Raw genomic sequence first — 56,212 nt, forward strand, 5'->3', positions numbered from 1 at the left:
CACCCGGGCCGGGTCAAAAGCGAAGCCGCTTTCGCCGCGATCGCCGGCGTGAATCCAATTCCCGCATCATCAGGCAACACCACACGGCATCGACTAAACCGTGGCGGAGACCGCCAACTCAACCGTGCCTTGAATATCATCGCGATGGTCCGAATGGTCCACGACCCGGGAACACACAACTACGTCGAACGCCGACGCGCTGAGGGAAAGACCGACCGAGAGATCCGCCGCATCCTCAAACGCTACCTGGCCAGAAGCATCTACCGGCACCTCAACACCGCGTCAGCCACAAAATTGGGGGTTGACGAGATATAGAAGCTTCATTGAGATTCCCAATGCCCAGGAACGACCCGGTCGTCGACCTCGGCGGGCCGCTCGTCTAGGAGCGGGCCGGAAAATCTCGAGCGCCTTGCGGTGCTGCTGCGTCGCGGTAGTCGTCCGCGCCGGCCCGTGCGCAGGTGACGGGTCATCTCCCGGGTCAGACCGTGGTTCTGCGGCGAATACAGGGCCTGGTAGATACTCTCATGCACGACGTTCATCGCGGGCTGGCCGGGGTAGTCGACGCTCTGTTAACGCCGGGCCAAAATAGGGCCAATAGTGCCGTTTGAAAACAGGACCACTATCTGTGTTTTCTACTGTAAGGCCCGGGGACTTCCCTGACACTTCGTGGTCAGGACATGCCTGACAGTTTATACTTCGGGTGTTTCAACTGGGGGCTGCGGGACCTTCCGGGGTCGGCCGCGTTTGTTGCCGTTGCCGTGGTAGGTGCCGACGGGGCCGAGGTCGACGATCTCACGGAGTAGTCGTCCGTCTTGGACGAGGTGCACGGTGACGAAGTTTTTCGCTTCGGTGACGCGGACTTTCTGACCCGACAGCGGCATCCCGACGTTGATCCGCCGCCTGCGGTATTTGATCGAACCGCTGGCGGAGACAATCAGGACGCGTGGTCCGGTGTTTCCTCCGCGGCGCACGTCGCTGGGGGTCATCTTCCGCGATGCGTCGTAGACGACTGCGGGCGTCTGTTGGTTGAGGGCGCGGTGTGGTCGTTCGTGGTTGTAGTACCAGCGGAATCGGTCGCACAGTGCTTGCAATTCCTCGATCGTGGCGGCGGGGCCGTTGTCGGCATAGAACTCTTTGAAGGTGCGGTGGTAGCGCTCGAGCTTCCCGCAGGTCTGCGGGTGTCGGGGTCGGGAGGTGGATGTTCAGCGCGGCCAGGCGCTCCTGGAAGAATACGGGCTTCTGGCCTTTGCGGGATTTGAATTGCAGCCCGTTGTCACTAATCAGCTGCCGTGGCACGCCGTGCTCGGTGATCGCGGTGTCCATCGCCTTCCACGCTGCATGCACCGTGAAGCGCCGGACGGCGGTTGCGCCGATCGCATAGCGGGCATGGTCGTCGAGCAGGTCGACGATCCACGCTTTCGAGCCGTCGGCCAAAGCAACCATAGTGCCATCGATCTGCCACAGATCGTTCGGGGCATGACGTTCGAACCGCTTCCATTCCTTCGGCGCACGGTGTTCCTGAGCCACGACGAGACCGTGCCGTTGCAACACCCGGTGGATCGTGGACACGACCGGCGGGCGGGCCAGACCGGCCTGCACCAGTTTCGTGTGCAGGGTCCGCGCGCCCCACCGCGGATTATCGACACGCAGTTTGACGATCAACGATTCGATCTCGGACGCCGTTCTCGACGGCGAGGTTGTCGGCCGCGTCGACCGCGGTTGCAGTGCAGGGACTCCCTCGGACCAGAGTCGCCGTCGGTATTCGTAAAACGACTGCCGGGATATGCCATACCGGCGACAAGCCGCAGCGACGCTGATGCCGTCGCGTTGCGGGGTCAACAGGATTTCAAGCCAACGCTCGTTCACACTCATCACTCTCATTCAAAAAGAGTGTCAGGGATGTCCCGCGTACAACCTGTCAGCGATGTGTCCGGGCCCTACACCCTCCATAGTGGCGGGTGGCCCTGTTTTCAATCGGCGATACTGGCCCTATTTTCGGTCGGCGTTAACACGCTCAGCTGGTAGCTGATCTGGCGCGGGCTCCACTGTTCTTTCAGCAGCTTCTGGACCGCATCGCGCAAGGTAGTGCTTGCAGCGATCTTGCTCTGTCGAGGACGTTTCCGGGAAGCGTCGGCGACCACCTGGGCAGCTCGGGGAGCGTAACGCTTGGAGCGCAGGGTCAGATTGCGCCGCACCTCTCGGCTGATGGTGGAGGGGCTTCGCCCGAGTGCTGCGGCGATCATTCGCAGCGACGACCCGGCGTGAAGGGCGTCGGCGATCCGGACACGCTCGTCAGCGGAGAGATACCGCGGCGAGATGACGGTGGCAGCGATTCGGGAGATTGGGGCGTAAGTGGTCTCGCGGCCGTGCGCCTTTTTCACGGTCCGGCCGTGCCTCCATCGCATCCCCGTTCGGCGGTTGATCTTCAACATTCGGCACGCCTCAGCGTTGCTGATTCCTTGCTGCATCAACCGAGCATATTCAGCGCGGGTCTCGGTCATCGGCAGCGCGCCGGTGCCCTTTTTGCGGGTTCTTGAATTGTCTGACATCGCTACTCCTGAAACTCCGGTGATGCGACGATGGCTGGAATACGCCCCGTTCCTCATGGCCCTTGACAGGGTGGCAAAGCATTATTCAAGATCGTATTGGGGGACAGAACATGTCTAAGAGCGTTTTCAGGGCCAGACGTTTGCCGGTCACTGCCGCTGCAATTGCTGCATTCGGCATGCTGCTGCCAGGGTGTGCAGGTCAGAGTGTTAACGCCGGACCGTCAGATCCCGCCCTTTCCGTCGGTCCGATTCCGAGCTCGATCGCACCGACATCGACGCCTGGTGCTCGCCATCGACCAGCGACTCCGGGGTCGCAACGACATGCATTAATGTGCTCAACACCCAACCATGTCCGACTTCGATGCCGGTGGTTACGGCCTTCAGACTCGCGACGGCCGAGAACTAGGCCGCAGGGCCAGTGGGAATGGCCGCAGCGAACAGAGGCAACACGTTCAACCAATTGTCGCCTGACCTTAGTTCTTGCAGCCGGGCGGCCGATGTGATCGGCCTCTTCTCACCAGCGACCAGGTGATAGATCGATCCGTCCGGAGTGCGGATCAAATCGGAGGCTTCAGCACCACTCGTCATCAACGCGCAGGTAAATTGATCCATTGCGACGAAGTCGAAGGGGTACAAACCCAGCAAGTCTGGTGCTACCGCGTGCACGGAACCGCCTGCAGCGACGAACGCGTCCGTTCCGCACGACAAGCCGAATGTCATGTTCGTTGCCCCCAGCGGGTAGGCCTGAATGCGTTCTTTCGTTGAATAGCTGAAGTCTCCGAATCCGGCTTCACGAGGAAAATCGAAGCTTGAAAGAGCGATCCTGCTGGTCACTCCGTTCACGAAAAAGACGGTGGCTTCTTCGGGCGAGCGCACGAGGGTACCAGCACGTAGAGCCACAGGGCCCACGGTGAATGTGGAAATGAGTTCTGACGAGACCGTCGTAATGACCGGGTCGCCCGTTGGCGTTAGGGCCAAAAGCGCATCCCAACCGCTTATCGGACGGATGTCAGTCGGCATGACCACGTAGACGCTTGCGTCGGTTGGCGACTTTATGAAGGAACCGGGGGCAATCCCGACCCTTGATGGGTAACTGTCGATGAGCGCTTGGGACACCGGGACTGGGTGGGCAGTGTTACCACCGCCAGAAATTTCGCGGCGACCGTCGACATTCAGCACTGTGGATGGGCCCGTCCCGGCTGCGCTGACCAAACCGGTGAAACCGTTCGCTGAAGCGGGAATCATGAGCAGGCTGGCCGAAATCAACGTACCACCCGTGCGGGGCGTCACACCCAACACGGTTTCGGAACCCTGGTTGATCGCGTAGCGTTTACCGCCCGCGAGGAGAAAGGAACTCCCCGTTGATCGCGATCTTGCGAATGAACCCTCGCGGACGATGGGTGCCGCCAATGTGAGCGCGGCGACGGCATTTTCGCTCAAGACATTCATTTGGCTGGTGATGCCGGCTAACGCCTGAGATTGCGCGTCCAGAATCTCAGCCTTCTGACCGCCCTGAATGTAGTATCGACTTCCCTCGACGGTTCCCAATACCGAGGTCAGCATCGGGCCAGTCTGGAAAGAATTGCTCTGTTGGTCGGTGAGCTGCACGTAACCATCTGCATCACAAGAAGCGGCGTAGTCCTCGGCCTGCCCGCAAGACGAGAACGGGAGTTTCATTCCGGAGTCGTAGAAGTAAATAGTGCCGTCTTTACTGCGAATGGAGCGGCCAACTGGGTGGGCGGTCGTGAATTTGTTCAAGTAGGCCTGGGAGACGTAACCAACGGCGCCGAGCGGGCTGAGTGAGCTAAGAATACCCAAACTCGTCACCGGATACTTTTTGGTGCCTGACACCAGAAATACAGTGGCGTTTTCGTTGCTGCGGAGCAAGCTGGTCCCCGTCGTTGGGGATCCGAACCAATCCGTATACATTCGCCAAAAGTTTCGGTTGCCATACGAACCGCAGGCGTCGCCAGATCCGTAAAGATTAGCGATCGCACTGGCATTTGGTTGATATGGAGTGTAGTTGTACAGTCCCGCCGTCGCTTGGTTCTGGATGAATACTGAGCTCGATCCGCAGTTCGCGTTGGGATTGAATCGCACCGCATTGACACGGCCTGGTACGTGATTCCACCGAGTCGGGTTCGCAGCGTAGTACTGGAATTGGAGGGCCGCCGCGTACACCTGATTGAAGAATCCGTAGTATGTAGTATCGCAATCAGCGGTATCGGGGCAGCCGTATCCCGTAGCACTTCGGTACTGGCGCGCCGTCGGCCAGCTGTCCGATACGAGACCCTGCTCCTTCTCCAAGAGAACGATAATCGCCTTCTGGCTGATGCCGCAGGCCGCGCCTACCCTGGTGATTATGTCGGCCGCACTCTCATTGGAGCGACCGTCGTAAGCGGCGCAGCGCCCGGAAACAGCGGCCTTGGTCGGCGTATCCTGGCGGTAGTCCTTCAGACAGGTGTAACCGGATCGACAGGTGGCTACCTGATTGGTTAGAAAGGTCTGCACCGAGCTCGCACTCATTGCCTGACCGTCAAAGAAGGCCGCGTCGCTGATGATGTTGCCCGGATCAAACAGTGCCCCATTGGCAGCCTGTGCCGAGGACATCGGGGTAACTGCAACGAGAACCGTTGTTGAGAGCAGAATCGTCACCATCAACCCTATGATTTTTCTGATTCTCATGGGATCTCCAGGCTTAGGGGCGGCGATGATACGGTCAAAGACTCAGATGTATAGGTGAGGACAATCTGCCAGCTGCCTTTGAAGAGGTCAGCCATTGGTACCTGCACAAAACCACACGAGGTGGTTGAAACGTTGGCGATCGCCGTACTGGTCGCTGTGTGTTCACTTTCAAAACCAGTAAGGGTAAAGGTGCACTGCCCGCCGTCTTCGACGATGCCCGACACATAGCCGGACGCTGACACATGTTGCCCGTCGACGTCCACTCCTGCGACGGAAATGACGGCCTCACTGGGAACGATCGGCGCGGAGGAATCCGAGGGTTTCTCCGGTTCCGCGCTAGCAAGGGGTGTTGAAGATGTCCCCACCGCACCCAGCTCGCCGTTTCCGCCGTACGCGCAAGCACTTATGCATCCGATGATGCAAATTGCGAGGATCGCTGAGCCCGCGTGACGCGCTCTGATTCTGGGTTGGTTCACTTGCTGTGGCACCGTTCATTATCCATACGGATTCTTAGACTATCCTTTCTCCCCGCGCCGTGGTCAAGAAAAGGTGCTCTCAGTCTTTGCACCTAGACTCCACATGTCCCTCGCTCACGAACGAAAGTAAGTTATGTCCAGCGCAAGTGCCGAAGAGCGTTCTCTGCGGATCGCCCAGGAACCCCTCCTTCCAGTCGGTCAGTCGACGGGCTTCATTACCGGTACTTGGTCGTCCATCAAGGAAGTGTTGGCACACCGAGAGCTTCTCGGGCTGCTCGTGCGCCGGGAGATCAAGGCCCGATATAAGGACAGTTCACTGGGACTCGTGTGGAGCCTGGCAAAGCCTCTTGCCCAACTCCTGGTGTATTACTTCGCGATCGGACAGATCTTGGGGGTGGCCCGAAGTATCCCCAGCTTCGCCATTTTTGTCTTCGTGGGCCTCATCGTTTGGGGACTGTTCACCGAAATCGTCTCAAGCGGAACGATGTCCATCGTGAACAACGCCGGGCTAGTGAAGAAGGTCTATCTTCCCCGCGAAATCTTCCCGCTTGCCGCCGTGGGCGGCGGCCTCTTTAACTTTGGTGTGCAACTCATCATCCTGATTGCGGCCACGATCATCGGAGGACAGGTCCCGCTGACTCCCGATCTGGCTTTAGCGCCTCTGGCCCTCATCAACGTGATCATTTTCGCATCTGCCATGGGCATGCTATTGGCCGCGGTGACCGTGTACTTGCGCGATTTGCAGCACCTGATTGAAGTCGTTCTGACGGTGCTGTTCTGGGCCTCTCCAGTCGTGTATTCCTTCAGTTTCGTGCACGCCGCAATTGCAGGAACATGGCTAGAGCAGCTGTACTTGGCGAACCCCGTGACACTCAGCGTCCTCGGAATGCAAAAGGCCCTTTGGCTGGCTGGCTCAACCGAGTCCAATCAAGTGAATTTTCCGCCTGACCTCGCCCTGCGACTGTGGATTTCGCTCTTCATAAGCATCGCTCTTTTGTGGATCGCGCAACGCATATTTTCGCGCCTTCAGGGCAACTTCGCACAGGAGCTATGAGTCATATGAACAACATGCCCTCGATCGTCCAAGTTCAGAACGTGTCCAAACGCTTTCTGCTCCACAAGGACAAGTCTCTCAAAGAACGCATCATGTTCATGGGACGCGCCCGCAAGCAAGTGGAGGATTTTTGGGCCCTACGCGATATTTCACTTGATATTGTCGCCGGCTCGACCGTGGGGCTGGTGGGCCATAACGGTTCCGGCAAGTCCACACTGCTGAAGGTCGTCGGCGGCATTATCCAGCCGACGAGCGGTTCGGTTGTGCGTCGCGGGCGCATGGCCGCGCTCCTTGAACTTGGAGCCGGATTCCATCCGGACCTGTCCGGGCGAGAAAATGTCTATCTGAACGCCGCGATACTGGGGCTCAGCCACAACGAGACGGATCGACACTTCGACGCCATTGTTGAGTTCTCTGGCATCGAAGACTTCATTGATACTCAGGTGAAGTTCTACAGTTCGGGCATGTACGTACGACTCGCATTCGCCGTCGCTGTGCATGTCGATCCCGATCTGCTTCTCGTTGATGAAGTTCTCGCTGTTGGCGACGAACCGTTCCAGCGAAAGTGTATGGACAAAATTGCCGAGTTTCAGGCCGATGGCCGCACGATTGTCTTAGTCAGTCATTCCTCGGATCAGGTAGGGCGGCTCTGCGACCGTGTCGTCGTGCTGGAGTCGGGCAACATGATTCACGACGGAGACCCAGCGCAAGGAATTCGGGTTCTGCGTGACGGCTACGAGGCCGTGCGCATCAGTGATCTTCAGGCGGCGCACGAGTCCGAACCGGTTCCTTCCCGCCTTGCAATCGAAACAGTATCCGCGCACACCGTAGTCGGCCCAGACGGCACTGACGTCGTCGTGCAAGTCATTGTGGACGTTGAAGAGTCCATGCCCGGCTGGGGGATGGGTATCGCAATAGAAACGACGTTAGGCATGCGCATCTACTCCAGCGACACGTTCTCGCTGAAACGGCAACTCCCTACGACCATTGGGCGCCACGTGGTGCAAATAACACTTCCTGACATTCGTCTCGGGTCAGGAAAGTACCTGGTCAGTGTGGGCCTAGCACTCGCGACTAAAGAGACGGTCGACCGTCGCCCCAACGCGGCCTCTTTCGACATGCCGGACGATCAACATTCCACGGGTCTACTTCGCATTCGCCCGACTTGGAAGATCGACCCCTCGGTAGCCAGCCCGGTGTGATGGCCTTGGTGCAATCGACGTCTAAGGCCTCGCCTCTAGGCTGCTTTGTTGCGGCTGTGCTCTAGGGATCCAGCGCGCACAGCGTCATCGTCGGACGGATCGACGAGAGTCGAAGCGCGGTAGCTCGTCCATTTGGCGACCTGATATGAAGGATTCACGAGCAACCAAAACAGCTTGCGCTTCCACCCGAAGTCGCCATCTCGCAGGATTCGGAGGCTGTCCCCGACGATTCCGCGGAAAGTCAAACGTAGCTGTCCCTTCGGAGTCAGGACAGGTATAGGAAATCCGATCTGACGCAGCCCCACAGTCTCGTCAAATATTCGTCTACGGTACTCATCGCGGGTGAGATCATTGGAATGTTCGACGGCAGCACGTCCGGCATAGGCCTTGCGATAGCCAGCCTCGATTAAATCTTTGCCAAAGAGCTGGTCTTCCGCGTAGCGCACGTCTCGGTACGGAATCACGTCAGTCAAAAATTCTCGGCGGGCCGCCGAGTTTACGTCCGAGTAGAAGCTGATCGCGTTGAGCACACCCTCACTCTGCACGAAGGTGTCGTTGTAAAAAATGGTTGTCCCGAAATCTGGGCCAAAGCCTGCGAACACACCTTGGATTTCGTACTTGAGCAGTGGAAAGCATCCCCGACGTGGGATCTGCTTGCCCATTACTGCAACGATCTTCTCGTCCAGAGAAAACGGTGCCAGCAGTTCTCGCAGCCACTGCCGGGAGACGGGAATAGCATCATGCGTCAGGAAAGCGATGAAGGTACCCCGGGAAAGACGAGCTGCCAAATTTCGGGTCCTGCCATGACCAAAGTCCGAGTTTGGAATCTCATGCAATTGCACAGCAGGGTAGCGCTTAACAATCTCAAGGGTGGCATCCGTCGAACCAGAGTCAATGACAAGCACTTCGACTTCACCTGCCACGTCCTGGCCCAGCACTTCGACCAGGATGCGTTCCAGGTAGGCCTCACCGTTGTAGGTAAGAATCGCAACCGTTACGAGGGGTGTGTCAGGCATTCGTGTCCTCTCGGATTTCTTCATAGGTTAAGCGCACTCCATCGTCCAGGGCTGTGAGAGGCGTAGTACCGAATTCGGCGCGATACCGGGCGGTGTTCAGCACAACTCGATCGACAAATGTCGGCGGTGTGGGCAACTCTCGCACCTCAAAGTCTGTATCCGTAACTCGACGGAGTGACTCAATTATCTCGGAAACAGAATGTCCCGCGCCGCTTCCTAAGTTATATAGGTTGTGTTCCGTCGCCTGACCAACGAGCGGCGTGATCATCCTGACGAGGTCCTCGACGTAGACATAATCGCGTACCATGGATCCGCTTCCCAAACGAACTACGGGGCGCCCCAAGGCGATCTGCCGCAAGGCGATGGGTATGAGACCCTGTTTCTTGTTGGGTTTCTGACGAGTGCCGTACGGATTCGAAATGCGCAACGCGGTCGAACTCAGGCCATGAGTCTTTTGGAAATAGTGCAGATAGTGCTCGATCGTCAACTTGCCAATGCCATATGGCGAAATTGGCAGGGCACGATCCGTTTCGGCATACTCCGCCTTGTCCTGCGGTCCATAGATCGCCCCACCCGTCGATGCAAAAAATACGTGCTGCGTTCCGGCGCTCACGCAGGCCTCAAGAAGTTCGACGGTTTGGGCCACGTTCGTGCGAATATCCAGAGTCGGATCGGCTTCCGCTGTTGCGGGCGTCGTCGTTGACAGAAAGTGAAAGACATGGTCCTGTCCCCGCACTGCTTCCTCCAGATCAGCGCGGCTAAGAAATTCTCCCTGAAGCAGGTTGACTCCTTGGGGAGTAAATGTTGGGGACCGCGAGCTAAACCGATCGAAAGCTGTGACCGTGTGTCCTGCAGAGGCGAGCGAGTCGACCAGATGCGATCCTATGAAACCGTTCGCGCCGATGACAACTACTTTAGCCACGCATGGCCCCCTGCAGCGCCTTGAGAAACTGCTCGCCCGATTCCGACCAGTTCACATTAGCGACGGACTCGGACATCGCTATCGAGCGCGCAACTGCGTCAGGATGATCAAAGACCTCGGCCATTTTGCGAGCAATCGCCTGCGGGGAAGCGGGGACATACTCAATGTACGGGTTGTCGGAGACGAGGCGATTGTTGGGGCCATCATTGACCACGGGCGTTACGCCACTCGATAGCAGCTCAAGCGGCAGCAACGACATATTTGACAACGACATTACGAGCCCGGCCGCGCACCGGTTGTAGACGCCATTCAGTTCAGAGATATCGAGGCTGGACAAGTTCGTGTGTTCAAACGGAATAACCCAGTTTGAGACGTCCCAGCCAGCCAGGTTGATCTTGACGTCTGGCTTGATCTTGGCGAATTCTTCGAGGGCCAAGAGACCGAATTCGAATGCGCGGCGCGGCGTGACCGGTCGGGCGTAGAAGAAGACCTCGTTACGGCGTTCGAGGTTTGTGACACTGTAATGGGCTTTGTCTACTGCGAAATCAAAATGGTCGGTTCGCATCCCGTATTCGGTAGAAAGTTTGTGCGAAAGCCACCCTCCCGCCGTGATCCCGTGGAAGCCGAAACGGTAAGTATTCCCAGCCAGAAGCGATTCGCTACCCAACGGGTAGAAGCTCGCCTCATAGTCCTGCACGAAATAGAAGCGACGTGCCTTCGATTTGTCGAGATATGCGGGGTACGCCGTCTCCCAGCCCGTCGCGAAGAGTGCCTGGGTTGAGGGGCTTACCCCGGCGGCACTGTCATACATGGCAATGCTGGCGGTGACTTCGGGGTACGCCGAGGAAGACTTCAGCATGGAACGAATGTCGGCGATGCTGACGTTCTGCGACCCGGTCGTATAGAGGTAAATCGAGCACCGATGTCCGGCTTTTTCCGCGATGTCAATAAAACGAAAAAGATTTTGATGCCCGCCGCTCTCAAGCCCTGGGGGAGACATTATCCAGGCGATGTCGAGGGGTCCGTCACTCACGGTCACCATCGCGTCCCGCCACGGTGCGGGCTGAGTCCAGTCCAATCGCGCGGCGTCATCGTTCGCAACCAACATGATCGGCTGGTGACGAACGAGAATTGCGCTGGCTTTTCTGAGACTTCGAGTGAAGAATATGCGCGGCCCGACAGCGTGAAAAACTCGCGCTGCACGCAGCAGCACACGAAGGGCCTTGCCGACCAATCCGCGCACTCCGCTCTCACGGACGATGCGAATACTTCTCTGAAGGATGCTCAAAAGTATTCCTCGGCTTCTTTACGCTGAATTGAATCTCTGAAAAAGTACATGACTTCGCGAGTCTAGCAAGCGAAGATTGGGGACACTCCGGTACCGCGAGGAGGCTCATTCGCGTCCCGGAAAAGCTACGCAAGGGGCCAGTGTCAAGGGCCATGAAGAACTGCCCACTGGCGGACACGGAAAATGCCCGCTGGTGGCGATGAAAACGCCCAGCTTGTCATGGCCGCCGACAGACCAGGTTAAAATTCATCTAACCTAGACAGACAATGAAGGATCGAATGGACGCAGCGCCCAGCTCCCCGGCAGGCACCAAAGGAATCGCAATCGTAACGGTGAGCTACGGCTCGGACGATGTCCTCGAGGCTTTTCTAGCGTCAGTTCCGGCCGCGTCGACACATGCGTTGCGCGTCGTCGTTGCGGACAATAAGCCAGGCGATCCGTTCGGCCTGATCCCCCGCATGACCATGGCTGCGGGCGCAGACTACCTGCCATTGCCCAGCAACCGCGGCTACGGTCACGCCATCAATGCGGCAGTGCGGTCCCTGCCCGCTGACATTGAATGGATCGTTGTCAGTAATCCAGACGTGATATTGGCGCCCGAGTCAATTGACGTATTGCTCAAATCTGCCGGCCAGGCGGCATCGATCGCTGCCATTGGACCACGAATTCTGTCGGCCAACGGCGAGATTTACCCATCTGCCCGGAAGATCCCGTCCTTGCGCTCTGGTGTTGGGCATGCGCTACTCGCCAACTTATGGCCACAAAATCCGTGGAGCCGCTTGTATCGCCGAGATGATGACATCGTCCCCGCACGTCGCGACGCAGGCTGGCTTTCAGGAGCATGCCTCATGGTGCGCCGTTCCGTCTTCGACGAACTCAATGGATTCGATGAGTCGTACTTCATGTATTTTGAGGATGTTGACCTGGGCTACCGCATTGGGCAACTCGGACTAAGAAACGTCTATGAGCCTGCCGCGACCGTGGTCCATACAGGCGCGCACTCCACGCAGGGTAACGCGGTTCGCATGATCCAAGCCCATCATGAGAGTGCCATGAGGTTCCTTTCAAAAAAGTACTCTGGCCCACTCCTGTGGCCGCTTCGTGCTGCGCTGGGAACTGGCCTCGCCGTTCGCGCTCGAATCGCGGCACGCCAGCAGAAGCCCTAACTGCGTGCTGCTCCGCGCAATTTATCGGCGACTATTCGCAACGGCTTCGTCACTCGCCAAGAGGTGCTGGCGAGAAGCGCGGATTGGCGAGCGCGTAGTTCCGAAATGACGATGTGATTCGATTGAATCTCGTCTTCTTTTTCAATTATCAAGACCCGCTGAGCCTCAGCTGCGGCGGTGAGGTGTGCAATTTCTGCGCGGGCTTCCTCGAGGAGGATTTCATACATCGCGACGGTGTCAAAGAAGACCGACCGCTGCCGGTTGCTTCGAGCGAGAGGATCGTCATTTACCGGGCTCACAAGTACTCCTTTACAAGTTGCGTCGTTTTCGCGTCCGCTGATTGTGCGAGTTCAAGTGATGCATCTCGTGACGACGTCGTTGCAGCAATCAGAATTGCCGCACTCACAGCATCGAGAAGACCGTCAAAGTCGATGTTCACCGGGAATTCTGAATCCCAGGTAGCCGCGTAGGTCGAGACCTTTGCGTTCTCTAGACTCACGCGGGGACGCCCAAACGAACCTGAGATAATCCGCCCGTGCAAGGACGAACCTATCCAAAGGCGCGATTTAGCGATCCAGTCAGCGAGTTCCAGTGGCATTCGGGTCTGTAAGACGGTGGGCTGAAGGGTCGGGGCGATGGCGCGCAGCGAGCCGAGAACCTTGTCGTATTGGTCAAGCCGATCGTGATGCCGTGCTGTGCCGGCCAGAAAAAGCACGGGTCGCCACCCTGTCGAGTGCGCAACTTGCGCCAGGGCAAAGGCAATTTTCTCCGAGCCGTATTTTTCGATGATGTATCCGTTGGCCTGAAATAAGAAAAAGGGTTCCGAATCAGATTCGGAAGTTCTTCCCATTTCGGGATATCGAAGAGAGATGGCGTGCACCATGTCGGGCGACACTGCAGCGTTGATTCCATTGCTTTCGGCAAATTCGCGAGAGGGACTGTCTCGAACGACCAGCGAATTGGCACGACGAAGTGCAGTAATCGCCGCTTCAGCACCAGTCGAACTCCCCGAGATTCGAAGCGCGTCCAAGCCCACAGAGTTGACAATCAGGGGTGTCGCACTGTTCAACGGGAAGCGGCCGAGTTCTGGAATGTACGCGGGCGCAGTCGTCGACGAGTCTGAAAGATACTGCGCAATAGCAGCACGACCTTGAGGAGTCGCTCTATCGAAAACTCGACCGTCATGGTCGTTCAGGGACATCGTCAGCGCGTTGCCGGTGTCCACACCACCAATCTCGCCTCCCACGACCCAGACTGCGTCCCACGATCGCGCAGCCAGCAGGTCGTTGTAGGGAAGAACCGGGTCACCAATCAAGGCGGCCATGTCTGCTCCGATGATTGAACCCGCCACAACACGATGCTCCGTGAGGTAACTCTTGGTGAGTTGATGAAAGAGAAGGTCACCGAAGTTGTCCCGTTCGTAGGCGCCGATGAGGAGCACCTCACGGCGCCGTTTCGCTTGTGACAATTGGCTACATTTTCCTCTCGCTGATGCGCCGTGGCTGGTCGTAGCCTCGCACCAGATCGGGCCAATCAGGTGGAAAAGTCTCTGGCCTACCTGGAAAGGAGGAGACTGCTGAGATAGCGACCATACCCGCTCTTGTGCAGCGGCTTGGCGAGTGCCGCGAGCGCATCATCCGTAATCCAGCCCGCACGCCAGGCGATCTCCTCGATGCAACCGACCTTGAAACCCTGGCGGTCCTCGATGACGCGCACGTATTCCGAGGCCTGCATCATGGATTCGAAGGTGCCTGTGTCGAGCCAAGCAGTGCCCCGGTCGAGCACCTGCACGTGCAGGGTGCCTTGTTCCAGGTAGCGTTCGTTGACCGTGCTGATCTCCAGCTCGCCGCGCGCGCTGGGTTCAATGGTCTTGGCGATCTCGACGACGGAATTGTCGTAGAAGTACAGACCAGGAACCGCGTAGTTGCTCTTCGGCTTTGTGGGCTTCTCTTCAATGGAGATCGCGGTGCCGGTCTCGTCAAATTCGACGACACCGTAGGACGTGGGATTACTCACGTGATACGCGAAGATGCGCGCGCCTTCGATCGCGGCGTTACCCCGCAACGCCGATCCGAGGCCAGCTCCGTGGAAGATGTTGTCGCCGAGAACGAGGGCCACGCTTTGGTCGCCGATAAAGTCCTCCCCGATGATGAAGGCCTGGGCGAGGCCGTCCGGTGATGGCTGAATAGCATATTCAATGCGGATGCCTAGATCGGAGCCGTCCCCGAGCAGTGCTCGGAATTGTTCGTTGTACTCCGGAGTCGTAATAATGAGGATCTCTTTGATGTCCGCCATCATCAGCGTCGACAAGGGGTAGTAGATCATCGGCTTGTCCCAGATGGGCATGAGCTGCTTCGAGATGCCCTTGGTGATCGGCCACAGGCGTGTGCCTGAGCCGCCGGCGAGAATGATTCCGCGCATGAGCGTTAGTTCCTGTCGTTCAAAGTGGCGTAGTAGGCGCGAGCTGCGGCCCACGTGGGGAGCAGACCGGAGGCAGCTGCAACCGCGAGAGTGGGGGCATCCGTGTCCTTGGGCGAAAGGAGCAGTTCCCCGGCTTCCGGCGGGAACACGAGGCCAACCTCTTGATCGAGCGGGCTAATGCCGTGTTCGCGGCCCGGGCTGAAGGTGCTGTTCACTAGATAGCTCACGGTGGCGTTGTCGGTGAGCGCGACGAAGCAGTGGCCGAGGCCCTCGGCAATGTAGACCGCGCGCCGGTCGGTGTCATCGAGGAGCACGCTGTCCCACTGACCGTAGGTCGGCGAGCCGACGCGAATGTCGATGATGTAGTCGAGAACGGCGCCGTGAACGGCAGTGACGTACTTGGCCTGACTTGGCGGCACGTCGGCGAAATGAATGCCGCGCACCGAACCGCGTTTCGAGACTGACGTGTTGGCCTGGGCAAGGTCGAGCTTGTGCCCAACTTTCTCTTCGAGCTTGTCGAAGCGGTACCACTCGAGGAAGACTCCCCGGTCGTCACCAAACTGCTTGGGGGTGATTTCGTAGGAATCGGGGATAGAAAGCTCTCGAATCTGCACGGTTGGCAGTCTACCAATGGGCGTCCGGTAGAATCGCGGAGGCCATGCAAGCGAACGGAACGGTTACTCCTATATGAAGATCCTCGTCACCGGCGGCGCCGGTTTTATCGGCTCCAACTTTGTTCGACGCACGATTGAAGACAAGTACCCGGGCCTTGAAGGCGCCGAGGTTGTCGTGCTCGACGCCCTGACCTACTCGGGCAACCTCGAAAACCTCGCCCCGATCGCCGACTCCCCGCGCTACTCCTTTGTGCACGGCGACATTCGCGACGGCAAGCTGCTCGACACCCTCTTTCCGGGCCTCGACGCGGTAGTGCACTTCGCCGCAGAGTCGCACGTGGACCGCTCAGTGATGGACTCGACGATTTTCGTGGAGACCAACGTGCTCGGCACCCAGCAGCTGCTCGACGCGGCCCTGCGCCACAAGCTCGCCCGGTTCGTGCACGTCTCCACCGACGAGGTCTACGGCTCCATCGCCGAAGGCTCCTGGAACGAAGAGCGGGCCCTTGAGCCCAACTCCCCCTACAGCGCCTCGAAGGCTGGCAGCGACCTGCTGGCCCGCAGCTACCACCGCACCCACGGCCTCAACGTGTCGATCACGCGCTGCAGCAACAACTACGGCCCCTACCACTTTCCCGAAAAGGTCATTCCGCTGTTCGTCAGCAACCTGATCGACGACCTGCACGTTCCCCTCTACGGCGAGGGCAACAACATTCGCGACTGGCTGCACGTTGACGACCACACCCGCGCCATTGCCATGGTGCTGGTCGGCGGCCGCGCCGGCGAGATCTACAACATTGGCGGCGGCACCGAGCTCACCAACAAGGAGCTCACCCAGCTGCTGCTCGATTCGACCGGCAAGGACTGGTCCTACGTCGACCGCGTCGCCGACCGCCTCGGCCACGACCTGCGGTACTCGGTGGACATCAGCAAAATTCAGGCCGAACTCGGCTATGCCCCCGAGGTTCCGTTCGAACAGGGCCTCGCCGACGTGGTGCAGTGGTATCGCGACAACCGTCAGTGGTGGGAACCGCTCAAGGCCCGTGCGGCGTTGAACTAGCATGACTCGTTATCTGATCACCGGCGCCACCGGCATGCTCGGCCGTGACCTGCAGACGGCTTTGGCCGGACGCGACGTGACCGCTCTCGGCCGCAGCGACCTCGACGTGACCGACCAGGGCGCGGTGAAAACCGCCGTCGCCGGGCACGACGTGATCATCAACTGCGCCGCGTACACCAAGGTCGACGACGCGGAGACGAATGAGGACGAGGCCTTCGCGGTGAACGCGGTGGGGCCGTACAATTTGGCGGTGGCGGCATCCGCTTTGCGGGCGAAGCTTGTGCAAATTTCGACGGACTACGTCTTTGACGGTAGCGCCACCACGCCGTATGCCGAGAACACCGTGCACAGCCCGATTTCGGCCTATGGCCGTACCAAGGCTGCCGGTGAAGAGTTCGTGCAGGTCGAGAACGGTTCGCGCAGCTATATCGTGCGCACCGCCTGGCTGTACGGCAAGAACGGCCCGAACTTTGCCAAGACCATGCTGAAGGCCGCCGCCACCCGCGACACCCTCAGCGTGGTCACCGACCAGGTGGGCCAGCCCACGTGGACGGTCGACCTGGCCGCCCAAATTGTGCTGCTGCTCGACAACGACGCGCCCGCCGGCATCTACCACGGCACGAACTCGGGTATTGCGTCGAAGTTCGACCAGGCTCGTGACGTGTTCGCCCTCGCCGGGCTCGACCCGGAACGCATTAAGCCCACCGACAGCTCGGCTTTTGTACTTCCTGCGCCACGGCCGGCCTATTCGGTGCTCGGCCACGCTAACTGGGCTGCGGCCGGTCTGGAACCGATGCGCAGCTGGCAGTCGGCCCAGGCCGAAGCATTCGCTGCCGGGGTTTTCGAGACAGCATGATCACCCTGCGGGTAGTCGTTGACCAGATGGTCGCCCCGGTGCCGGGCGGCGTCGGGCGTTACACCGAGGAACTCACTCGCGCCCTAATCGCGACCGCACCGGCGGAGTGCAACGTTGAGGGCATCGTCTCGTCGTCGACCCCCGCAGAGTACGAACGCATCGAGGCAGCACTGCCCGGCCTGGGCAGCCTGCACAAGACCGCTCTGGCAAGGCGCGAGCTCGCGGCGGCCTGGGCGCTCGGCGTGACCGCGTCGTTGGGAACCGGCCTGATTCATGCGCCGGGACTGCTCGCCCCCCTGCGCCGCCACAACCGTGCCGAAGACCACACCCAGATTGCGGTGACGCTGCACGACGTGCTCGCCTGGACGCATCCGTCGTCGCTGACCCCGGCAACCGTGGCCTGGACCAAGAGCATGCTCAAGCGCGCCCGCAAGCACGCCGACGCGATCGTCGTGCCGAGCCACGCCGTGGCACGGCAGCTGACCGAGATCATGGACCTCGGCGACCGGGTGCGCGTGATTGGCGGCGCGGTGGGGCGGGGCCTCGTGCTGCCGGCCATTCCGCTGGTAGAAGAGCGTCTGCAGGCGCTGGGGCTGCCGTCGCAGTATCTGCTGACCTCGGGCTCGCTCGACCCGCGCAAGGCCGTGATCGCGCTGATCACAGCGCTCGGGCTGCCGGGAGCCCCCGACCTGCCGCTGATCGTGCTGGGACCAGACACCTGGGGCGAACTCGACCTCGCCTCGGTCGCCGATGAAGCCGGGCTGGCACCGGGGCGCGTGCGTGCCCTGTCGGGGCTGAGCGACTCCGATCTGGCCGTCGTGATCGCCCGGGCCAGCGTGTTCGTCTACCCGAGCCTGGAGGAAGGCTTCGCGCTGCCGATCATCGAAGCGTTCCACCTGGGCACGCCGGTCGTGCACTCCGACGCCCCAGCCCTGCTCGAAGCCGCCGGTGACGCCGGCGTTGCGGTCGAGCGCTCAGACCCGAAGGAATACCCCGCAAAGCTCGCTGACGCGGTGAACCGGGTGCTCGGCGACAGCGTACTGCGCAACCGCATGAGCATCTTCGGCGGCGACCGGTCGCGGGCCTTCAGCTGGCGGGACTCCGCCGAGCGGGTCTGGCAGCTGCACGCGGACCTGTAGTTCTCGTGCGCCTACTGCGAGACCAGCGGGTGCGGTTTCTCGCGGTCGGTGCCACGAACACGCTCGTGGGGTATCTGGTCTTCTCGGCCTTCACCCTGTGGGTATTCACGGATGTCTACCTCGGCTACCTGCTCAGCCTCGCGCTCTCCTACGTGGTCGGCATCACCCTGGCGTTCGTGCTGTACCGGCGATTCGTGTTCGTGGTGCACGGCCACGTGGTGCGCGACTTCATTCGGTTCGTGAGCGTGTACCTCGTGGCTATCGGCATCAATGTGGCCGCGTTGCCGCTGCTGGTTGAGGTTCTCTTGGTGCCGCCACTACTCGCCCAGCTGATAATTCTCTTGATAACGACCCTGCTGAGCTTCTTTGGGCACAAGAAGTTCTCGTTCCGGCGGAGCGAGAGAACCAGCTGACCGAGGCATATGCATCCGCTGGCGTGCTGTAATGATGCTTGCTACAGCGTGCTACTCACGGCTACACTCAGCGCATGAGCTTGGTTCCTGTTCGAGAATTGCGCAATCACACCGCTGATGTCATTGAACGCGCGCGTCAGGGTGAAGAAGTCACGATCACGTCCAACGGAGTGGCGATTGCAACCCTCGTGCCGATCAGTGCGACCAAACGGCCATTTCTCACGAAAGACGAATTTATCCGTTTGACTCGGCAGCCGAAGGACCCCGTTGCCGACTACTACGACGACGAGGAAGACGACGAAACTACGGACGACCTCGGTCCGATTCAGTGACGACCACCCGGGGCCTCCTCGATACGAGTGTTTTCGTTGCACGGGAGTCCAATCGCCCACTCCGCGTCGACCTGCTTCCCTTGGAACAGGTTGTCAGTGCGATCACTCTGGGCGAACTGTCTGCGGGCGTGCATGCTGCGGTTAACGCTGACAGCAGAGCGATGCGGATGAAGACTCTCGACATGCTGTCTGCAATTGCCGTTCTTCCAGTTGACGCTGAAGTCGCTGCCATTTGGGCGCGACTGCGCCAGAACCTGCGTGACAACGGGCGCCGGCTCAACGTCAACGACCTGTGGATCGCATCCACGGCACTCGCGCATTCCTTGCCCGTCTACACTCAGGACACCGATTTTCAGGTGTTGTCAGACCTGGGCGGCCCCGAAGTGATTGTGGTCTAGCGCTTACGTTGGCGTCATACTTCTCGCAGTGCGCCTGAATTAGGCGGGTCGCGGTGCCGGGATTGCTGTCTCGACGGGCTCGACCTGCGGAGGTAGTAGGGTTCCGCCGACACCGACGCGTTGGTGCCGGGGCCGGCACGCGTCGGCCTACGGCGTGGGGGTGCCGGTGGGCGCGGGGGCCAGGGCCGCCGCGACCATGGCCTGAATGGCGGCGTAGTCGGGGTCTTCGGGGTCGACGCCGTTCTCCGGAATCAGCGGCACCGACACGACCGGAAGTTGCTTGGTCTTGGAGGCGAGGTTCACGAAGTAGCCGAGCATTCCCTGCGGCACGTCGGTCTTCACGACGCGGGTGCCGGCGGCGGCCACTCCCTGGAACTTGGAGAGCACGTTCGCCGGGCTGGCCTGCGCGAGCAGAGCCTCCTGCATCTGGGTCTGGCGCTGCATGCGGTCGTAGTCACTCGTGCCGTGCCGCGAGCGGGCAAACCACAGGGCGTGGTAGCCGTCCATGTGTTGCATGCCCGGTTCAAACCAGAACAGCACCTTGGTGAAGCTCTCGTCGGTGTGCACCGGCACTCGGTTCTGCACGTCAATGTCGACGCCGCCGAGCGCGTCGATGAGGTCGGAGAAGCCCTGCATGTCGATGAGCACAAAATACTGAATGCTCAGTCCGGTGATGCCCTGCGCCGCCTCGAGCGTGGCCTGAATACCCGGGGAGCTGCCCTCGGCCACCGCGTCGGGATAGTACTCCGGGCGTTTCAACTCGGCCTCGGTGAAGACGGAGTTGAGCATGCAGGCCGACACGTCGCATCCGTCGATGGAACCGTAACCCTCAGGGTAGAGCGCTCCGAGCGAGGAACCGGCTGAGAACGGCACGTTCTCGAGGTTGCGCGGCAGGCTGATGGTCGTGGCCTGGCCGGTCGTGGCGTCGATGCTGACTACCGAGAGGCTGTCGGGGCGCAGGCCGTCTCGGTCGGCGCCGGCGTCACCACCAAGCAGCAGAATGTTGTACCGGCCGTCGACCGGGGGTTCGCTCGGTCCGGCGACGAAGACGGAGGAGAGAAACCCGCTCGCCGAGGTGGCGACGAAGGCGCCATAACCGGCACTGCCGGAGACCACGATCATGAGCGCCGCCGAGAACGCAGCAATGATCGGGCGGGCGCCGGGCGCGGCCTTGACCAGGTTGATCAGGCCGAGGGTGTTGAGGGTGAGTATGAGCCAGGTGAGAGCGTAGAACGCGAGTACCGCGGCCGCCGCCCACAGGCCAATGGTGCTCGTGAACACGGTGAGCATAACCTCGGGCCAGAGCAGGTAGACCGCGCCGGCGATGATCGCGATGATGACCAGCGTGAGCGTTGCGCGAAGGCCGAACCGGCCAAGCCTGCGGTTGCCGGCGAGCACCTGCGCCGAACCGGGCAGTACGAAATTGAGTACGACCAGCCACCACGCACGCGTTGTCATGATGCGCGTGGAGCCGGAATTCGGGTGCCGGATCGGGTCGGAAACACTACTCATAATCGCTCTTGGAGGTCCCGGTTCTTCTGCTCGACCAAGTCTGCGAGCTGCACGGAATAGTCTTCGAGCTTCAGGCGCAGCGCGTCGTCACTCGTGGCGAGAATCTTGATGGCGATGAGCGCGGCGTTCTTCGCCCCGCCGATCGACACTGTCGCGACGGGCACGCCGGCCGGCATCTGCACGATCGATAACAGCGAGTCGAGGCCGTCGAGCAGCCCGAGCGGAACGGGTACTCCCACCACCGGCAGGGTGGTCATCGCGGCGAGCATGCCGGGCAGGTGCGCGGCTCCCCCGGCTCCGGCGATGATCACCTTGAGGCCGCGGGCCTGAGCGCTGCGACCGTAATCGAGCATCTTTTCGGGGGTGCGGTGCGCCGAGACCACCTGCACTTCGTGCGCCACCCCGAAGTCCTTCAGGGTTTGCGCTGCGGCGCTCATAACGGTGAAGTCGGAGTCGCTGCCCATGACCAAGCCGACCAGCGGCGCGCTGGAACTCTCGGGCACGCTGGATCGCTCGATGTTGTCTGGCACGCCCATGATCTTATTGCTCAGTCCTGAAAGATTTGTGCAGTGGCACGCGCCTGGTAGGCAACTTCGTCGAGATCGTCGCCGCCCGCGGTGACGTGGCCCACCTTGCGGCCGGGCCGTGAGGCCTTGCCATAGTTGTGCACTTTCACGAGCGGATGCTGCGCCAGCGCCACCTCGTAGCGGTCGCCCAGCGAGCCTGACGCCGGTCCGCCGAAGATGTTCACCATGACCGTCCACGGGTCCCTGGCCCCGGTGGCACCGAGCGGCAGGTCAAGCACCGCCCTCAGATGTTGCTCGAACTGGCTCGTCGTGGACCCGTCGATGGACCAGTGACCGCTGTTATGCGGGCGCATCGCCAACTCGTTAACGAGGAGGCGCTCATCCGTTGTCTGAAACAGTTCGACGGCGAGCACCCCGGTGACGCCGATGCCCTCGGCCACGGTCACGGCGATGTCGGTGGCGACATCGGCCAGGCGCCCCATGGACTGGGGGGCCGGCGCGATGACCTCCGCGCAGACGCCGCCCTTCTGCACGGTCTCGACGACCGGCCAGACCGCGATCTCTCCGCTGGGGCGGCGGGCCACCACCTGGGCCAGCTCGCGGCTGAAGTGCACCAGCTCCTCGACCAGTAGGGCGCCGTCGTTGCCGTCTTCGGCGAGCGCCTGAAACCAGTCGTCGACGTCGTGTTCGTGGCTGACCACGCGCACGCCCTTGCCGTCGTAACCGCCGCGGGCGGTCTTCACAACGGCGTGGCCGCCGTGGTTGTTCAGAAAGTCGGCGAGGCCGGCGACATCGACGATGCGCGCCCAATCCGGCACGGGCAGCCCGAGTTCGGCGAGCTTTTCGCGCATGAGCAGCTTGTCTTGGGCGTAGAGCAGGGCGTCGGGGCCGGGATGCACGGTGACGCCCTCACGCACGAGCTCGCGCAGAATCTCCTGCGGCACGTGTTCGTGGTCGAAGGTGATCACGTCGACGGTCTTCGCGAAGGCGAGCACCGTGGACAGGTCGCGGTAGTCACCGACGCTGACAGCGGCGAGCGCCGCAGACATACCGTCGGCTTCGGCGAGAACCTTCAGCTCGATGCCGAGGTTCACCGCCGCGGGAATCATCATGCGGGCCAGCTGGCCTGCGCCAATCACACCGACGGTCAAGGCCATCTGTTCACCATTTTCTATGCCAGCGTTCAGCTAAACGCGCGTGGATACCCAGCCCGGGGGTTTTAAACCGCCGTAGACTGCGAGACTTCAGTGCTTTTCTACTTTACAGAACCTCCGGACGGACGCATGTCGATCACCCTGAAGCAGCGCCTGCTCAGTTTTCTGAGTCAGGGCCTCAAGTTCGGCGCCGTCGGTGCGCTCGGCTTCGTGGTGGATTTCACGGTGTTCAACCTGCTGCGCACCACCGTGCTGGATTCCGCCGAGGTACACGCCGGTCCCATCTACGCCAAGGTCATCTCAACCGTGTTGGCCATTCTGGTGAACTGGCTCGGCAACCGCTACTGGACATTCAGCAAGAACCGGCAGAACCACACCATGCGCGAGGGACTGGAATTTCTGGCGGTCAGCCTGGTGGGTATGGGCATCGGCATCGCCTGCCTCTGGTTCAGCCACTACGTGCTCGGCTACACCAGTGTTCTCGCCGACAACATCGCCGGCAACGTGGTCGGGCTGCTGCTCGGCGCGGTGTTCCGCTTTACGCTGTACCGTTACTGGGTGTTCGCGCCGAGCCGGAGCGGCGCTCCCGCTCTGGGCGCGGCATCCGCTGGTATCGCCTCTGTCAGCACGCGCACCGGGGCGATTCGGCTAGCTACGACCCCAGAAAGCTGACTCGGCGGCGAGGGCCGACTGCTCCTGCCGGCGGGATCCCATGACGGTGCTCGCCTTCTCCATGAGGTCGTGCAGGGTGCTCTGCACGAGGTCGACGTTGGGAACATCTTTTAACACGAGCGGATGCTCCAGCCCCGAATTGATCAGCACCGTACCCGAGTGGAACCCGGCCTGCACCCAGTTCTGCCGCACGCTCACGTCGTAGCCGCGGCTGTGCAGCAGTTCTTGCCGGGTGCGCACAAAGAATCCGTGCCGAAAGATGATGCGGCGCGTCGTGATCGTATAGCGCTTGGTGAGCCAGGCGGCGAGCGGCAGCAGCCAGCCGAGAACGGCGAGCACGATAGAGCCGGCCAGAAGGGCCGCGTTCTGCCAGGGCTCGGGCAGGTTGCCGAAAAAGTACCCGGTGGCGCCGGCCAGCACGAACAGCAGCACGGTGGGCCAGGCAAGCACCCTGGCGTGCGGGCGCAGGCGGGCGACAACCTTCTCTGGCCGACTCTCGCGGGCGTAGCCGGAGGGTTCGGTCTCGTTCGTCTCTGTCTTCTTCGGTTTCATTACTTCTATTAATACCTCAGGTGGGTGACATCGCCAGCGGCGACAGACCGTTCTTCGCCATCGGCCTGGCTGACGACTTGCAACCGGCCCTCGGTGTCGATGCCCGTGGCGGTGCCGACCAGGTCGGTTCCGCCCGGCAGCTCAACCCGCACGACGCTGCCGAGGGTGCCACAGAGGGCGGTGACGTCGGCGTGCAGGCTCTGTTCTGCGTCGCCGTCGGCGTGCACGAAGGCTTCATAGAGCGTGACGAGTTCGTGCAGGTAGGCGGCGAGTACCGCATCGGGGTCGGGCGAAGTGCGGGTGACCAGCAGCAGCGAGGTGGAGGTAAGGGTGGGTAGGTCGTGTTCATCGAGCGAGACATTGAGGCCGGCACCGATGATGATGCCCTCGCCGTCGGGCAGGAGTTCGCACAGGATTCCACACACCTTGTACCCGTCGATGAGCACATCGTTGGGCCATTTGAGGGTCACGTCGTGACGGGGCTCCTCGGCCTCTTTGACGTCTTCGACCGGCTGCATGCTGGCCTCAACGGTTTTTCTGACGGCCCTGGTCATGGCGGCGCCGGCCAGCAACGGCAACCAGCCGAGGGCGTGCGACGGTAACTGGTCCCCGGCTTTTGTGCGCGGGCGCACGAGCACCGAGATGGCCAGGGCTTTGCCGGTCGGGGCCAGCCAGACGCGGCCGAGCCGGCCACGCCCCTGAGTCTGGTTGTCGGTGACGACCACCGAGAGGTCGGGCCAGGCTGCGGCATCCGCTGTGGCGAGTTCTTTGAGCACATCGTTGGTCGAGGGGGCCTCCGACCGGTATTCGAACCGGCTCACCTCGGCGCGGCTGAGCGAAAATTGCATGGCTACTCTCTCTCCCAAACGTAACTGCGGTAATTCTCCCGAATCTGACCCCGAATGTGTTATTCCGTGCCATTTCGGCCACGATCTCCGCAGTTATGAACGGGGAAGGAGGTAATGCAGGGGGAAACGACCAGTGTTGCGCTGCAAAGTTGTGGAGCATCGTCAACGGGGAGCGGTCGGGGCGTGCCGGTAGAGTGAAACGGTGACTGACAAGACGCCCGCCGCGGCACCCGACCTGTATACGACGGCGGGAAAACTCGCCGACCTCAAGTTGCGCTATCACGAAGCCGTGACTGCCAGCGGGGCCACCGCCATCGAGAAGCAGCACGCTAAGGGCAAGATGACCGCCCGCGAACGCGTTGACCTGCTGCTCGACCAGGGTTCCTTCGTGGAACTCGACGAATTCGTGCGGCACCGCACCGTGGCATTTGGCATGGAAAAGAAACGGCCGTACGGCGACGCCGTCGTCACCGGAACCGGCACCATCCACGGCCGCCAGGTGGCCGTGTATTCGCAGGACTTCACCATCTTCGGCGGTTCGCTCGGCGAGGTCGCCGGCGAGAAGATCATCAAGGTGATGGACCTCGCCCTCAAGACCGGGGTGCCAATCATCGGCATTCTCGACTCCGGCGGAGCGCGTATTCAGGAAGGCGTCGTGGCTCTCGGCAAGTACGGCGAAATCTTTCGCCGCAACACGGCAGCATCCGGTGTCATTCCGCAGATCTCGATCATTTGTGGTCCGGCCGCTGGCGGCGCGGTCTACTCCCCCGCGCTGACCGACTTCGTGATCATGGTCGACAAGACCAGCCAGATGTTCGTCACCGGTCCCGACGTGATCAAGACCGTCACCGGCGAAGACGTGGGCATGGAAGAGCTCGGCGGCGCCCTCACCCACAATAAGATCTCGGGTGTCTCGCACTACCTCGCGAGCGACGAGCCCGACGCGCTCGACTTCGCCCGCGCCCTGCTGAGCTACCTGCCAGACAACAACCTGGCCGAGCTGCCCGTCTTCGACAGCGAAGTAGAGCTCGAAACAACGGATGCCGACCGTCGCCTCAACACGATCATCCCCGATTCGCCCAACCAGCCCTACGACGTCAAAACGGTCATCGAGCACATCGTCGACAACGGAGAGTTTCTAGAGACGCAGCCGCTCTACGCGCCCAACATCGTCGTCGGGTTCGCCCGGGTCGAGGGCCGCTCGATCGGGATCGTCGCCAACCAGCCCAACGCTATGGCCGGCACGCTCAACATCGAGGCCGGCGAGAAGGCCTCCCGCTTCGTGCGGTTCTGCGATGCGTTCTCGATTCCCATCCTCACCCTCGTCGACGTGCCCGGCTTTCTGCCCGGCACCGACCAGGAGTGGACCGGGATCATCCGTCGTGGGGCCAAGCTGCTCTACGCCTATGCGGAGGCCACCGTGCCGCTCGTCACGGTCATTCTGCGGAAGGCCTACGGCGGCGCGTACATTGTGATGGGCTCCAAGCAGCTCGGCGCCGACACCAACCTGGCCTGGCCGACCGCAGAGATCGCCGTGATGGGTGGTCAGGGCGCCGTGAACATTCTTTACCGTGCCGAGATCAAGGCGGCCGAGCAGGCCGGCGAAGATGTCGCCGCTGTGCGCACCCGTCTGGCCAACGAATACACCTACAACGTGGCGAGCCCCTTTCTGGCTGCGGAACGCGGCGAGCTCGACGGCATCATCGAACCGGCCGCCACGCGCGTATCGGTCGTCAAGGCGCTGCGGGCCCTGCGCACCAAGCGGGCTTCGCTGCCCGCCAAGAAGCACGGGAACATCCCGCTCTAATGCCGAAGCCCTCAGAGTTTGATCCGTCGGAACTGGTTTTCGTGACCACTCACATCAGTGACACCGAGGTGTCGGCGGTGAGTGCCGTCATCCGTGGTCTGTTGCGGGAGGAATCCGACGAGCGCCGGGCTGCGCCGGAACCCGGGCAGAGCGCCTGGCAGCAGAACCAGCGCCCGCTTCGGGGGCCGGTGCACCCCGGCGCCGGCCGCTGGCGCGGCTTCACGGGCTAGCTGCCCGGTTTCACTCGGCCTCCGTTGCCCTCTTTCGGACGGGGCCCGGGCCCCGTCCGTGGGCCCAGTTTATAAACTGGGCCGGGGGACGGGGCCCGGGCCCCGTCCGCGGTGGGGGCGGGCGCAACCACCGGTATGTCTGTCCTCCTAAATGCCGACTGTGCAAGCCGGAACACTGATAGAGACTAGAAGTGCTCGGTGACGCTCCTAGAGTTTCACCACCAATCATTCGCTGACTAGGGTAAGCGAGCGAATGTGTTGGGGGCGAGAACGGATGGCATTCGGGTTGTCGTCCTTTCTCGAATAGTCGTTAGGGGATCAGCTTCGGCTGGTCCCCTTTCGCGTTGGTGCACACGCACTTTTACGCAGAGACGGCGGGCACGACCTGCCGGGGAATTTCCATCCACAGGTCGACTTCTTCGTTGGAGGAATCCGGCCCCAGGGCGCTGACCGCCGGATCGGGACTGCTCAGGCCCACGACGGTCACCGCGATGGTGGCACTGTCAGCCGACGTGCGAGCGATAATCTTGTCGGCATTCGTGCGACCGATGGCCGTCGCGAGGCTGTTGAGCACGATCTCCAGGTCGGCACCGCTGAGGTCATCAATGCCGCCCTCGTCGAGCAGGGTCACACTGGCACCGCGTCGTCTGGCCGCCATGACCTGCTCACGCACCGCGTGGTTGAGCAGACGTCGCCCGCGAATCTCATCGCGAATGGCCGCTTCGAGCAAACGGCACTCCTGGCGGTCCGCCTCACTGAGATCGCCGTTGCTCTCGTTGATCCGACGCAGCATAGGCATGGCAAGGCGCATGGTCTGAGTCAGCCGCACCTGACGTTCGTAGAGATGGGCCTCCTGGGCCGCGTGCCATCCGCTCGCCTCCCGCTCGGCTCGCCCATACTGGCGGGCATCGCGGCTCGCCTTCACGAGCGCCCGTGACAGCAGCCCGGCGGCCACCACCCAGACCACGCTGCCGATGACGCCCATATGTCCCAGCTCGCCGACGCCGGCCCAGAGCACGGTGTGCACCACGAGCGCGCCAACACCCAGCAAGGCCAGCTGCGGCCTCTTGCGGGTGGCCGTGATCGTCATCAGGGTACCGACGGCAGCAACGTACCAGGTGGCGTATCCCAATGTGCCCGACGAACCGTCGAGCTGGCTGCCCACGATCAGCGGGATCGCAATCGAGATGGCCACATTGAAGAGGGCCAGCGGCAACGACATGCGCAGGGGGCTGTCGGGCCAGAGGCTCGCGACCGTCGCCACCAGATACAGGCCCATGGCTACCAGGATCGGCACCGAGGAGGCCGGTTCGTTGATCGAATACAGGCCAAGCACCACGTGATAGCCCGAGAAGCCGGCCGCCACGATCAGGGTGAGAGCACGAGGGACAACCACGACGCCGGTCATCGGGCGCCCCCGTCGGGCGAGCCCGTTGCGATCCCGTCGGCGTCCTGGTCGTCGGGGCGCGGCCAGATAAGGGTTATCGTCGTGCCGTGGCCGGGGCTGGTGCGCAGCTCGGCCACGCCCCCGGCGGTTGCGACCCGATCCTGGATTGAAACCCGCAAGCCCAGACGAGCGCTGTCGACCCTGGCAACGTCGAAACCGCGGCCGGTGTCGCTGACGCAGATGGTGCATCCGTTCTGGTCGTTGCCGTCGATCGTGACGCGGCGTGAACGGGTGGGTCCGGCGTGCTGCACGCTGTTCACCATGGCCTGCACGCTGGCCGAGTAGAGCGCCTCGGCGGCGTGTTCGGGAATGCTGCGGCCATCGATGCTCAACTCGGTCACGGTGAACACTCCAGCCTCGGTCGCCGCCGTGCGCAGGCGAGCGGCCAGCGTGCTCACGGCAACCGACGCAGCGTCGAGGTGACGTTCACCGTTGGCTTCCTGCAAGCGGATGATGGCGCTGCGAGCCATCGCCGCCGCCAGTTCCGCGCTCTTGGCGTTGTGCACGCCCGCGGCGGACAGCAGGGTGGCGAGCACGCTGTCGTGCACGATCGAGTCGACCTCGACCCGTTCCACCTCGGTGGCGTGATGGCGCACCGCCACGGAATATTTGGACAGCGCGTTGGCTTGGGCGATGTCGACCTTGGCCGTGGCCTCCCGCAGCACGTAGATGATGATGAGCACCACGCCGCCGAGCATCATGGCGTAGCAGGTGTCGAGCACGGCGAGCGGGACCTCGGCCTGACCACCGGAGGGCAGCACCCGCACCACTCCGTAGGCGATCGGGGCGACCACGGTGTACGTGGCGGCCCAGAACAGGGGCAGGGCGATGGCCGCACAGGAGGTGGCGACGGTGCACAGGTACCACAGCCACGGCTTGCTCGCAATCACCAGGGTGGGATCGATCATAACCAAAGGCCAGATGAGGAGCGCTATCAGGTAGATTCCACTCACCGCGGCCGCGGAACTGCGAATGCCGCGCCGGAGAAGTGTCGCAACGACAAACATCAGGATCGACAGGCCGAGCAGGCCGGCGAGCAGAATGGCCGCCTCGGTTTTGCGGCTCGAGAGCTGATCGAGCATGAGGGGCAGCGTCTGCACGGCGAAGATCACCGCGACACCGGCCACCGAGCGTGACAGCACGATTTCGATCTGCGCGTGACTGATCGGGTTGCGCGGCTGCCGGGAACGGCTGAACAGGCTACCGTCAGCGTTGTTCCCTTCGCCGTCGACGCCCGCGAAGGGCCCGGTGGCGGTGGATACCAGGGTGCTGGTGTTGTTGTGGTCGCCCAGGCGGGCGGCCCGTTTAGACACCGCGGTCAGCTTCGGTCACGTCGAGCCCTGGCAGGATTCCGTCTTCGACGGCACGCCGCAGCAGGTCGACCTTGGTCGGCGCGGGGCGCCCGACCTCGACGTACTTCACCCGAATACGGTCGAGGTATTCCCGGGCGGTGGAGTGCGCGATGCCCAGCTGCATGGCGACCATCTTGAGGGGCAGGCCAGACGCGTAGAGGTGCAGCACGTCGCGTTCCCGGCGGCCCAGCTGCGCCTTGGCAAAATCCCGGTCGGCGTCGATGGCGGTGGCCCACTCGAGGTTGTTGAGCACGTCGCCGCGGGCGACCGAGGCGACGGCGGCCATGACCGTGGTGGTTGGGGACGATTTGGGAATGACCCCGGCCGCTCCGGCGGCGAGGGCTTCCCGCACGGAGGCAACCCGGTCGGCGATGCTGTGCACCAAAACGGCGGAGCCGGTGGACTGCACCAGGTGCACGTTGTCGGTAACGAGGGACCCATCGCCGAGCGAAAGGTCGAGCACGATCACGTCGCATTTTCGACCGGCGAGGCCGTCGACGAGGGCTTGCGCCGTCGCCGCAGCGAACAACACTTCGTAGCCGGCGTTCTCGCAGGCGGCCTGCAAGCCCAGTCGCACCGACTCATGGTCGTCGACAATTCCGACGCGCACGGGCGTATCGGCGGGAGGGGATGGTGCGGGATCAGTTGCTGTGTGGCTCACGGTAGGGCTGCCTTCAGGTTGTCTAGTGTCAACGATAGCTATTTGCAGAGCAGTGCGACGGCTTCGACGTGGTGGGTATTGGGGAACAGGTCGAAGGCGCGCAGGGTCTTCAGCTGGTAACCCTGCTTCGCAAACAATGCAACGTCGCGGGCGAGCGCCACCGGGTCGCAGGCCACATACACGATCTGCTGCGGTGCGAGGGCGACGAGCTGATCGACAACGACCTTGCCGGCGCCGGAGCGCGGCGGGTCGAGCACAACGGTGGCGGCGGCGAGGCGGGCGCGCTCGGCGGCATCCGCTTCGCGCAGCAGTCGCTGCAGAAAACGGTCGACACGGTCGGCGATCGCGGTGGCGCCGGCCCAGTCCTTGAGATTGCGGGCGGCGAAGGCAACCGCTTCCGGGTCACTTTCCACCGAGGTGATGCGGGTCGTCGAACCGAATCTGTCGCCGACGGCCGCGGCGAGCAGGCCGACGCCGCCGTAGAGGTCGAGGTTGGAGGCGCGCGGGTCGAACGTCTGCGGATCGATGATGTTCTGCACGGCGTGGTACAGGGTGTCGGCGGCCATCGAGTGCACCTGCCAGAATCCGGAGCGGTCGAGTTCGAACTCGCGGTCGGCGACGATCTCATGGATCAGGCCGTGGGGAACCCGCTTGGGCTTGCCGTTGGCGTCCTTGGCCGAGACGAGCACCTGCACGTCGCCCTTGCTCGGCGCGACCAGATCGATTTTCGCCGCGTTGTGAAAGAGCGTGTCGAGCGGGGCGCGCAGTTCGAGTTCGTGCTCGGCGAGCGGCAGGTCGTCGACGGCAATGACCCGGTGGCTGCGCGCGGCATACGGGCCGATGGTTCCGTCCTCTGCCACGTGCAGGCTCACCCTGGTGCGCCATCCGGTGCCGTCCATCGCGTCGCCGGGGCTGGCTTTCGCGCTGACCGCGACGGGCTCAACCACGACATCCGGGTGAATCCCCGCCATGCGCTGCAGCGCGTCGGCGAGTACCTGACGCTTGAGTTCGCGTTGAAAGCCCAGTTCGATGTGACCGAATTCGGCCCCGCCGGCGCGGGTTTCTGGGGCGCGTTCAACGGATGCCGCACTCCAGATATGCGGCTGACGTTCGGTTGCGGCGTCGATGACGGCGACGGTTTCGGCGCGCCAGAAGCTCTTGTGGTTGGCCTCGGTGAGGCGGGCGCGCACTCGCTCCCCCGGCAGGGTGTCGCTGACGAAGATGACGCGGCCCTCGTGCCTGGCGACGAAGATTCCGCCGTGGGCGATGTTGGTGATGTCGAGCTCAAGCTCGTCGCCGACCGTCACAGACGAAGTCGGGGCGGGGGTAGCGGGCTGGTGCCTCGTGTTGCTCATCTAACGATGATCCCACACCCCCTCGCCGGTCGTTGCTGCGCACCTGATTAGCACAGTGCGCCTGCTTGAATGGATACTCCCCCTCCCGTTGAAAGGACCGCATGCGTCTCTATTTGGCTTCCACGTCTCCGGCCCGGCTGGCCCTGCTGCGCGCAGCCGGCATCGAACCGGTGCGAATCAACCCCGAGGTCGACGAGGCGCGGGTCGTCGCCGAGACCGAGGCGGCCCGCGGCGCTGCCCTCGAGCCGCGGGTGCTCGTGGAGCTGCTGGCGCGCGCGAAAGCGGAGGCGGCGACATCCGCTCCGCTGGCCGAACCGCTCGACGGGCTGTTGCTCGGCGGTGACTCGGTGTTCGTGCTGGACGGCGTGATCTACGGCAAGCCGCACACCGCGGATGCCGCGCGCGAGCGCTGGGAACGCCAGCGCGGACGCACCGGCACGCTGTACTCCGGGCACTGGCTGATCGAGATCGTCGACGGCGTGGCCGGCCGGGCAATCGGCGCGGTCGCGGTCGCCGAAGTGACCTTTGCCGACGACCTCGACGATGCCGAGCTCGACGCTTATATCGCGACCGGTGAGCCCCTATTCGTGGCGGGGGCGTTCACCATCGACAGCCTCGGCGCACCGTTTATCACGAGCATCGTCGGCGACCCCTCCACCGTGGTGGGGCTGTCACTGCCCACCCTGCGGAGGCTGGTGCGGGCCCTCGGACACGAGTGGCCGACCCTGTGGAATCGGCCCGGAGCGCTGTAATTGTAGGCATCCGCAAGAATCCGCCGATTCTTTTTGTGGGAGAGAACCAAAAGGGATGTGGCGGTGGGCAATAGGCTATGTGATTGTGTCACTCATAACGAAGGTCCTCATCGCCAACCGAGGCGAGATCGCCGTTCGGGTCATCCGTGCCGCGAAAGACAGTGGAATTCTCTCTGTCGCCGTTTACGCCGACCAGGATCGCGACTCCCTGCACGCCCGTCTCGCTGACGAGGCATACGGACTCGACGGCACCAGCGGCGCCGAAACCTACCTCGTCATCGACAAGATTTTGTCGATTGCGAGGCGCAGCGGCGCTGACGCCGTGCACCCCGGCTACGGCTTTCTGGCTGAGAACGCCGACTTCGCCCGCGCCGTTATCGGCGCAGGGCTGATCTGGATCGGGCCGTCGCCCGAAGCCATTGAGCAGCTCGGCGACAAGGTCTCGGCGCGTCACATCGCCGAAAAGGTCAACGCGCCGATGGCGCCAGGCACCCTGAATCCCTGCATCGACGCGGCCGAGGTGCTCGCCTTCGTCGACGTGCACGGACTGCCCGTTGCGATCAAGGCCGCCTTCGGTGGCGGTGGGCGTGGCCTCAAAGTAGCGCGCACCCGCGACGAAGTTGCCGAAATGTTCGACTCCGCCACCCGGGAGGCCATCACGGCCTTCGGTCGCGGCGAATGCTTCGTGGAGAAATACCTCGACTCCCCCCGCCACGTTGAGACCCAGTGTTTGGCCGATATGTACGGCAACGTCGTTGTCGTGTCGACCCGCGACTGCTCGCTGCAGCGCCGGCACCAGAAGCTCGTCGAAGAAGCGCCAGCACCCTTTCTCACCGAGGCGCAGACCACCGAAATGTATCGGGCATCCAAGGCCATTCTGAAGGAGGTCGGCTACCTCGGTGCCGGCACCTGCGAGTTTCTCATCGGCCAGGACGGTACGGTGTCGTTTCTCGAGGTCAACACCCGCCTGCAGGTCGAGCACACCGTCTCCGAAGAGGTCACCGGCATCGACCTGGTGCGCGAACAGTTCCGTCTGGCCGAGGGTGGCGAGCTGACCTACGGTGACCCCGCCCCGAAGGCGCACTCGTTTGAATTTCGCATCAACGGAGAGGATGCCGGCCGCGGCTTTCTGCCAGCGCCCGGCCCGGTACACGTGTTCAAGCCCGCGGGCGGCCCCGGCGTGCGCGTCGACACCGGTGTGCAGTCCGGCGATGTGATCAGCGGATCGTTCGACTCGCTCATCGCCAAGCTCATCGTCACCGGCGCGACCCGCGAAGAGGCTCTGGAGCGTTCACGCCGGGCCCTCGACGAGTTCGAGGTGGCCGGCCTGCCGACCGTGCTGCCCTTTCACCGCAAGGTCGTACGCGACCCCGCCTTCGCACCGAGCGACGAAAAGCCCTTCACCGTCTTCACCCGTTGGATCGAGACTGAGTTCGAAAACGACATCGAACCGTGGAGCGGCAGCATGGAAGACGCCGCCGGCCCGCAGAAACGCCACAGCATCGTCGTGGAGGTGGAGGGACGCCGCATCGAGGTGACCCTGCCCACCCGGCTGCTGCCCGGCGGCGCGAGCGCCCGCTCGGTCGGTCCGGCGCCCAAGCGGCGCGGCGGCCTGCACTCCGTCGACACCGCCACCGGCGACGCGATCAAGGCCCCCATGCAGGCCACTATCGTGAAGCTGCTTGTGGCCGATGGGGACACCGTCGTCAAGGGCGACCTGCTGCTCGTGCTCGAAGCCATGAAAATGGAGCAGCCACTCGTGGCGCACCGCGACGGCACGGTCGCCATCGTGGCTGCTGTCGTGGGAGAAACCGTCTCCTCCGGCGCTGTCCTGCTCACGGTCACCGACACCGCCGCCTAGTTGCTCCGGCACCCGCGGCGCCCTCGAAAACTGTCTCGACGTTAGAGAACGACGTGCATCGCGCGAGCGGCATCCGTTATGGAACCGGTGAGCGAGGGGTAAACCGGGAAGGTGCGGGCGACCTCGTCGACGGTGAGCCGGTGTTCGACGGCGAGGGCGAGCGGAAAGATGAGCTCGCTGGCCTTGGGCGCTACGATGACGCCGCCGATGACGGTGCCGCTGCCGGTGCGGGCGAAGAGCTTGACGAAGCCGTCCTTGATTCCCATCATCTTGGCCCGCGGGTTTTGCGACAGGGGCAGCTTGTAGATCTCACCCTGGGCGAGTCCGTCTTCGATCTGCTTCTGGGTGTAGCCGACGGTGGCGATCTCGGGCTGGGTGAAGATGTTCGCGGCCACGTTGCGAATCTCGATCGGGTTGACGGTGTCGCCCATGGCGTGGAACACCGCGGTGCGGCCCATCATGGATGCCACGGAGGCGAGCGGGATCTCGGTCGTGCAGTCGCCGGCCGCGTAGATGTTCGGAATCGAGGTGCGGGCGACCCGGTTGACCTGGATGTGTCCGGAGTCGGTGATCTGCACACCGGCCTGCTCGAGGCCAATGTTGGCGGTGTTCGGAATGGAGCCGACGGCGATGAGGCAGTGGCTGCCCTCGACCGTGCGTCCGTCTGCGAGCGTGGCGACCACGCCGGTCTTGGTGCGTTCCACCGAGGAGGCCCGCGACTTGGAGAGCACGATCATGCCGTTGCGCTTGAAGACGTTCTCGATCACGTTGGCGGCGTCGGCGTCTTCACCGGGCAGAACCTGGTCGCGGCTGGAGATGAGGGTGACCTTCGCGCCGAGGGCGCGGTAGGCCGAGGCAAACTCGGCGCCGGTCACTCCGGAGCCGACCACGATGAGATGCTCGGGAATGGCCCTGAGGTTGTAGAGCTGGGTCCAGGTGAGGATGCGCTCACCGTCGGGCATGGCAGATGCCAGCACTCGGGGGCTGGCTCCCACAGAGACGACGAGGGTGTCGGCATCGATGCGGTCGAAGTCGGTGGCTGTCGAGTCGCCCGAGGTGGCGACGATGATGCCGGTGGTGCCGTCGAGACGTCCGTGGCCCTGCACGTAGCGCACTCCGGCGCGAATGAGCGTGGCCTTCATGTCTTCGGACTGCTGGCGGGCCAGAGCGAGCAGGCGCTTGTTCACGGCTGCCAGGTTGATGGCCACTTCAGGGCGCAGCGGTTTGCCGGTTTCGCCGCGCACAAAGAACTGCACACCGAGGTCGGTGGCCTCGCCGATCGAGTTCGAGGCCTCGGCCGTGGCGATGAGGGATTTTGAGGGAACGACATCCGTGATCACGGCCGAACCGCCGACACCGACGCTTTCAATCAGGGTGACGTCGGCACCCTGCTGTGCTCCGGCGATGGCCGCTTCGTATCCGCCGGGCCCACCGCCCAGTACCGCGATGCGCTGCTTGCGTTCGAACTCATAGGCCATGTAGTCCATTCTCGCGGCCCGCGCACTCCGCACAAAACCGTCTGCCCGCCCGCACCGCGCGGTTTGTCCCCCGAAAAGGGCGAAAACGCACCGATTGGGCGTCTCCGCGCCCGTTCGGCGCGCCGATGAGCAGAATTCGCGCAGAATCTCCACGCCCGCACCGGGGGTTCTAGAGTAGTGAAATGTTCACGAACGAGATCAACCCGTTAGACCTGCCCGAAACAGATCCGTTCGAGGCGGCACGGTCAGCCGCCGCGGAGATTGCCGGTATCACGGGCGTGCCACGGCACGACATCGCTCTCACGCTCGGCAGCGGCTGGGCCAAAGCCGCCGACCTGATCGGCGAGACCACGCACACCGTGGCCGCCGCGGACATCACCGGCTTCAGCGCCCCCGCGCTGGCCGGTCACGCCGGCACGCTGCGCTCCATTTTGTTGCCCGGCGGCAAACGCGCGCTCGTGATCGGCGCCCGCACCCACTACTACGAGGGCCACGGTGTACGCCGGGTCGTGCACAGTGTGCGCACGGCGGCGGCGACCGGAGCGACGACGATGATATTGACCAACGGGGCCGGCGGCATCCGTGAATCGTGGACGCCGGGAACCCCGGTTTTGATCAGCGACCACATCAACCTGACCTTTGATTCACCCCTCGAGGGCGCGACCTTCGTTGACCTGACCGACCTGTACTCGCAGCGGCTGCGCGACCTGGCACGCGGAATCGACCCGACCCTCGATGAGGGTGTGTACTGCCAATTTCGCGGCCCGCACTATGAGACACCGGCCGAGGTGCAGATGGCCAAGACCATCGGCGGCCACATCGTGGGGATGTCGACCGCGCTCGAGGCCATCGCGGCCCGTCAGGCCGGTATGGAGGTGCTGGGTCTCTCACTCATCACGAACCTCGCGGCCGGCATTTCGAAGACTCCGCTCAGCCACGGCGAAGTGATCGAGGCCGGTGCGCTCGCTGAACCGGTGATCAGCGCCCTCCTCGCGCGGATCGTGGCCGCACTGTGACCGGCCAGGGCGAGCGCGGGTCGAAAGATGAGCTCCCGGCCGAGCGCACCGGCGGCCGCCACTCCGGCCCGCCCGCTGCCGCAGGGGATGCCGTGCCCGCTGCTGCGCCCGCTACGGCAGCGGATGCCGTGCCGCGCGTCACCGACGCCGATGCTGCCGATGAGGCCCAGACTCCAACCCGCGCCTTGCCGATCGTTTCCGACCACGACGATGCCGCCTCGGATGCCGGTCAAACCATCGCGCAGAACAGCGATGACGACAACTTCGAACCGACGGTCGCCATTGCGACGATCACTTCGGACAGCGCCGGGGACGACGACGTCGCCACCGCTCCGGTCGCCCAGGAGACCCCGCTGGCCTCGACCGACCGCACCACGGCGCTGTTGCAAGCGGCCAGGGCCTGGCTCAACCAGGATCCCGACCCGGAGACTCAGGCGCAGCTGCGCGCGCTGATCAACGCCGTCGACGACGGCGACACCGTAGCTTTGTCGAACCTGCACTCCCGCTTCGACACCCGACTGGCTTTCGGCACGGCCGGGCTGCGCGGCGAAATCTCCGCCGGCCCGAACCGCATGAACCGGGTGCTCGTCTCGCAGGCCGCGGCTGGCCTCGCCACCTACCTGCGGCGGCGTGCCGCCCCCGGCGTGACACCGTCGGTCGTCATCGGCTATGACGGACGCAAGAATTCCCACGTTTTCGCGACCGACACGGCGGCGATCATGGCGGGCGCGGGGGTGCGCGCCATCCTCTTGCCGCGGTTGCTGCCAACGCCCGTGCTGGCCTTCGCGGTGCGACACCTCGACGCGAGTTGCGGTGTGATGGTGACCGCCTCGCACAACCCGCCAAATGATAACGGTTATAAGGTCTACCTGGGCGGCGTGAACAACGGCGCGCAAATCGTCGCCCCCGACGACAAGGCCATCTCAGACGAGATTCTGCGCGTCGCCGCCGACGAACACGTGCCGCACCTGCCGCGCGGCGTCTACGAGACCGCCGAAGAAGACGTTGTGCTCGCCTACATCGCTGCAACAGCCGGCATCGCCCACCAGCCGCGCGCGCAGGTGAACGCCGTGTACACCGCCATGCACGGCGTTGGCTGGGACACCACCCGCCGGGTGCTCGAGAAGGCCGGTTTCGACCTGCCGACCCTCGTCGACGCGCAGATCGCCCCCGACGCCGCTTTTCCGACCGTGGCCTTTCCGAACCCGGAGGAGCCCGGCGCGATGGATCTCGCCTACGAGACCGCGCGGGAGGTGAGCGCCGAACTCATCATCGCCAACGATCCGGATGCTGACCGCCTTGCCGTGGCCATCCCCGACGTGTCCAGCGCGAACGGTTTTCGGCGGTTGAGCGGCAACGAGGTCGGCGCCATTCTCGGCTGGCGGGCCGCCGCACTCGCCGCCTCGCCCGATCTCGATGCCGGTCCCACCGCTGACACCGGCGCGCTCGCCTGCTCGATCGTGTCAACACCGGCGCTGCACGCGGTAGCGGATGCCTACGGCCTGCGATTCGTCGAGACCCTCACCGGCTTCAAATGGGTATCCCGGGTGCCGGGGCTGGTTTACGGCTTCGAAGAGGCCCTGGGCTACCTGGTGAACCCGGAGACCGTGCGCGACAAGGACGGCATCTCGGCCGCCGTCGCGCTGCTCTCGCTCGTGAGCGACCTCAAGGCGGAGGGCACCACCCTCGCCGGCTATCTCGACCGCTTCAGTGAGAAATTCGGACACTTCGCCTCGGGCCAGATCTCGGTGCGGGTCAGCGAGCTGTCGACCATTGCACTCGTGATGACGCGGCTGCGGGAGTCCCCGCCGACCCACATCGGCCGCATTCGCGTCGACGAGATCGACGATTTTCGGTGGGGGTTCGGCGACCTGCCGCCGAGTGACGTGTTGCGCATCCGTTTGACCGATGGGTCACGCGTGATGGTGCGCCCGAGTGGTACCGAACCGAAGCTCAAGGTGTACATCGACACGCGCAGCACGGTCGGCACCCTGGTGGAGCGACGGTCGGCCGCTCAGGCCGCGCTGGACGAACTCGAGCGAGGCATGCACGCGCTGATCTCGTAGGTGGACTGACCTGGTGTTGGCGGCATCCATTCGCCGGGCCCACCGTACGACCCTGGGCCCAGTTTATAAACTGGGCCGGGGGACGGGGCCCGGGCCCCGTCCGCAAAGAGGGGGGCTCGACTGACGGGCGCTAGGAACCTAGCGCGACTTCGAGCTTGGCAACGAGTTCGTCGACGTCGAAGTAGTTGTTGATGACGATCACGTCGGCGTTGGTCTTACCGATGGCATCGACGAGCTCGGATGAGGTCAGAATGACCTGCGCGTCGGCAGCGGCGGCACGCACGCCGGCGACATCCGTGGCCTGCACGCTCGCCTCAATGCCGAGACGGTCGAGGGCGCGCTCGGCGTTGACCTTGAGAATGGCCGAGGTACCGAGCCCGATGCCGCACATTACGACGATCTTCATGCGCGTACCGTCAGCGCGGTCATGAGGGTGCTTCGGTCTGCTCGAACACGCTCTGCACGAAATCCGCGGTTGTCGCGCCGGCGAGAGCCGGGATCACCTTCGGGTCGTTGAACACGTTGGCGAGTTCGGCGACAAATTGCAGGTGGTTGTCAGCGCCGGTCACGGCCAGGCCGACAACCACGCTGACCGGGTCGTTGTGCGGGTGTCCGAAGGCGACCGGCTCGGCGAGGGTGACGACGCAGAGTCCGTCGGTGAGAACATCCGCTCCCGGGCGGGCATGCGCAAGCGCCAGGCCGGGCGCGATCACGATGTAGGCACCGAATTCACGAATCACCTTGATCATGCGATCGGTGTAAGCGGATGTCGTCGCGCCGGAACGCACGAGGGCGTCACCGGCCGCCGTGATGGCGGCCGGCCAGTCGGCAGCGTGCGCGCCGATCGTGATGGCGTCGAGGGGAAGATGCGGCAGTGGCATTTTTTCTTTCAATTATTCAGGGGCGAGCCAGGCCGGCGTCAGGCGTCGCCGAAGCCGGCTTCAATGGTTTCGACCAGTTCTTCGCGGTCTTCCAGGGGCAGGAACGCCGCGTGGGCGGCGTTCAGCTGGAAGGTCTCCAGATCGCCCAGGTCGTAGCCGAACGCGTCGGAGAGCAGGGCGAGTTCCTGGGTGAGGGTCGTGTCGCTCATCAGGCGGTTGTCGGTGTTGACGGTGACCTTGAAACCGAGCTGGTAGAGCAGGTCGAACGGGTGGTCGAACAGCTCCTGGCCCCACGCGGCGACCGCTCCGGTCTGCAGGTTCGAGGACGGACTCAGTTCGAGGGTGATCTCGCGGTCGCGCACCCACTGGGCCACCGGGCCGAGGGTGACGAAAGTATTGTCGTCGTCCTGGCGTTCAATGGTGACGTCTTCGGCGAGCCGCACACCGTGGCCGAGGCGCTGCGCGCGACCGTCGAACAGGGCGCCGCGGATGCTGTCGAGACCATCAGCCTCGCCGGCGTGCACGGTTGCCGGCATGAATTCACGGGCCAGCAGGTCGAAGGCGGCGCGATGGTTGCCGGCCGGGAATCCGGCCTCGGCGCCGGCGATGTCGAACCCGACGACGCCGTCAAAGCGGTAGCGCACGGCAAGTTCGGCGATTTCGAGTGAGCGGTTGGCGTGGCGCATGGCGGTGATGAGCTGACCGATGCGAATGCTGCGGCCGGACTCTTCGACGTTCTCGATGCCGGCTTCGATGCCGTCCTGCACGGCTTCGACGACCTCGTTGAGGGTGAGTCCGCGGGCGAGGTGCTGTTCGGGAGCCCAACGAATCTCGCCGTAGATGACGCCGTCCGCGGCTAAGTCCTCGACGAATTCGCGGGCGACCCGGCTCAGGCCCTCGCGGGTCTGCATCACGGCGGTCGTAACGTCGAAGGTCTTGAGGTATTCCACGAGCGAGCCCGCATTGGCCTGGTCGGCGAACCATTCGCCGAGCGCGTCGGCATCCGTTGTGGGAAGCACGAAACCGATGGAGTCGGCCAGTTCGATGATGGACTGCGGGCGCAGGCCGCCGTCGAGGTGGTCGTGCAGCGAAACCTTGGGCAGGGTGTTGATGCTCGTGCCGCCGCCGGGCATGAGGAATTCCTCGATCAAAGTCATACGAACAAGCTCCTCGGTACGGGGGCGGATGTGAACTACAACCGCGCGCCCAGCTTATCGGAGCGGCTCTGAACGGACCATGAGAAATGCGTCGAGCGGATTCCGCCATAACCAGCGGCGCTGCCCGGCCGCCGCGGATCGTTCTGGCGAACGCCGGGTGACCCGCCCGGACGGTTGACGGCCGCTCGGAACAGCAACCAGTGCGGGGCTACTCCAGGGAGTCCCGGCGCCAGAGGCGCGCGCAGGCGGTGAATTCGGCTGCGGTCGTCGAGAACCGCAACGCCCGGGTGGTCAACTCGGAGGAACGATGCGGTTCGGTCAGTTCAAGGTCGTCTGCGATGCTCGCCGCACCGACCGCGGTGACCCGGCAGTAGGCCGCGCCACGATCCAGCGCGACGGCAAAATCCCCAATGAACAAGCCGCGCAGAATTTCATCGGCCAGCACCATGATCTCGGCCGGACCGGTGGGCACCGCGGCGCCCGCGACGAGCGGGTCGATCGTGGCGGCAGCATCCGTTCCCCGTTGGTAGAGGTAGGCGCACCCCTCGGGATCCTGCCGAATCAGCATGCGGATGAGGTAGATGCGCCAGAGCGCGCCCGGCAGGCTGCGTGGCGCGGCCCGCGACCACAGCTCGGCGACCGCGTCGATGCCGTTTTCGTCGGTGTAGGCGACCAGGCGCTCGACCGTCTCCGGGTCGGGGTCGTTGCGCACCCGGTTGAGCACGGCCTGCGCGGTCTCGTGCGCGACGCGGCTGATGGAAGCCGGATCGTCGCCGCCCTGGAAGGCCTCGAATTTGTTCGCGGAGAACAGGGTGGGCTTGTGAAAATTCTCGGCCACGGCGGGTTCTCCTTCGGGTTTTATCGGCTGGTTTTTGCTGCCCTCCACGCTACCCAGAAAAGCTGAGCGCGAATCCACGGTAGATTAGAACACACGGGCCTCTAGCTCAGTTGGTAGAGCAAAGGACTTTTAATCCTTGGGTCGTCGGTTCGAGCCCGACGGGGCCCACAAAACCCGCGTAAAGACGCGGAAGTCGGGGCACGAACAGAGTTAGATGGTTCGTGTCCCCGAACTTACCCCGAACAATGCCGAGAGTGCCGCCGCCGCTTTCACGCTCTGAGTGTTTCGGGCCATGTAGACGTCCTGCGTCATAGATGGGTGCTTGTGCCCTAGATAGTCGGCAATGTCCCGCGCTGACAATCCCGCCGCGTCGAGGGCCGTGGCAACAGTCTTGCGGAAGCCGTGGGAGGTGAACCCCGGATAACCAAGCCGCTCCCGATTGTCTCGCCAGTCCGACTCTGTGTTTGACGTGTCGCGCAGCTTGCCGAGCATCGACGGAAACACGAGGTCTAGATCGTTGCCTGGCTGCACCGCGTACCGGGCCCGCAGCATGACCACGACTTCAGCCGGCACGACGATCGTGCGCTCCGACGTCGCCGTCTTGCCTGCCTCCCGCAAGATCAGCCCCTGACCCTTCACCCGCGACACGCTCGCGCCGAGCGTCACCGTGGCCGCGTCGAGGTTCACAAAGTCACGGCGCAGCGCCAACGCCTCACCAATGCGGCATCCGGTCCGCGCCATGAACTCCCAGAGCTCGACCAGATCAAGCCGCTGCATCTCGGTATCACTTCGGATGGTCGCCAAGAATGCCGGGACCTGATCGAGTGGCAGTGCGGTCGCCGCCCTGGTGGCTTTGCGCTCGATCCCCGCGATCCCGACGACGGGGTTAGTCACTATCGCATCGTTCCGCACGGCAAGCGCAAGCATTCCCGACAACACAGACCGGCATCCCTTTGCCGAGCCGTGGCCGTGCTTTGTCGCCGTGTCGGTTATAAAACGCTGTAGGCGCATTGTCGTCGCCTCACCGACCGTGAGTTGACCTATCCCCGGCTTAATTATCGTGTCGGCATTGTGCCGGTAAGTCGAGATAGTGCGCGGTGCCCGGCCTGTCTCTTCCTTCAGCAACAGGTAGGCGTCTGCCAGATCGAACAGCTTCGTCCGCTTCGTAATCGCAAGGTGTGAAGGCGTCTCGATCGTCGTTAGCGCCACCTTTAGCGCGTGCGACGCCTTCGACGACGACGAGCCGAACCGCTCGACCTGCCGCCGCTTCCCGTCCTGGAAGCGGTACAGCGTCCGCGCGCGCCACTTGCCCGGCGTCGTCTCCTGAACGTTCACGACGCCGTGAGTGCCGACGGGGTTACGTGGGCGGGACATTACTTCATGATCTGTTTGACTTGGTACGCGCGAGCACTGAGCACGCCTGATTCCTCGACGAAACCCATAAGAGGCAACTCGACCGCGGGCACCGGGTCTTCGTCGACGAAGGCGATTGCCGGGGGAATCGGCGGCGGCGTGACTCCCTTTGCTCTCAACTTGAATCGTGCATCCGCTATGGTCTGTAGGCGGTCACGGCAGAGGGCTTCGTGCTCCTCGTCCCACTTTGGAGCGTATCTGACCTTTCCTTTTGTCTCTTCAATCACCAGCCGACTTCCCAACCATTCCTCGGTAGCCATCCTGAGCTGATTGATGGCAGTCTCATGCCGTGCGAGCGTGTCCAGAATGACGGTTGAGTTATCCCAAGGTCCCAATTCGCGATAGGTGCGCGTCTCCAGTTTGTACTCCAATGGCTGACGAGGGACAGCCGTCACATAGCAGTACGCGGCGTAGGCGTGGATACTCTCCCCCGGCCCGATCTCGACGTCATCCCCGGTAGCCATTGGGAGCATGAGGAAGATCGGGGGGACATCCAGTGCGCGCGCAAAGACCAACATCTCGGCCATGCCTATGCTCTTTCGCTTGCCGGCGAACAGCCCGTTCAAGGTATTGCCCTTGATCTTGCCCGGCTCACCAAGGGCTTCGCTGCACTTCGCCGCTAGTTGCTCTGTCGTCAACCCGCGCAAGTCGCGATAGTGGGCGATCGTCCGAACAATCCCTTTGGTGAACCGCACTTCCCAGTCATCCCCGGGCAGGTTGTCAAGGGAGAACTTTCTGGTATCCGACTTCATAAATCGAATACTAGCAACACTCTTCGGTAGAAACTTGCATCCGGTGACAACCTCCGCTAATGTCTGAGATAAGCGATCAGCACACCTACTGAAAGTGAGAAAAACGAATGGAGGCAGGAATGAAAACACTCATCACGCCTGACGTCTCGAGCCGGCAGCGCCGCAACCTCGACGTCAACGACGTAGCCGAGCAACTCGGCATGAGCGTCGCCACGATCTACCGCTGGCGCAGCGACGGCACCGACATGCCCAAGGCGTTCAAAGTCGGGGGCCGTGTGCGTTGGACACAGAAGGCCGTCGACGACTGGATCGACGCGCAGATTGCCGAGGCGGTCTAAATGACCGCGACCAAACAAAAAGCGCCCGGTATGAGCTGTAACTCAACCGGACGCAACGACCGAAACACCTTCCAAGGAGAAACGATCATGAAGACACTATCAAGCGTACCGCCCACTGCAAAAGACTGGAACGGTCACACCGTCACCAGCCCCACCGGGCGCAGCATTCGTCCCAACGACCTCGACATGCTCACCCTCTGCAACGGTGACCAGCACGCCGTTGGTGGCAGCCTCAACCGCGCCGACTACTTCGTCACGGTGGTGCGCTGACCATGACCTATGTCGTCAATGGCACCCGCGGTATCGGGCCGGATGCCGAGGCTACCGTCGTGATCCTGTCCGAGGAGTGGGACGCCACCATTCCGTTGACACCTAATCAGGCCCGAATCCTGGCCCGAAAGCTGATCGAGGCCGCGCAGCAGATCGAGCAGCCACACGTCACCGATGAATGGCCGTAGGGATCAAATCATGGCAGATGCACGGCTTCAATCGCACTGGCTGAACAACCCGGAGTTCGACGACCTGTCGGACGCAGCATGGCGCGTTCTCACCGGGGCGCTCATGTGGTCGAACGGGCGCGGGACAGACGGGATTATCCCTGCCCGATACCTTCGGATGCTGCACCCCGACGGCGAGCAGCCCGAAGCATTCCGGCAGCTCGAGGTGGCCGGCTTGTGGATCAAGACCGCGACCGGCTACCAGCTCATCGAGTGGGTCAAACTCCTGGGCCAGTCAACCGCCGACACTGTCGAGCACAACAAGGAGATGAACCGTATCAAACAGCAGAAGTGGCGAGACGAGCAGAGCAAGAAGGCCGGGAAGACCTCGCCTTCTTTCACTCCCACACCGTCCGTTGACGTTACAGATGACGTAACCGGTTACGTTACGGGCCACGTAGGACAGGACAAGACAGAGACAGAGACAGCTAAGGACGTAGTGAGTTCAGCAAGTGAGGAAGTCGAGACTGTCAACCAGCGGACCGGGGAAGTCTCCGAGCCTGTACCTGCACCGGCTGGTCACTTCGAGTCGTACATCGAGAACGGCACGCGCAAACGTAGGAGGGTTGCCTAATGGGCGTCCTGCTCGAGTGGCCGACGGTTGAACCTGGCCGACCCTATCGGTGGCTTCTGAACCTCGAGTCTGAACGACCCGCGCCGACATGCGTGCAGCATCGTGAGCGCACCAATGGTCTGGGTATTTGTGACTCGTGCGTGTCGGCCTGGCGGTCGTCTTTGGGTGCTGACCCTGACTCGTGGACCGAGTGCCGCATCTGCCTATTCCCTATCCACCCCGCCGCCGAGGTCGGTGGCTTCGATACCTGCCCGAGTTGCGACCTCACGCAAGGCCCCGAGGCGTTGCACGTTGAAAGGATCACCCCTTGACCTTGACCCTCTGCGTCGTGTGCGGTGAACCGGGTGAGTATCGGTGCATCCTTCATCGTCGGCAGCAACCGGGCAAGCTGTCGGCAACCGAACGCGGGTACACGTCATCGTGGTTTCGCCTGAGTCGTCGTGCCCGCAAGCTTCAGCCGTGGTGCTCTACGTGTGGCACCAAAGACGACCTGACAGGCGATCACCTCAGGTGGCCCGCTAAGACGTTGGCAGACGTGGACGTGCTATGCCGTGCCTGCAATGGTGCAAAGGGCGCACCGGACGACACAGGACCAGCGGGGAGGGGGCAGAACGAATCCACTAAAGTCCCCCGGGGAATGGCAAACTTCCTCACTGTACCGGAGGGGGTATTTTGAGGCCCGGGGCGAAGTCGGCCATTACGGTCGATCCGCTGGTATGGGATGCCTTTCCGGCTCGTGGTGTGGACCGTATCGACGCCTTCGCCAAGTCGTTTCTGAAGGTGCCGAAGGGTGAGGGCAGCGGGTCGCCGTTCGTGCTCAGGCCGTGGCAGCTCGAGACGGTGGCCGCGCTGTATCCGATGGACCGCCCGCGACCCCGGCAGGCACTTCTGAGTCTCCCTCGAGGTAACGGCAAGACGGGGCTGGCCGCGCTGCTGGCGCTCTACGGTCTGTTCGCTGATGAGATCGACGCCCCGCAGGTTCTGGTGGTGGCTTCGAGTGAGCAGACCGCGCAGCACGTCTACAAGGCCGCGCGCCGAATGATCGAGTTGAACCCCGAGCTGCAGGACCGGGCACACGTCTACAAGGACCGGATCGTGACGCCGTTGAACGGTGGAGAGTTCTACGCTTTGCCGGCTACCGTGGCCGCGCTTCAGGGCTGGGACCCGACGTTGATGATCGTCGACGAATTGCACGTCGTCGACCGTGACATTTGGGAGGCTGTCACGTCGGCATCTGGCAAGCGTGCCGAGTCGTTGACGCTGGCGATCAGTACCCCGTCGGACTCGCAAGAATCCGTCATGTGGGACCTGGTGAAGTACGGGCGCAAACAGGCCGACCCCGCGTTTGTGTTTCGGGAGTGGGCAGCGCCGGAAGGGTGCGCTGTCGACGACGAGGCAGCGTGGCAGATTGCTAACCCGGCTTTGGGTGACTTCCTCTCGATTGATGCTCTCCGCGCGACTCAGGCCACGACCCGGGAAGCGGCATTCCGTCGGTACCGGCTGGGGCAGTGGGCAGGGTCTCAGGACTCGTGGCTTCCGTTCGGTATGTGGGACACCCGCAAGGATGACCGCACCTTGCAGCCTGGCGAACGAATCGTCTTAGGTTTCGACGGATCTGCCTCTGGCGACTCGACCGCGCTGGTCGCCTGCACGATGGACGGATTCATTAGCCCAATCAACGTGTGGAACAAGCCCGAGTCTGTGGGCTGGCGTGTACCGCGCGCCGAGGTTACGCAGGCCGTCACCGACGCGTTCAACACGTTCGACGTGGTGGAGCTGGCCTGTGACCCCTGGGGGTGGCGCAGTGAGATTGAAGACTGGTCCAAGCGTCACGGTGAACGCCGCGTCGTGGAGTACAACACCGGATTCCGTAACCGTATGGGTCCGGCAACAGATCGACTTTATGCCGCCGTCATGGATCACACGATGACTCACGACGGCAATAAAACTTTGTCCCTGCACGTCTCGCAGACGGTGGCCGTCCAAACCGCTATCGGCGCGATCGTGTCCAAGGACAAGCGCAATTCACCCCGCAAGATTGACGCCGCCGTAGCTGCAATCGTCGCGTGGGACCGTGCCGCCTGGCACAACAACACCAAGAAAAGAAGGGTGGTTTCGTTTTGAGCGAACTACTGGAAGTCCTGTCCGCAAAGCTCGACGAGTCCCAGTCAGGACTTGCCAAGCTCGATAGCTACTACGCCGGCACGCAGCCCGCCGCGTTCCTGTCTCCGAAGTCTGCCGAGGCCCTGGGAAACAAGCTCCGCGTCCTGTCGGTCAACTTTCCGAAGCTCACCGTTCGGTCTATCGCTGAACGGCTTCAGGTCACCGGCTTCAGGGCGATCGGGGACGACAACGCCGACACTGACCTGTGGCGCATCTGGCAGGCCAACGACCTCGAGGCACAGTCTCATCTGGCACACCTCGACGCGCTGGTCTACGGTCGATCCTTTGTGTTCGTCTGGGCAGGCCCGAACGGCCCGCGCGTCACGGTGGAGTCTGCCAAACAGGTAACCGCGATCTTTGACCCAGCATCCGGTGAAGTAACCGCCGTACTGAAGAAGTGGTTGTCTGGCACAACACACCACGCCGTCGTTCTCGAGGCCGACAAGATCACCCGCTACGCCGGGAAGGAGAACGCGTTGCAGGTCGTCGAAGTGCTCCCGAACCCGCTGGGTGAAGTGCCCGTCGTGCCGCTGGTGAACAGTGGCCGACTGCTCGACTTCGAGGGTGTCTCCGAAATGGCCGACATTCTCGACCTCACCGACGGGCTCAACAAGATCATGTCCGACGCGCTGGTGAGTAGCGAATACTTCGCCCGCCCGCGCCGCTGGGTCACCGGCATGGAGATCGTGGAAGACGACGACGGAAACGCCGTGAACCCGTTCAGCTCCGAAGCTAACCGGGTCTGGCAGTCCGAAGACGCCGAAACCAAGTTCGGGCAGTTCGACGGCGCACGGCTCGACGGGTACGGCGATATCGTGGCAATCCTCACACAGCAGATCGGTGCAATTAGTGGCCTGCCGCCGCACTACCTGGGATTGAACGGTGACCAGCCGCCGAGCGCCGACGCGATCAGTAGCGCCGAGGCGTCGCTGGTGGCCGCGATCTTTGGCAAGCACCGCGCGCTGGGTCGCCGCTGGGCGAAAGTGGCCGACCTGGTAATGAAGGTCCGCGACGGGCAGAACACCCGCGACTTCGAGACGCTATGGAAAGCCCCCGACACTCGCACCCCGGCACAGGTAGCTGATGCCGCCGCCAAGCTCGCCGGTATCGGTGTTCCCCTGGTCGCCGTGCTGGCCGACCCGATGGGTTATAGCCCGTCTCAGATCACGACGATCATGCAGGGTAAGCGCGCCGAAGCCCTCACCGCGTCGGGAGCCGACCTGTCCGCGTTCCTGGTGTCTGAGTGAGTTACCAGTCGAGCTTGTCCAAGCTCCGCGACACGACCAACGTGCAAGTGCTCGAGGCGTGGCGCGTGTACGGGCTGGGCAGGATCACGAAACCCCAGTTCGTGCAGCTCGCCGCCGCCCTAATCTTGCAGGCCAACGGTAAGGCCGTGGCACTGGCCGACCTGTCCCTGTCTGCCGAGCTGTACCGGCTCACTGGGGAGACGTTCGCACCGCTCGGGGTACTGCCGCGCGGGTACGACCAGCCGAGGCTTCAGCGGGGCGTTGAGACGTTGCTGGTGGACTTCGAGGCCGGGGAAGATATCGACGCCCGCCTCACCCGCTTTGCCAGCAATGCCCCGCTGGGTGCCGCCACGGATGCTTACTCCGAAGGGGTGAAACAATCCACCGCCGTCGAGGGGTACGTCCGACAAATGGACTCTGACCCCTGCCAGCTCTGCCGCTACTGGTGGAGGGAAGGCCGCATCTGGCCGAAAGACCACCGGATGCCGCACCACAAAGGGTGCGCCTGTACGCACCGCGTCGTCACGGTTGACAAAGTAAAGGCGGTAGCACGATGACCATTCAGAGCGACATCAAGGCAGGCCAGCGTGAAGCGGAAAAGCTCATGCTCACAACCTGCACAATCACCCGCGGTGGTGGCGCGCCCGTCTTCAACGAGGGCACTGGCGAATACGACACCCCCGAGCCCGCAACGATCTACGCCGGGAAGTGCAAGGTTCGCCTGGCCGGCGTGAGTGTCAAACAGGTGGATGCCGCCGCGCAGCTCCTCACCATTCAGCAGTCGATCCTCTCGCTCCCCGTCAACCGCGCCGGGACCGCCAACGTGACCCCCGACGACACCCTGACCATTACCGCCAACCCCCTCGACGTTGCCCTCGTCGGCAAGACGTTCCGCATCGAGGGAACACACGAACAGACCTACTCCACCGCCCGCCGCTACTCCATCGAAAGAGTCAACTCATGACCGACACCACGAACACCACCGCCGACGTAGCACCCGCTAGCGAAGTGCTAACCGAGTCGCCTAGCGAACCGCTCGCACCCGCCACCGACACCACCGAAGACCCCGAGACCTTCCCCCGCGAATACGTCGAAGACCTACGCAAAGAGAACGGCAAATACCGCACCCGCGCGCAGCAGGCCGACGACCTCGCCGCACGACTTCACACCGCACTGGTCACGGCAACGGGCCGACTCCAAGACCCCACCGACCTCGTGTTCGACGAAGACCATCTTAGGGACTCACCTAAAATGATCGAGGCAATCGACGCGCTCCTCACCGCCAAGCCTCACCTGGCCAACCGCAAGCCCACCGGCGATATCGGGCAGGGGGCGTCAGGAGTCACTGATACGTTCAGCTTGTCCGGGCTACTCAGGTCCGGCGCGAAATAGGGGGGATGAACTAATGGCAAGTGACATCTACACGCTGCACTACGCGGGCAAAGAGTTCGATATCACCGAAGACGCCTACGATGCCGTCACCTACTGGGACGGAGTAACCGCAGGCACGCTCGAGCTGCATTTAGGTGAAGGACGGTGGCTGACCATTGCGAGGGGACCGTCTATCCCTGTCGCGGTGGAGCGCAAGCCGAAACCTGAAAATTACGTCTTCGTTCGCTAGATATAGATACCCCAAGGGGGTATGATAGGGGCAGGTCTTGATGACCTGCCCCTTATGCGTTGCGGAACTGGCTTCCGACGTGACCCTCACCCTCACGTTAGGAAAACATCATGGCCGTATCCACCGCCAACGCCGCAGAACTCACCGCCGAACAGGTCCAGAGCATTCTGGTTCAGCCGCTCGAGCACGCATCCGTGTTCCTCGCCGCTGGCCCGCGCATCTTCGACACCGACGGCAGCCCCGTCCGCGTCCCGAAACTCGGTGGTGCCACCAGCCCCGACTGGAAGGGTGAGAATGAGCTCATCACCGACGCCGACGTGTCGTTCGACGAGATTACGCTTCTGCCCTCGACGATCAAGTCGGTAAAGACCCTTACCCGCTTCAGCAACGAGCTGGCCCGGCAGTCGGTCGTGTCCCTCGAGGCCGCAATCAAAGACCGCCTTGTGCGTGACGTTGCCACCAAGCTCGACACCGCGTTCATTGCCGGCACCGGAGACGCCGGCACGACCCCGCTGGGTATCCTCAACTACGTCGGCACGCAGGAAGTCGCCGCCGTCGGCACCGTCACCCTCGACGCTCTGATCGACGCCTGGGGTAAGGCACTGGCCGGCGGCGTGAACATGGCGTCTCTCAAGTGGATGCTTCGCCCTGAAACGTTCGTCGCGCTCCGCAAGATCAAGCAGGCCACCGGATCGAACCAGTACGTTCTCACCCCTGACCCGACCACCGACGGCGTGTTCCGTCTGTTCGGCTCCCCGGTCATCATCACCAACCGGATTCCCGTAGTTGGCACCACGACCAAGACCACGCAGGCAGTCCTGGCCGACTTCTCCCAGATTGCAGTTGCCCGCGATCAGGCACCCACGGTCAAGATCCTCGACCAGACGTTCGGAGACTACGACCAGCAGGCAATCCGCGTGACCGCCCGCTACGACGCCGCCCCGCTGAACGTCGAGTCGATCGTCAAGCTCACCGGCATCACGGTCTAACCATGGCCACCGTGACCGGCACCGACGTTGCCGAATACCTGGGCCGGGGTGACGAATTCGACTTCGTTACCCTGGCCGGGCGTCACGTCGTCGTCGTGTCGGAGATGGTCAAGGCGTACACCCGGGGCAAAGGCTTCGACGAGTACAGCGAGCCGAACACCGCGCTTGCCGCCGTGATCGTATCCGCAACTGCCCGACTGTCGAACAACCCCGACGGCACCATCACCGTCTCTGTCGACGATTACCAGACACGCCGCACCGTGTTCGAGGGGTTCTCCCTGATTGAACGGCAAGTGCTCGACAGCTACCGCCGCAAGGCCGCGTAGACGACGACCTGAGTAACAAAGGTAATGCCCCCGGGAACGTGAAGCCCGGGGGCATTACTACGCATAAGGACTACGCCTAAACCCCGAATCTATCCCGAACATTCACCGGCAACACCCGATAAGGCCTAGGGGCGAATAATGAGTGTTTGCCTAGCAATAGGCAACATACGGCATCCCGAACTAACCCCCGGTAACCGACTAACTCTAATCCTTGGGTCGTCGGTTCGAGCCCGACGGGGCCCACAATAATCGCGCACGTGGCGCGGCAGATGCGCACTGAATCCATAGGATTCGGTGCGCATTTTTGTTTTTCAGCCAGGCCGATGGAGTCTGGCCGCGCATAACTCCTGCAATTTGCGAGAGCGCCAGGTGCGCGCCCAGTGTTTTACTGGCATCGACACTGTGCGCGCTGCAAATTGCAGGAGTTACGACCGCGCTCACGCTTACCTGCCTCCCGAGTGGCCCGGTACAAGTCATGGCCACGTGCGGGTTCCGCTGGTGCTCGCGAACTGCCAGGCTCCGACGTCGACGCCGCGAGCCTCCCCGGGAGGCACCGAGCTCCGCCGCACCAGAAGCACGTCGTGGAAAGGACAGCTACTGCGCACTCGGCGGCAGCCGCAGTTCTTGCTGTACCAGCAGTGCGAGCTCCCGCAGCAGCACCTGGTCGACGTCGGCGGCGGAACGGGGTTTCGGGTCGAACACGCACAGGGCACCGATGCGCTCCCCCGACGGTGATTCGATGGGAAACCCGGCGTAGAAGCGAATGCGCGGATCGCCCAGCACTAGCGGGTTCTCGCTGAATCGGGCGTCACTGCGGGCATCCTCGATGATGAGCGGGCCATCGTCGGCAATCGTGACCGCGCAAAACGAGTCAGAGCGGGGCATTTCGGTCGCCTCCAGCCCGACCCGGGCTTTGTGCCACTGCCGGTCACGATCGATGATGGTGATCAGTGCCACTTCCGTGTCGAACAGACGCTGCGCGAGCAGTACCAGCCGGTCGAACCTGGCCTCCGCCGGGGTGTCGACGATGGCGAGACCATCGACGGCCTTCTGCCGGGCGCCTTCCCGGCAAACAACATCCGTTTGGCGTGCCGATTCGAGGCCGGTGATACCAAGGCGCGCCAAGTCGAGGCTGTCGGACATGGCATTGGCCAGGAGCACGGCCCAGCCGCGATAGTCCCCGGCGCTGCGATGGCGATCGAGATCGATGGTTGCCGTCGGCGAGAATGGCACAAACGTCGTGCGCGGCACCTCGTCGGCCAATTGGGCGCTGACCGTGTTGAGGTCGGTGGCCGACCACTCGGCGATGGAGACCAGCGGGCGCCGGAAAATTTCAATACTGCGAATGGGGGGTATGCCGAGCACGAAGATGTGGGTACTGCGCGAGGTCTCCTGCTCCAGCACGGCGAGCAGGGCCGTCAACCGGTCGCGCCACTCGCTGACGCTGGTCAGGTCGAGTGCTTCGTTGAGGCCCAGAATGACGACGACGGCGTCAAACCGGCCGAGCCGGGTGCCGTTCAGCGCCAGGAGAGCATTCGCGCCGGTCATGGTGCGGCTGGCCACGAGGTCGATGTCAGCGCCGCGACCGGTGCGCGCGGCTAGTTCGCGGGCCAGCGAGCCTGGCAGGGCAACCTGGTGGCTGAGCACGCCCCAGCCGACGGCCGGCCCGCACCCGAGAATGAGCACGCGGTCGCTGTCAATCCCGGCGGCGTGGGCTTGGGGGGCGTCGCTCGGGCGGGGCAGGTGTCGGTCCTGCCTTTCAGCAGATGCCGTCCACACGCGCATCAGTGGGCGCAGCGCCCATCGGGTCAGGTCGTGCATGGGAACCTTTCAGGTACAGCAGTTCTGACAATTCTCCCCCGAATCGGGGCGCACTCTGCGCACGGTTGAAATATTTTGCCTTAAAAGAGTGCGGCCACGGCGTGTGCGAGCGTGAAAATGGCCAGGCCGGCGAGGGAGCCGACCACGGTTCCGTTGATGCGGATGAACTGCAGATCGCGGCCCACCTGAAGTTCGATCTTCGCGGCGGTTTCGGCCGCGGGCCAGCGTTCGACCGTCTCGGTGATGACCCCGGCGATCTCGTGGCGATAGTTGGCGACGATGTAGCTGGCCGTGTCGGCGAGCCAGCGGTCGATACGGGAGCCCAGCGCGGTATCCGTTGTGAGGCGGTTGCCAACGTCTTCGAGCGTCGAGCGGATGCCGACCCGCAGCGCGCTCGCCGGCTCGCCGAGGGCCTGGGTGAGGGACGCCTTGATGGCTTCCCAGGTGTCACCGGCGAACTCACGCAGTTTGGCGTTGTCGAGCACCTCGGCTTTGAGGTTCTCGACCCTGTCGATCATGGCCGACTCATATTGCAGGTCATGCATGACCTCGTTGAGGTAGTCGTCGAGGGCTTTGCGCACCGGATGCTGCCGGTTTTGCCGGGCGGACGCCACGAAGACGAGCACCTCGCGGTAGGCCTTATCGTCGACGAGTTTGTCGACGAATCCGGGCAGCCAGGTGGGTAGCCGCTGCGATACGACCCGGCCGAACGCTTCGGGGTGGTCGCGCAGCCAGCCGTCGGCGCGGTCGAGCAGCAGGTCGACGGCGGCGTGCTGCTGTCCGCTGGTAACGAGGCGCTGACCGACCCGGCCGAGGCTCGGGCCCCACTCGGGCTTGATCAGGTGTTCGCGGGCGACGGATTCGATGAGGTTCTTGATGGCGTCGTCGCCGAGCAGGTTGAGCAGGCCCCGGCCGGCGACAGCGAGTTCGTCGGTGAGTCTCTCGGCGTTGGTGTCGTCGCTGAGCCAGGCTCCGAGGCGGCGGGCCGGTTTCATCGATTCGAGCTTGCCGCGGATGACCGCCTCGGAAAGAAAGTTGGTCTCGACGAATTCGCCGAGGCTCGCGCCGATCTCATCCTTGCGATTGGCGATGATATTGGTGTGCGGGATGCGCAGACCCAGCGGGTACCGAAACAGGGCGGTCACGGCGAACCAGTCGGCGATCGCGCCGACCATGCCGCCCTCGGCCGCGGCGCGCACGTATTCGAGCCAGGGATAGCGCTCCTGCAGGGCGAACGACACGGTGAAGATGACGGCCATGACGACGAGCAGGCCGGCTGCGAGCCGCTTCATTCGTTTCAATGCGGTGCGGCGTGCTTGATCGTTCGGGGACTCGACGGGTCGGGCTTCGCCTGATGTCGTGGTGCTCGCCGTTTCGGGTTGGGGGGCTTCTCTTAGCGCCATGGTTCAAGCCTGCCCGATCCTGGTGCTGCGCGCGTGCACATTTGGGCGTGGTGGGCCAGCGGGTTGCACATCTCCTTCGCCGACCCGTGAGTTTCGGGCGCCGACCCGTGAGGCTTGGCGCTATTTGTTCGATTCAGCGACCTGAAACTCACGACTCGGCCAACGCCACGGGTGAAAACTCCCGGCTCGGCGCACGTTGTGTGTCCTCGCACTTTGCACGAAGAGGGCTCGATCAGATACTCTAGGGGGGTATGCGGCGTACTCGCGCCGCCACGCACGCGCGGACGGAGGTGACATGAGCCCGACAACGGTCACGGCCGCATCCGCTTTCGCATCGAAGGGTGCACCGCTGAACCTGCGCACCGCGCTGTTTGCGCTTCTGGCCCTCGGCGCCCTCATGCTGAGCGTTCTGGCCATGCACTCGGCGGCGAGCGCGCACGTCATGGGCATTCCATTGCCGGTTTCATCGTCGCACGCAGCGGAGCACGCGCTGGCCGCCGCGAGCACCGCTCACACCGGAATGAACCCTGCGGAACATTTTGCGAGCAGCGCCCAAGCCACTCTGAACACCGGGAGATTGGCTGCTACCGCACACGCGGTGGCGGCCGACGCCCAGCCGGCCGCCACCGCACCCGCGCCGGTGATCGACACCGCGATGGTCGCCATGACCCTGACGACGACCGCAACCCTGATCACGGCCGCAAGTCACGACGGCATGGTCGACTGCGCCCTCATGGTGATGGGTTGCGTGATGCTGCTCGTACTCGCGACCCTTCTCCTGTCGTTGCGTGCGCGCTGCATCGAGCGTACGCGCTGCGCCGCCTTGCGAATTCGGCAAGCCGTTTTCGTCGTGGGTTCGCGGATTCCTCGCCCGAGTCTCACCGGTCTGTGCATAAGTCGCATCTAGAAGCCGCGCGCTCTCGGGCGCACTGTGACGCCGATTTTCTCTGACTCGAATTGAATGGACTGAACGATGATTACAGCACGTGCACCTTTTCTGGCCGTTGCCGCCCTGGCCACGGTCCTCACCCTGAGCGCCTGTGCGGGCGCCTCACCGGCGGCGGACTCGAGTAGTTCGCCCGCGGCATCCGCTTTCAACAGTGACGATGTCACGTTCGCCCAGCTGATGATTCCGCACCACGAACAGGCCGTCGAGATGAGCGATGACCTGTTGGCCAAAACCGACATCGACCCCGCCATCGTTGATCTCGCGACGCAGATCAAGGCCGCGCAGGCGCCCGAGATCAGCACGATGCAGGAGTGGCTGCGCGACTGGGATGCCGCCGAGAACGGGATGGCCGACATGGACAA

Annotated in this window: 58 protein-coding genes, 1 tRNA gene and 2 pseudogenes (2 of these 61 cut by a window edge); 32 read left to right on the forward strand and 29 right to left on the reverse strand. The window is 63.1% G+C overall.

Translation table 11 applies throughout. The annotated features are described in order from the left end of the window. On the forward strand, window positions 1-315 hold the 3' end of the coding sequence (locus QMK31_RS05035; protein ID WP_283499870.1) for an IS110 family RNA-guided transposase. It extends 765 nt beyond the left edge of the window; the window shows 315 of its 1,080 coding nt (coding positions 766-1,080); its start codon lies off the left edge, out of view; the stop codon is at window positions 313-315. A 374-nt stretch (window positions 316-689) separates the two neighbouring features. On the opposite strand, the pseudogene QMK31_RS17310 reads toward QMK31_RS05035, so the two are convergent. The 4 genes and pseudogenes from QMK31_RS17310 to QMK31_RS05050 form a co-directional block, all read right to left on the reverse strand. Then, window positions 690-1,139: pseudogene (locus tag QMK31_RS17310) on the reverse strand (integrase core domain-containing protein); the annotation flags it as partial. Between the two features lie 64 nt (window positions 1,140-1,203). Next, window positions 1,204-1,881 (reverse strand): annotated as a pseudogene (locus tag QMK31_RS17315) (DDE-type integrase/transposase/recombinase); the annotation flags it as partial. Between the two features lie 89 nt (window positions 1,882-1,970). Next, window positions 1,971-2,606 (reverse strand): transposase, encoded by a 636-nt coding sequence (locus QMK31_RS17320; protein WP_502852514.1) that lies wholly within the window; start codon window positions 2,604-2,606, stop codon window positions 1,971-1,973. Window positions 2,607-2,951: 345 nt separating this feature from the next. Then, window positions 2,952-5,234 (reverse strand): hypothetical protein, encoded by a 2,283-nt coding sequence (locus QMK31_RS05050; protein WP_283499872.1) that lies wholly within the window; start codon window positions 5,232-5,234, stop codon window positions 2,952-2,954. Window positions 5,235-5,843: 609 nt separating this feature from the next. Between QMK31_RS05050 and QMK31_RS05055 the strand changes: the two genes are divergently transcribed. Both QMK31_RS05055 and QMK31_RS05060 read left to right on the forward strand, forming a co-directional pair. After that, window positions 5,844-6,764: an ABC transporter permease gene (locus QMK31_RS05055; protein WP_283499873.1), complete on the forward strand. Its 921-nt coding sequence runs from the start codon at window positions 5,844-5,846 to the stop codon at window positions 6,762-6,764. A gap of 14 nt (window positions 6,765-6,778) precedes the next feature. Continuing rightward, window positions 6,779-7,966, forward strand: a complete 1,188-nt coding sequence (locus tag QMK31_RS05060) for an ABC transporter ATP-binding protein (RefSeq protein ID WP_283500261.1) — start codon at window positions 6,779-6,781, stop codon at window positions 7,964-7,966. A 35-nt stretch (window positions 7,967-8,001) separates the two neighbouring features. Here the strand turns inward: QMK31_RS05060 and QMK31_RS05065 are convergent, their stop codons facing one another. From QMK31_RS05065 to QMK31_RS05075, 3 genes are read right to left on the reverse strand one after another with little or no spacing between them, the layout of a single operon-like run. Further along, on the reverse strand, window positions 8,002-8,982 hold the full coding sequence (locus QMK31_RS05065) for a glycosyltransferase family 2 protein (RefSeq protein ID WP_283499874.1): 981 nt from the start codon (window positions 8,980-8,982) through the stop codon (window positions 8,002-8,004). Beyond that, a complete protein-coding gene (locus QMK31_RS05070; protein WP_283499875.1) occupies window positions 8,975-9,904 on the reverse strand; it encodes an NAD-dependent epimerase/dehydratase family protein in 930 nt (309 codons plus the stop codon). Before QMK31_RS05070 ends, QMK31_RS05065 begins: the two co-directional genes overlap by 8 nt. Further along, window positions 9,897-11,192 carry a rhamnosyltransferase WsaF family glycosyltransferase gene (locus QMK31_RS05075; protein ID WP_283499876.1) on the reverse strand — a complete coding sequence of 432 codons (1,296 nt, stop codon included), beginning with the start codon at window positions 11,190-11,192 and terminating at the stop codon, window positions 9,897-9,899. Before QMK31_RS05075 ends, QMK31_RS05070 begins: the two co-directional genes overlap by 8 nt. 278 nt (window positions 11,193-11,470) lie before the next feature. Between QMK31_RS05075 and QMK31_RS05080 the strand changes: the two genes are divergently transcribed. After that, the gene (locus QMK31_RS05080) at window positions 11,471-12,358 is read left to right on the forward strand and encodes a glycosyltransferase family 2 protein (protein ID WP_283499877.1); all 888 of its coding nucleotides are present in this window, start codon (window positions 11,471-11,473) and stop codon (window positions 12,356-12,358) included. On the opposite strand, the gene QMK31_RS05085 is transcribed toward QMK31_RS05080, so the two are convergent. From QMK31_RS05085 to QMK31_RS05100, 4 genes are all read right to left on the reverse strand, one after another. Beyond that, entirely contained in the window at window positions 12,355-12,657 is a 303-nt protein-coding gene (locus QMK31_RS05085) for a hypothetical protein (protein ID WP_283499878.1), read from the reverse strand. The genes QMK31_RS05080 and QMK31_RS05085 overlap by 4 nt on opposite strands. After that, on the reverse strand, window positions 12,654-13,799 hold the full coding sequence (locus tag QMK31_RS05090) for a polysaccharide pyruvyl transferase family protein (RefSeq protein WP_283499879.1): 1,146 nt from the start codon (window positions 13,797-13,799) through the stop codon (window positions 12,654-12,656). The genes QMK31_RS05085 and QMK31_RS05090 overlap by 4 nt, the downstream gene beginning before the upstream one ends. A 113-nt stretch (window positions 13,800-13,912) precedes the next feature. Further along, window positions 13,913-14,779, reverse strand: a complete 867-nt coding sequence (gene rfbA, locus QMK31_RS05095) for a glucose-1-phosphate thymidylyltransferase RfbA (RefSeq protein ID WP_283499880.1) — start codon at window positions 14,777-14,779, stop codon at window positions 13,913-13,915. A 5-nt stretch (window positions 14,780-14,784) separates the two neighbouring features. Further along, on the reverse strand, window positions 14,785-15,393 hold the full coding sequence (locus tag QMK31_RS05100) for a dTDP-4-dehydrorhamnose 3,5-epimerase family protein (RefSeq protein WP_283499881.1): 609 nt from the start codon (window positions 15,391-15,393) through the stop codon (window positions 14,785-14,787). A gap of 73 nt (window positions 15,394-15,466) precedes the next feature. On the opposite strand from QMK31_RS05100, the gene rfbB reads away from it, so the two are divergent. From rfbB to QMK31_RS05130, 6 genes are all read left to right on the forward strand, one after another. Then, window positions 15,467-16,453 carry a dTDP-glucose 4,6-dehydratase gene (gene rfbB, locus QMK31_RS05105; protein ID WP_105035105.1) on the forward strand — a complete coding sequence of 329 codons (987 nt, stop codon included), beginning with the start codon at window positions 15,467-15,469 and terminating at the stop codon, window positions 16,451-16,453. Window position 16,454: 1 nt separating this feature from the next. After that, a complete protein-coding gene (gene rfbD / locus QMK31_RS05110) occupies window positions 16,455-17,309 on the forward strand; it encodes a dTDP-4-dehydrorhamnose reductase (protein WP_283499882.1) in 855 nt (284 codons plus the stop codon). Then, window positions 17,306-18,448, forward strand: coding sequence for a glycosyltransferase family 4 protein (locus QMK31_RS05115; protein ID WP_283499883.1), 1,143 nt, complete (start codon window positions 17,306-17,308; stop codon window positions 18,446-18,448). The genes rfbD and QMK31_RS05115 overlap by 4 nt, the downstream gene beginning before the upstream one ends. A gap of 5 nt (window positions 18,449-18,453) precedes the next feature. After that, window positions 18,454-18,861, forward strand: a complete 408-nt coding sequence (locus tag QMK31_RS05120) for a GtrA family protein (RefSeq protein WP_283499884.1) — start codon at window positions 18,454-18,456, stop codon at window positions 18,859-18,861. A 74-nt stretch (window positions 18,862-18,935) separates the two neighbouring features. Further along, on the forward strand, window positions 18,936-19,193 hold the full coding sequence (locus tag QMK31_RS05125) for a type II toxin-antitoxin system Phd/YefM family antitoxin (protein WP_283499885.1): 258 nt from the start codon (window positions 18,936-18,938) through the stop codon (window positions 19,191-19,193). Further along, window positions 19,190-19,591, forward strand: coding sequence for a type II toxin-antitoxin system VapC family toxin (locus QMK31_RS05130; protein ID WP_283499886.1), 402 nt, complete (start codon window positions 19,190-19,192; stop codon window positions 19,589-19,591). The genes QMK31_RS05125 and QMK31_RS05130 overlap by 4 nt, the downstream gene beginning before the upstream one ends. Before the next feature lie 147 nt (window positions 19,592-19,738). On the opposite strand, the gene QMK31_RS05135 is transcribed toward QMK31_RS05130, so the two are convergent. From QMK31_RS05135 to QMK31_RS05145, 3 genes are all read right to left on the reverse strand, one after another. Then, on the reverse strand, window positions 19,739-21,049 hold the full coding sequence (locus tag QMK31_RS05135; RefSeq protein WP_283499887.1) for an LCP family protein: 1,311 nt from the start codon (window positions 21,047-21,049) through the stop codon (window positions 19,739-19,741). A 50-nt stretch (window positions 21,050-21,099) separates the two neighbouring features. Then, complete coding sequence (gene purE / locus QMK31_RS05140) at window positions 21,100-21,567, reverse strand: 5-(carboxyamino)imidazole ribonucleotide mutase (protein ID WP_283500262.1); 468 nt, start codon at window positions 21,565-21,567, stop codon at window positions 21,100-21,102. Between the two features lie 83 nt (window positions 21,568-21,650). Beyond that, window positions 21,651-22,787, reverse strand: a complete 1,137-nt coding sequence (locus tag QMK31_RS05145) for a 5-(carboxyamino)imidazole ribonucleotide synthase (RefSeq protein ID WP_283499888.1) — start codon at window positions 22,785-22,787, stop codon at window positions 21,651-21,653. A 126-nt stretch (window positions 22,788-22,913) separates the two neighbouring features. Here QMK31_RS05145 and QMK31_RS05150 point away from each other — a divergent pair, with 126 nt between their 5' ends. Further along, on the forward strand, window positions 22,914-23,456 hold the full coding sequence (locus tag QMK31_RS05150; protein ID WP_283499889.1) for a GtrA family protein: 543 nt from the start codon (window positions 22,914-22,916) through the stop codon (window positions 23,454-23,456). Here the strand turns inward: QMK31_RS05150 and QMK31_RS05155 are convergent. Together QMK31_RS05155 and QMK31_RS05160 are read right to left on the reverse strand one after the other, a co-directional pair. Next, entirely contained in the window at window positions 23,433-24,008 is a 576-nt protein-coding gene (locus QMK31_RS05155; protein ID WP_283499890.1) for a PH domain-containing protein, read from the reverse strand. The two genes, QMK31_RS05150 and QMK31_RS05155, sit on opposite strands and share 24 nt — an antisense overlap. A gap of 8 nt (window positions 24,009-24,016) precedes the next feature. Continuing rightward, window positions 24,017-24,856, reverse strand: coding sequence for a biotin--[acetyl-CoA-carboxylase] ligase (locus QMK31_RS05160; protein ID WP_283499891.1), 840 nt, complete (start codon window positions 24,854-24,856; stop codon window positions 24,017-24,019). A gap of 202 nt (window positions 24,857-25,058) precedes the next feature. Here QMK31_RS05160 and QMK31_RS05165 point away from each other — a divergent pair, with 202 nt between their 5' ends. Further along, the gene (locus QMK31_RS05165; protein WP_283499892.1) at window positions 25,059-26,663 is read left to right on the forward strand and encodes an acyl-CoA carboxylase subunit beta; all 1,605 of its coding nucleotides are present in this window, start codon (window positions 25,059-25,061) and stop codon (window positions 26,661-26,663) included. Window positions 26,664-26,704: 41 nt separating this feature from the next. Continuing rightward, complete coding sequence (locus QMK31_RS05170) at window positions 26,705-26,893, forward strand: acyl-CoA carboxylase subunit epsilon (RefSeq protein WP_283499893.1); 189 nt, start codon at window positions 26,705-26,707, stop codon at window positions 26,891-26,893. Window positions 26,894-27,254: 361 nt separating this feature from the next. Here QMK31_RS05170 and QMK31_RS05175 read toward each other — a convergent pair whose 3' ends face one another. Genes QMK31_RS05175 through QMK31_RS05190 form a run of 4 tightly spaced genes read right to left on the reverse strand, consistent with a single transcriptional unit; the run spans window position 27,255 to window position 31,708 of the window. Beyond that, a complete protein-coding gene (locus QMK31_RS05175) occupies window positions 27,255-28,301 on the reverse strand; it encodes a DUF8320 family protein (RefSeq protein ID WP_283499894.1) in 1,047 nt (348 codons plus the stop codon). Then, window positions 28,298-29,653 carry a sensor histidine kinase gene (locus QMK31_RS05180; RefSeq protein WP_283499895.1) on the reverse strand — a complete coding sequence of 452 codons (1,356 nt, stop codon included), beginning with the start codon at window positions 29,651-29,653 and terminating at the stop codon, window positions 28,298-28,300. Before QMK31_RS05180 ends, QMK31_RS05175 begins: the two co-directional genes overlap by 4 nt. Then, complete coding sequence (locus tag QMK31_RS05185; RefSeq protein ID WP_283499896.1) at window positions 29,646-30,353, reverse strand: response regulator transcription factor; 708 nt, start codon at window positions 30,351-30,353, stop codon at window positions 29,646-29,648. The genes QMK31_RS05180 and QMK31_RS05185 overlap by 8 nt, the downstream gene beginning before the upstream one ends. Window positions 30,354-30,391: 38 nt before the next feature. Then, the gene (locus QMK31_RS05190) at window positions 30,392-31,708 is read right to left on the reverse strand and encodes a class I SAM-dependent RNA methyltransferase (RefSeq protein ID WP_283499897.1); all 1,317 of its coding nucleotides are present in this window, start codon (window positions 31,706-31,708) and stop codon (window positions 30,392-30,394) included. A gap of 101 nt (window positions 31,709-31,809) precedes the next feature. On the opposite strand from QMK31_RS05190, the gene QMK31_RS05195 reads away from it, so the two are divergent. Beyond that, window positions 31,810-32,460, forward strand: a complete 651-nt coding sequence (locus QMK31_RS05195; RefSeq protein ID WP_283499898.1) for a Maf family protein — start codon at window positions 31,810-31,812, stop codon at window positions 32,458-32,460. Between the two features lie 85 nt (window positions 32,461-32,545). Next, window positions 32,546-34,321 carry an acetyl/propionyl/methylcrotonyl-CoA carboxylase subunit alpha gene (locus tag QMK31_RS05200; RefSeq protein WP_283499899.1) on the forward strand — a complete coding sequence of 592 codons (1,776 nt, stop codon included), beginning with the start codon at window positions 32,546-32,548 and terminating at the stop codon, window positions 34,319-34,321. Between the two features lie 41 nt (window positions 34,322-34,362). On the opposite strand, the gene QMK31_RS05205 is transcribed toward QMK31_RS05200, so the two are convergent. Beyond that, entirely contained in the window at window positions 34,363-35,799 is a 1,437-nt protein-coding gene (locus QMK31_RS05205) for an NAD(P)H-quinone dehydrogenase (protein WP_283499900.1), read from the reverse strand. 182 nt (window positions 35,800-35,981) lie between these two features. Between QMK31_RS05205 and QMK31_RS05210 the strand changes: the two genes are divergently transcribed. After that, complete coding sequence (locus QMK31_RS05210) at window positions 35,982-36,815, forward strand: purine-nucleoside phosphorylase (RefSeq protein ID WP_283499901.1); 834 nt, start codon at window positions 35,982-35,984, stop codon at window positions 36,813-36,815. Between the two features lie 353 nt (window positions 36,816-37,168). Next, a complete protein-coding gene (locus QMK31_RS05215; RefSeq protein WP_283500263.1) occupies window positions 37,169-38,881 on the forward strand; it encodes a phospho-sugar mutase in 1,713 nt (570 codons plus the stop codon). A 130-nt stretch (window positions 38,882-39,011) separates the two neighbouring features. Here the strand turns inward: QMK31_RS05215 and QMK31_RS05220 are convergent, their stop codons facing one another. The 4 genes from QMK31_RS05220 to QMK31_RS05235 form a co-directional block, all read right to left on the reverse strand. Beyond that, entirely contained in the window at window positions 39,012-39,287 is a 276-nt protein-coding gene (locus QMK31_RS05220) for a PTS sugar transporter subunit IIB (protein WP_283499902.1), read from the reverse strand. 19 nt (window positions 39,288-39,306) lie between these two features. Beyond that, a complete protein-coding gene (locus QMK31_RS05225; RefSeq protein WP_283499903.1) occupies window positions 39,307-39,762 on the reverse strand; it encodes a PTS sugar transporter subunit IIA in 456 nt (151 codons plus the stop codon). A 38-nt stretch (window positions 39,763-39,800) separates the two neighbouring features. Continuing rightward, entirely contained in the window at window positions 39,801-40,919 is a 1,119-nt protein-coding gene (locus tag QMK31_RS05230) for an adenosine deaminase (protein ID WP_283499904.1), read from the reverse strand. Between the two features lie 208 nt (window positions 40,920-41,127). Continuing rightward, window positions 41,128-41,757, reverse strand: a complete 630-nt coding sequence (locus QMK31_RS05235) for a DNA-directed RNA polymerase subunit beta (RefSeq protein WP_283499905.1) — start codon at window positions 41,755-41,757, stop codon at window positions 41,128-41,130. Window positions 41,758-41,852: 95 nt separating this feature from the next. On the opposite strand from QMK31_RS05235, the gene QMK31_RS05240 reads away from it, so the two are divergent. Then, window positions 41,853-41,925: transfer RNA gene (locus tag QMK31_RS05240), tRNA-Lys, on the forward strand. Between the two features lie 42 nt (window positions 41,926-41,967). Here the strand turns inward: QMK31_RS05240 and QMK31_RS05245 are convergent. Then, window positions 41,968-43,092 carry a site-specific integrase gene (locus QMK31_RS05245; RefSeq protein ID WP_283499906.1) on the reverse strand — a complete coding sequence of 375 codons (1,125 nt, stop codon included), beginning with the start codon at window positions 43,090-43,092 and terminating at the stop codon, window positions 41,968-41,970. Window positions 43,093-43,130: 38 nt separating this feature from the next. Then, a complete protein-coding gene (locus QMK31_RS05250) occupies window positions 43,131-43,922 on the reverse strand; it encodes a helix-turn-helix domain-containing protein (RefSeq protein WP_283499907.1) in 792 nt (263 codons plus the stop codon). A gap of 119 nt (window positions 43,923-44,041) precedes the next feature. Between QMK31_RS05250 and QMK31_RS05255 the strand changes: the two genes are divergently transcribed. The 12 genes from QMK31_RS05255 (at window position 44,042) to QMK31_RS05310 (ending at window position 51,677) form a co-directional block, all read left to right on the forward strand. Beyond that, window positions 44,042-44,260 carry a helix-turn-helix transcriptional regulator gene (locus QMK31_RS05255; protein WP_283499908.1) on the forward strand — a complete coding sequence of 73 codons (219 nt, stop codon included), beginning with the start codon at window positions 44,042-44,044 and terminating at the stop codon, window positions 44,258-44,260. An 87-nt stretch (window positions 44,261-44,347) separates the two neighbouring features. Continuing rightward, window positions 44,348-44,530: a hypothetical protein gene (locus QMK31_RS05260; RefSeq protein ID WP_283499909.1), complete on the forward strand. Its 183-nt coding sequence runs from the start codon at window positions 44,348-44,350 to the stop codon at window positions 44,528-44,530. Between the two features lie 2 nt (window positions 44,531-44,532). Next, complete coding sequence (locus QMK31_RS05265) at window positions 44,533-44,718, forward strand: hypothetical protein (protein ID WP_283499910.1); 186 nt, start codon at window positions 44,533-44,535, stop codon at window positions 44,716-44,718. A 10-nt stretch (window positions 44,719-44,728) separates the two neighbouring features. Further along, window positions 44,729-45,331, forward strand: coding sequence for a hypothetical protein (locus tag QMK31_RS05270; RefSeq protein ID WP_283499911.1), 603 nt, complete (start codon window positions 44,729-44,731; stop codon window positions 45,329-45,331). A 741-nt stretch (window positions 45,332-46,072) separates the two neighbouring features. Beyond that, window positions 46,073-47,455, forward strand: a complete 1,383-nt coding sequence (locus QMK31_RS05275) for a terminase large subunit domain-containing protein (protein WP_283499912.1) — start codon at window positions 46,073-46,075, stop codon at window positions 47,453-47,455. After that, complete coding sequence (locus QMK31_RS05280; protein ID WP_283499913.1) at window positions 47,452-48,741, forward strand: phage portal protein; 1,290 nt, start codon at window positions 47,452-47,454, stop codon at window positions 48,739-48,741. Before QMK31_RS05275 ends, QMK31_RS05280 begins: the two co-directional genes overlap by 4 nt. A 14-nt stretch (window positions 48,742-48,755) precedes the next feature. Continuing rightward, complete coding sequence (locus QMK31_RS05285) at window positions 48,756-49,298, forward strand: hypothetical protein (RefSeq protein ID WP_283499914.1); 543 nt, start codon at window positions 48,756-48,758, stop codon at window positions 49,296-49,298. After that, window positions 49,295-49,705 carry a DUF6093 family protein gene (locus QMK31_RS05290; protein ID WP_283499915.1) on the forward strand — a complete coding sequence of 137 codons (411 nt, stop codon included), beginning with the start codon at window positions 49,295-49,297 and terminating at the stop codon, window positions 49,703-49,705. The genes QMK31_RS05285 and QMK31_RS05290 overlap by 4 nt, the downstream gene beginning before the upstream one ends. Further along, on the forward strand, window positions 49,702-50,133 hold the full coding sequence (locus QMK31_RS05295) for a hypothetical protein (RefSeq protein ID WP_283499916.1): 432 nt from the start codon (window positions 49,702-49,704) through the stop codon (window positions 50,131-50,133). The genes QMK31_RS05290 and QMK31_RS05295 overlap by 4 nt, the downstream gene beginning before the upstream one ends. Window positions 50,134-50,146: 13 nt before the next feature. Continuing rightward, window positions 50,147-50,362, forward strand: coding sequence for a hypothetical protein (locus QMK31_RS05300; protein ID WP_283499917.1), 216 nt, complete (start codon window positions 50,147-50,149; stop codon window positions 50,360-50,362). Between the two features lie 110 nt (window positions 50,363-50,472). Beyond that, the gene (locus QMK31_RS05305; protein ID WP_283499918.1) at window positions 50,473-51,351 is read left to right on the forward strand and encodes a phage major capsid protein; all 879 of its coding nucleotides are present in this window, start codon (window positions 50,473-50,475) and stop codon (window positions 51,349-51,351) included. Window positions 51,352-51,353: 2 nt separating this feature from the next. After that, a complete protein-coding gene (locus QMK31_RS05310) occupies window positions 51,354-51,677 on the forward strand; it encodes a hypothetical protein (RefSeq protein ID WP_283499919.1) in 324 nt (107 codons plus the stop codon). A 594-nt stretch (window positions 51,678-52,271) separates the two neighbouring features. Here QMK31_RS05310 and QMK31_RS05315 read toward each other — a convergent pair. After that, window positions 52,272-53,498 carry a GAF domain-containing protein gene (locus QMK31_RS05315; protein WP_283499920.1) on the reverse strand — a complete coding sequence of 409 codons (1,227 nt, stop codon included), beginning with the start codon at window positions 53,496-53,498 and terminating at the stop codon, window positions 52,272-52,274. Between the two features lie 80 nt (window positions 53,499-53,578). Further along, entirely contained in the window at window positions 53,579-54,901 is a 1,323-nt protein-coding gene (locus QMK31_RS05320; protein WP_283499921.1) for a DUF445 domain-containing protein, read from the reverse strand. 295 nt (window positions 54,902-55,196) lie between these two features. On the opposite strand from QMK31_RS05320, the gene QMK31_RS05325 reads away from it, so the two are divergent. Then, window positions 55,197-55,808: a hypothetical protein gene (locus tag QMK31_RS05325; protein ID WP_283499922.1), complete on the forward strand. Its 612-nt coding sequence runs from the start codon at window positions 55,197-55,199 to the stop codon at window positions 55,806-55,808. Window positions 55,809-55,874: 66 nt separating this feature from the next. Further along, window positions 55,875-56,212, forward strand: partial view of a DUF305 domain-containing protein gene (locus QMK31_RS05330; protein ID WP_283499923.1) — the 5' portion only. It continues 241 nt past the right edge of the window; only the first 338 of its 579 coding nucleotides appear in the window; its start codon is at window positions 55,875-55,877; its stop codon lies off the right edge, out of view.

The organism is Cryobacterium sp. PH31-O1, from assembly GCF_030063455.1.
Taxonomy (GTDB): Bacteria; Actinomycetota; Actinomycetes; order Actinomycetales; family Microbacteriaceae; genus Cryobacterium.

Coding starts and splice junctions, on each gene's coding strand:
- QMK31_RS17320 (WP_502852514.1), bottom strand. CDS start 2,606: ATGAGGAACGGGGCGTATTCCAGCCATCGTCGCATCACCGGAGTTTCA.
- QMK31_RS05050 (WP_283499872.1), bottom strand. CDS start 5,234: ATGAGAATCAGAAAAATCATAGGGTTGATGGTGACGATTCTGCTCTCA.
- QMK31_RS05055 (WP_283499873.1), top strand. CDS start 5,844: ATGTCCAGCGCAAGTGCCGAAGAGCGTTCTCTGCGGATCGCCCAGGAA.
- QMK31_RS05060 (WP_283500261.1), top strand. CDS start 6,779: ATGCCCTCGATCGTCCAAGTTCAGAACGTGTCCAAACGCTTTCTGCTC.
- QMK31_RS05065 (WP_283499874.1), bottom strand. CDS start 8,982: ATGCCTGACACACCCCTCGTAACGGTTGCGATTCTTACCTACAACGGT.
- QMK31_RS05080 (WP_283499877.1), top strand. CDS start 11,471: ATGGACGCAGCGCCCAGCTCCCCGGCAGGCACCAAAGGAATCGCAATC.
- rfbA (WP_283499880.1), bottom strand. CDS start 14,779: ATGCGCGGAATCATTCTCGCCGGCGGCTCAGGCACACGCCTGTGGCCG.
- rfbB (WP_105035105.1), top strand. CDS start 15,467: ATGAAGATCCTCGTCACCGGCGGCGCCGGTTTTATCGGCTCCAACTTT.
- rfbD (WP_283499882.1), top strand. CDS start 16,455: ATGACTCGTTATCTGATCACCGGCGCCACCGGCATGCTCGGCCGTGAC.
- QMK31_RS05115 (WP_283499883.1), top strand. CDS start 17,306: ATGATCACCCTGCGGGTAGTCGTTGACCAGATGGTCGCCCCGGTGCCG.
- QMK31_RS05125 (WP_283499885.1), top strand. CDS start 18,936: ATGAGCTTGGTTCCTGTTCGAGAATTGCGCAATCACACCGCTGATGTC.
- QMK31_RS05135 (WP_283499887.1), bottom strand. CDS start 21,049: ATGACAACGCGTGCGTGGTGGCTGGTCGTACTCAATTTCGTACTGCCC.
- purE (WP_283500262.1), bottom strand. CDS start 21,567: ATGGGCAGCGACTCCGACTTCACCGTTATGAGCGCCGCAGCGCAAACC.
- QMK31_RS05145 (WP_283499888.1), bottom strand. CDS start 22,787: ATGGCCTTGACCGTCGGTGTGATTGGCGCAGGCCAGCTGGCCCGCATG.
- QMK31_RS05150 (WP_283499889.1), top strand. CDS start 22,914: ATGTCGATCACCCTGAAGCAGCGCCTGCTCAGTTTTCTGAGTCAGGGC.
- QMK31_RS05155 (WP_283499890.1), bottom strand. CDS start 24,008: ATGAAACCGAAGAAGACAGAGACGAACGAGACCGAACCCTCCGGCTAC.
- QMK31_RS05160 (WP_283499891.1), bottom strand. CDS start 24,856: ATGCAATTTTCGCTCAGCCGCGCCGAGGTGAGCCGGTTCGAATACCGG.
- QMK31_RS05175 (WP_283499894.1), bottom strand. CDS start 28,301: ATGACCGGCGTCGTGGTTGTCCCTCGTGCTCTCACCCTGATCGTGGCG.
- QMK31_RS05190 (WP_283499897.1), bottom strand. CDS start 31,708: ATGAGCAACACGAGGCACCAGCCCGCTACCCCCGCCCCGACTTCGTCT.
- QMK31_RS05195 (WP_283499898.1), top strand. CDS start 31,810: ATGCGTCTCTATTTGGCTTCCACGTCTCCGGCCCGGCTGGCCCTGCTG.
- QMK31_RS05205 (WP_283499900.1), bottom strand. CDS start 35,799: ATGGCCTATGAGTTCGAACGCAAGCAGCGCATCGCGGTACTGGGCGGT.
- QMK31_RS05210 (WP_283499901.1), top strand. CDS start 35,982: ATGTTCACGAACGAGATCAACCCGTTAGACCTGCCCGAAACAGATCCG.
- QMK31_RS05220 (WP_283499902.1), bottom strand. CDS start 39,287: ATGAAGATCGTCGTAATGTGCGGCATCGGGCTCGGTACCTCGGCCATT.
- QMK31_RS05225 (WP_283499903.1), bottom strand. CDS start 39,762: ATGCCACTGCCGCATCTTCCCCTCGACGCCATCACGATCGGCGCGCAC.
- QMK31_RS05230 (WP_283499904.1), bottom strand. CDS start 40,919: ATGACTTTGATCGAGGAATTCCTCATGCCCGGCGGCGGCACGAGCATC.
- QMK31_RS05250 (WP_283499907.1), bottom strand. CDS start 43,922: ATGAAGTCGGATACCAGAAAGTTCTCCCTTGACAACCTGCCCGGGGAT.
- QMK31_RS05255 (WP_283499908.1), top strand. CDS start 44,042: ATGAAAACACTCATCACGCCTGACGTCTCGAGCCGGCAGCGCCGCAAC.
- QMK31_RS05260 (WP_283499909.1), top strand. CDS start 44,348: ATGAAGACACTATCAAGCGTACCGCCCACTGCAAAAGACTGGAACGGT.
- QMK31_RS05265 (WP_283499910.1), top strand. CDS start 44,533: ATGACCTATGTCGTCAATGGCACCCGCGGTATCGGGCCGGATGCCGAG.
- QMK31_RS05270 (WP_283499911.1), top strand. CDS start 44,729: ATGGCAGATGCACGGCTTCAATCGCACTGGCTGAACAACCCGGAGTTC.
- QMK31_RS05290 (WP_283499915.1), top strand. CDS start 49,295: ATGACCATTCAGAGCGACATCAAGGCAGGCCAGCGTGAAGCGGAAAAG.
- QMK31_RS05295 (WP_283499916.1), top strand. CDS start 49,702: ATGACCGACACCACGAACACCACCGCCGACGTAGCACCCGCTAGCGAA.
- QMK31_RS05300 (WP_283499917.1), top strand. CDS start 50,147: ATGGCAAGTGACATCTACACGCTGCACTACGCGGGCAAAGAGTTCGAT.
- QMK31_RS05305 (WP_283499918.1), top strand. CDS start 50,473: ATGGCCGTATCCACCGCCAACGCCGCAGAACTCACCGCCGAACAGGTC.
- QMK31_RS05310 (WP_283499919.1), top strand. CDS start 51,354: ATGGCCACCGTGACCGGCACCGACGTTGCCGAATACCTGGGCCGGGGT.
- QMK31_RS05315 (WP_283499920.1), bottom strand. CDS start 53,498: ATGCACGACCTGACCCGATGGGCGCTGCGCCCACTGATGCGCGTGTGG.
- QMK31_RS05320 (WP_283499921.1), bottom strand. CDS start 54,901: ATGGCGCTAAGAGAAGCCCCCCAACCCGAAACGGCGAGCACCACGACA.
- QMK31_RS05325 (WP_283499922.1), top strand. CDS start 55,197: ATGAGCCCGACAACGGTCACGGCCGCATCCGCTTTCGCATCGAAGGGT.